At 64.4% G+C, this 50,554-nt stretch carries 54 protein-coding genes, 1 tRNA gene and 2 pseudogenes; 37 read left to right on the top strand and 20 right to left on the bottom strand.

All coding sequences use genetic code 11. From position 1 onward, the window contains the following. Positions 1–114: 114 nt before the first annotated feature. Positions 115–363 (top strand): annotated as a pseudogene (locus ABFX56_RS15325) (HNH endonuclease signature motif containing protein); the annotation flags it as partial. An 80-nt stretch (positions 364–443) separates the two neighbouring features. Next, positions 444–1,673 carry a low temperature requirement protein A gene (locus ABFX56_RS15320; RefSeq protein ID WP_346234224.1) on the top strand — a complete coding sequence of 410 codons (1,230 nt, stop codon included), beginning with the start codon at positions 444–446 and terminating at the stop codon, positions 1,671–1,673. A 13-nt stretch (positions 1,674–1,686) separates the two neighbouring features. On the opposite strand, the gene ABFX56_RS15315 is transcribed toward ABFX56_RS15320, so the two are convergent. Then, entirely contained in the window at positions 1,687–2,118 is a 432-nt protein-coding gene (locus ABFX56_RS15315; protein ID WP_346234223.1) for an SRPBCC family protein, read from the bottom strand. A gap of 111 nt (positions 2,119–2,229) precedes the next feature. On the opposite strand from ABFX56_RS15315, the gene ABFX56_RS15310 reads away from it, so the two are divergent. Continuing rightward, positions 2,230–2,706 (top strand): TlpA family protein disulfide reductase, encoded by a 477-nt coding sequence (locus tag ABFX56_RS15310; RefSeq protein WP_346234222.1) that lies wholly within the window; start codon positions 2,230–2,232, stop codon positions 2,704–2,706. A gap of 71 nt (positions 2,707–2,777) precedes the next feature. Next, positions 2,778–3,134 carry a VOC family protein gene (locus ABFX56_RS15305; RefSeq protein ID WP_346234221.1) on the top strand — a complete coding sequence of 119 codons (357 nt, stop codon included), beginning with the start codon at positions 2,778–2,780 and terminating at the stop codon, positions 3,132–3,134. Between the two features lie 30 nt (positions 3,135–3,164). Here the strand turns inward: ABFX56_RS15305 and ABFX56_RS15300 are convergent, their stop codons facing one another. Genes ABFX56_RS15300 through ABFX56_RS15290 form a run of 3 tightly spaced genes read right to left on the bottom strand, consistent with a single transcriptional unit; the run spans position 3,165 to position 5,204 of the window. After that, positions 3,165–3,932: an SCO1664 family protein gene (locus tag ABFX56_RS15300; RefSeq protein ID WP_346234220.1), complete on the bottom strand. Its 768-nt coding sequence runs from the start codon at positions 3,930–3,932 to the stop codon at positions 3,165–3,167. Then, the gene (locus ABFX56_RS15295; protein ID WP_346234219.1) at positions 3,932–4,483 is read right to left on the bottom strand and encodes a DUF3090 domain-containing protein; all 552 of its coding nucleotides are present in this window, start codon (positions 4,481–4,483) and stop codon (positions 3,932–3,934) included. Before ABFX56_RS15295 ends, ABFX56_RS15300 begins: the two co-directional genes overlap by 1 nt. A gap of 34 nt (positions 4,484–4,517) precedes the next feature. Then, a complete protein-coding gene (locus ABFX56_RS15290; RefSeq protein WP_346234218.1) occupies positions 4,518–5,204 on the bottom strand; it encodes an MSMEG_4193 family putative phosphomutase in 687 nt (228 codons plus the stop codon). A 365-nt stretch (positions 5,205–5,569) separates the two neighbouring features. On the opposite strand from ABFX56_RS15290, the gene ABFX56_RS15285 reads away from it, so the two are divergent. Continuing rightward, the gene (locus ABFX56_RS15285) at positions 5,570–6,355 is read left to right on the top strand and encodes a dienelactone hydrolase family protein (protein WP_346234217.1); all 786 of its coding nucleotides are present in this window, start codon (positions 5,570–5,572) and stop codon (positions 6,353–6,355) included. Between the two features lie 100 nt (positions 6,356–6,455). On the opposite strand, the gene ABFX56_RS15280 is transcribed toward ABFX56_RS15285, so the two are convergent. The 3 genes from ABFX56_RS15280 to ABFX56_RS15270 form a co-directional block, all read right to left on the bottom strand. Continuing rightward, complete coding sequence (locus tag ABFX56_RS15280) at positions 6,456–7,877, bottom strand: phenylacetate--CoA ligase family protein (RefSeq protein ID WP_346234216.1); 1,422 nt, start codon at positions 7,875–7,877, stop codon at positions 6,456–6,458. A 44-nt stretch (positions 7,878–7,921) separates the two neighbouring features. Continuing rightward, positions 7,922–9,343, bottom strand: coding sequence for an aminomethyl transferase family protein (locus ABFX56_RS15275; protein WP_346234215.1), 1,422 nt, complete (start codon positions 9,341–9,343; stop codon positions 7,922–7,924). Positions 9,344–9,417: 74 nt separating this feature from the next. Then, the gene (locus tag ABFX56_RS15270) at positions 9,418–9,867 is read right to left on the bottom strand and encodes a winged helix-turn-helix transcriptional regulator (protein WP_346234214.1); all 450 of its coding nucleotides are present in this window, start codon (positions 9,865–9,867) and stop codon (positions 9,418–9,420) included. Positions 9,868–9,956: 89 nt separating this feature from the next. On the opposite strand from ABFX56_RS15270, the gene ABFX56_RS15265 reads away from it, so the two are divergent. Continuing rightward, positions 9,957–10,406, top strand: a complete 450-nt coding sequence (locus ABFX56_RS15265; protein WP_346234213.1) for a PaaI family thioesterase — start codon at positions 9,957–9,959, stop codon at positions 10,404–10,406. A 13-nt stretch (positions 10,407–10,419) separates the two neighbouring features. Here the strand turns inward: ABFX56_RS15265 and ABFX56_RS15260 are convergent, their stop codons facing one another. The 4 genes from ABFX56_RS15260 to ABFX56_RS15245 all read right to left on the bottom strand — a co-directional run bounded on the left by ABFX56_RS15260 (position 10,420) and on the right by ABFX56_RS15245 (position 12,437). Further along, the gene (locus tag ABFX56_RS15260) at positions 10,420–10,884 is read right to left on the bottom strand and encodes a phage tail protein (protein ID WP_346234212.1); all 465 of its coding nucleotides are present in this window, start codon (positions 10,882–10,884) and stop codon (positions 10,420–10,422) included. Between the two features lie 89 nt (positions 10,885–10,973). After that, positions 10,974–11,279: a hypothetical protein gene (locus tag ABFX56_RS15255; protein WP_346234211.1), complete on the bottom strand. Its 306-nt coding sequence runs from the start codon at positions 11,277–11,279 to the stop codon at positions 10,974–10,976. Positions 11,280–11,289: 10 nt separating this feature from the next. Beyond that, positions 11,290–11,484: a DUF1254 domain-containing protein gene (locus ABFX56_RS15250; protein WP_346234233.1), complete on the bottom strand. Its 195-nt coding sequence runs from the start codon at positions 11,482–11,484 to the stop codon at positions 11,290–11,292. An 89-nt stretch (positions 11,485–11,573) separates the two neighbouring features. Next, a complete protein-coding gene (locus ABFX56_RS15245) occupies positions 11,574–12,437 on the bottom strand; it encodes an Fpg/Nei family DNA glycosylase (protein ID WP_346234232.1) in 864 nt (287 codons plus the stop codon). A 153-nt stretch (positions 12,438–12,590) separates the two neighbouring features. Between ABFX56_RS15245 and ABFX56_RS15240 the strand changes: the two genes are divergently transcribed. Genes ABFX56_RS15240 through ABFX56_RS15230 form a run of 3 tightly spaced genes read left to right on the top strand, consistent with a single transcriptional unit; the run spans position 12,591 to position 14,878 of the window. Continuing rightward, on the top strand, positions 12,591–13,100 hold the full coding sequence (locus tag ABFX56_RS15240; protein ID WP_346234210.1) for a SixA phosphatase family protein: 510 nt from the start codon (positions 12,591–12,593) through the stop codon (positions 13,098–13,100). Positions 13,101–13,152: 52 nt separating this feature from the next. Beyond that, positions 13,153–13,746 (top strand): TetR/AcrR family transcriptional regulator, encoded by a 594-nt coding sequence (locus tag ABFX56_RS15235; RefSeq protein WP_346234209.1) that lies wholly within the window; start codon positions 13,153–13,155, stop codon positions 13,744–13,746. Between the two features lie 13 nt (positions 13,747–13,759). Continuing rightward, positions 13,760–14,878 (top strand): glycosyltransferase, encoded by a 1,119-nt coding sequence (locus ABFX56_RS15230; RefSeq protein WP_346234208.1) that lies wholly within the window; start codon positions 13,760–13,762, stop codon positions 14,876–14,878. Here the strand turns inward: ABFX56_RS15230 and ABFX56_RS15225 are convergent. Beyond that, positions 14,871–15,743: a DUF4389 domain-containing protein gene (locus ABFX56_RS15225; RefSeq protein WP_346234207.1), complete on the bottom strand. Its 873-nt coding sequence runs from the start codon at positions 15,741–15,743 to the stop codon at positions 14,871–14,873. The two genes, ABFX56_RS15230 and ABFX56_RS15225, sit on opposite strands and share 8 nt — an antisense overlap. A gap of 45 nt (positions 15,744–15,788) precedes the next feature. After that, a complete protein-coding gene (locus tag ABFX56_RS15220) occupies positions 15,789–16,796 on the bottom strand; it encodes an NAD(P)-dependent alcohol dehydrogenase (RefSeq protein WP_346234206.1) in 1,008 nt (335 codons plus the stop codon). Between the two features lie 132 nt (positions 16,797–16,928). Between ABFX56_RS15220 and ABFX56_RS15215 the strand changes: the two genes are divergently transcribed. The 11 genes from ABFX56_RS15215 (at position 16,929) to ABFX56_RS15165 (ending at position 27,326) form a co-directional block, all read left to right on the top strand. Further along, on the top strand, positions 16,929–17,711 hold the full coding sequence (locus ABFX56_RS15215) for a DUF2306 domain-containing protein (protein WP_346234205.1): 783 nt from the start codon (positions 16,929–16,931) through the stop codon (positions 17,709–17,711). A 20-nt stretch (positions 17,712–17,731) separates the two neighbouring features. Further along, positions 17,732–18,856, top strand: a complete 1,125-nt coding sequence (locus tag ABFX56_RS15210; RefSeq protein ID WP_346234204.1) for a sensor histidine kinase — start codon at positions 17,732–17,734, stop codon at positions 18,854–18,856. Further along, the gene (locus ABFX56_RS15205) at positions 18,853–19,515 is read left to right on the top strand and encodes a response regulator (protein ID WP_346234203.1); all 663 of its coding nucleotides are present in this window, start codon (positions 18,853–18,855) and stop codon (positions 19,513–19,515) included. The genes ABFX56_RS15210 and ABFX56_RS15205 overlap by 4 nt, the downstream gene beginning before the upstream one ends. A gap of 102 nt (positions 19,516–19,617) precedes the next feature. After that, on the top strand, positions 19,618–20,061 hold the full coding sequence (locus tag ABFX56_RS15200; protein ID WP_346234202.1) for an alpha/beta fold hydrolase: 444 nt from the start codon (positions 19,618–19,620) through the stop codon (positions 20,059–20,061). A gap of 11 nt (positions 20,062–20,072) precedes the next feature. Further along, the gene (locus ABFX56_RS15195) at positions 20,073–20,858 is read left to right on the top strand and encodes a WS/DGAT domain-containing protein (RefSeq protein WP_346234201.1); all 786 of its coding nucleotides are present in this window, start codon (positions 20,073–20,075) and stop codon (positions 20,856–20,858) included. A gap of 126 nt (positions 20,859–20,984) precedes the next feature. Next, positions 20,985–21,767, top strand: coding sequence for an alpha/beta fold hydrolase (locus ABFX56_RS15190; protein WP_346234200.1), 783 nt, complete (start codon positions 20,985–20,987; stop codon positions 21,765–21,767). A 131-nt stretch (positions 21,768–21,898) separates the two neighbouring features. Then, the gene (locus ABFX56_RS15185) at positions 21,899–22,423 is read left to right on the top strand and encodes a GNAT family N-acetyltransferase (RefSeq protein ID WP_346234199.1); all 525 of its coding nucleotides are present in this window, start codon (positions 21,899–21,901) and stop codon (positions 22,421–22,423) included. Positions 22,424–22,851: 428 nt separating this feature from the next. Next, on the top strand, positions 22,852–23,574 hold the full coding sequence (locus ABFX56_RS15180) for a DUF1206 domain-containing protein (protein WP_346234231.1): 723 nt from the start codon (positions 22,852–22,854) through the stop codon (positions 23,572–23,574). 128 nt (positions 23,575–23,702) lie between these two features. Beyond that, on the top strand, positions 23,703–24,407 hold the full coding sequence (locus ABFX56_RS15175) for a phosphatase PAP2 family protein (protein WP_346234198.1): 705 nt from the start codon (positions 23,703–23,705) through the stop codon (positions 24,405–24,407). Positions 24,408–25,002: 595 nt separating this feature from the next. Further along, a complete protein-coding gene (locus ABFX56_RS15170; RefSeq protein WP_346234197.1) occupies positions 25,003–26,646 on the top strand; it encodes a hypothetical protein in 1,644 nt (547 codons plus the stop codon). Between the two features lie 233 nt (positions 26,647–26,879). Beyond that, on the top strand, positions 26,880–27,326 hold the full coding sequence (locus tag ABFX56_RS15165) for an SHOCT domain-containing protein (RefSeq protein WP_346234196.1): 447 nt from the start codon (positions 26,880–26,882) through the stop codon (positions 27,324–27,326). A gap of 1 nt (position 27,327) precedes the next feature. Here ABFX56_RS15165 and ABFX56_RS16315 read toward each other — a convergent pair whose 3' ends face one another. Further along, positions 27,328–27,528, bottom strand: a complete 201-nt coding sequence (locus tag ABFX56_RS16315; protein WP_428834462.1) for a DUF1214 domain-containing protein — start codon at positions 27,526–27,528, stop codon at positions 27,328–27,330. Positions 27,529–27,778: 250 nt separating this feature from the next. Between ABFX56_RS16315 and ABFX56_RS15160 the strand changes: the two genes are divergently transcribed. The 3 genes from ABFX56_RS15160 (at position 27,779) to ABFX56_RS15150 (ending at position 31,391) form a co-directional block, all read left to right on the top strand. Continuing rightward, positions 27,779–28,639 (top strand): hypothetical protein, encoded by an 861-nt coding sequence (locus ABFX56_RS15160; protein WP_346234195.1) that lies wholly within the window; start codon positions 27,779–27,781, stop codon positions 28,637–28,639. A 451-nt stretch (positions 28,640–29,090) separates the two neighbouring features. Next, positions 29,091–29,888 (top strand): hypothetical protein, encoded by a 798-nt coding sequence (locus ABFX56_RS15155; protein WP_346234194.1) that lies wholly within the window; start codon positions 29,091–29,093, stop codon positions 29,886–29,888. Positions 29,889–30,014: 126 nt separating this feature from the next. Beyond that, positions 30,015–31,391 (top strand): hypothetical protein, encoded by a 1,377-nt coding sequence (locus ABFX56_RS15150; RefSeq protein WP_346234193.1) that lies wholly within the window; start codon positions 30,015–30,017, stop codon positions 31,389–31,391. A gap of 222 nt (positions 31,392–31,613) precedes the next feature. On the opposite strand, the gene ABFX56_RS15145 is transcribed toward ABFX56_RS15150, so the two are convergent. Then, positions 31,614–31,698: transfer RNA gene (locus ABFX56_RS15145), tRNA-Leu, on the bottom strand. Positions 31,699–31,865: 167 nt separating this feature from the next. Here ABFX56_RS15145 and ABFX56_RS15140 point away from each other — a divergent pair. From ABFX56_RS15140 to ABFX56_RS15125, 4 genes and pseudogenes are all read left to right on the top strand, one after another. Continuing rightward, positions 31,866–33,192: pseudogene (locus ABFX56_RS15140) on the top strand (M20/M25/M40 family metallo-hydrolase). Between the two features lie 48 nt (positions 33,193–33,240). Then, positions 33,241–34,098, top strand: coding sequence for an undecaprenyl-diphosphate phosphatase (locus ABFX56_RS15135; RefSeq protein WP_346234192.1), 858 nt, complete (start codon positions 33,241–33,243; stop codon positions 34,096–34,098). Between the two features lie 9 nt (positions 34,099–34,107). Continuing rightward, the gene (mshC, locus tag ABFX56_RS15130) at positions 34,108–35,346 is read left to right on the top strand and encodes a cysteine--1-D-myo-inosityl 2-amino-2-deoxy-alpha-D-glucopyranoside ligase (RefSeq protein ID WP_346234191.1); all 1,239 of its coding nucleotides are present in this window, start codon (positions 34,108–34,110) and stop codon (positions 35,344–35,346) included. Positions 35,347–35,727: 381 nt separating this feature from the next. Beyond that, the gene (locus ABFX56_RS15125; protein WP_346234190.1) at positions 35,728–36,018 is read left to right on the top strand and encodes a GIY-YIG nuclease family protein; all 291 of its coding nucleotides are present in this window, start codon (positions 35,728–35,730) and stop codon (positions 36,016–36,018) included. 67 nt (positions 36,019–36,085) lie between these two features. Here the strand turns inward: ABFX56_RS15125 and ABFX56_RS15120 are convergent, their stop codons facing one another. Continuing rightward, on the bottom strand, positions 36,086–37,039 hold the full coding sequence (locus tag ABFX56_RS15120) for a PAC2 family protein (protein ID WP_346234189.1): 954 nt from the start codon (positions 37,037–37,039) through the stop codon (positions 36,086–36,088). Positions 37,040–37,175: 136 nt separating this feature from the next. Here ABFX56_RS15120 and ABFX56_RS15115 point away from each other — a divergent pair, with 136 nt between their 5' ends. The 10 genes from ABFX56_RS15115 (at position 37,176) to ABFX56_RS15070 (ending at position 47,797) form a co-directional block, all read left to right on the top strand. Beyond that, entirely contained in the window at positions 37,176–37,859 is a 684-nt protein-coding gene (locus tag ABFX56_RS15115) for an HAD family hydrolase (RefSeq protein ID WP_346234188.1), read from the top strand. Beyond that, positions 37,856–38,872, top strand: coding sequence for a tRNA (adenine-N1)-methyltransferase (locus ABFX56_RS15110; RefSeq protein ID WP_346234187.1), 1,017 nt, complete (start codon positions 37,856–37,858; stop codon positions 38,870–38,872). Before ABFX56_RS15115 ends, ABFX56_RS15110 begins: the two co-directional genes overlap by 4 nt. Before the next feature lie 40 nt (positions 38,873–38,912). After that, a complete protein-coding gene (locus ABFX56_RS15105) occupies positions 38,913–39,863 on the top strand; it encodes an FKBP-type peptidyl-prolyl cis-trans isomerase (protein ID WP_346234186.1) in 951 nt (316 codons plus the stop codon). Between the two features lie 8 nt (positions 39,864–39,871). Further along, positions 39,872–40,891 (top strand): helix-turn-helix transcriptional regulator, encoded by a 1,020-nt coding sequence (locus ABFX56_RS15100; protein WP_346234185.1) that lies wholly within the window; start codon positions 39,872–39,874, stop codon positions 40,889–40,891. Beyond that, positions 40,884–41,903, top strand: a complete 1,020-nt coding sequence (locus tag ABFX56_RS15095; RefSeq protein ID WP_346234184.1) for a helix-turn-helix transcriptional regulator — start codon at positions 40,884–40,886, stop codon at positions 41,901–41,903. Before ABFX56_RS15100 ends, ABFX56_RS15095 begins: the two co-directional genes overlap by 8 nt. Before the next feature lie 103 nt (positions 41,904–42,006). Then, positions 42,007–42,213: a twin-arginine translocase TatA/TatE family subunit gene (tatA, locus tag ABFX56_RS15090; protein WP_346234183.1), complete on the top strand. Its 207-nt coding sequence runs from the start codon at positions 42,007–42,009 to the stop codon at positions 42,211–42,213. Between the two features lie 47 nt (positions 42,214–42,260). Further along, entirely contained in the window at positions 42,261–43,019 is a 759-nt protein-coding gene (gene tatC / locus ABFX56_RS15085) for a twin-arginine translocase subunit TatC (protein ID WP_346234182.1), read from the top strand. Continuing rightward, complete coding sequence (locus tag ABFX56_RS15080; RefSeq protein WP_346234181.1) at positions 43,016–45,457, top strand: DEAD/DEAH box helicase; 2,442 nt, start codon at positions 43,016–43,018, stop codon at positions 45,455–45,457. Before tatC ends, ABFX56_RS15080 begins: the two co-directional genes overlap by 4 nt. Positions 45,458–45,462: 5 nt before the next feature. Continuing rightward, on the top strand, positions 45,463–47,091 hold the full coding sequence (gene lnt / locus ABFX56_RS15075; RefSeq protein ID WP_346234180.1) for an apolipoprotein N-acyltransferase: 1,629 nt from the start codon (positions 45,463–45,465) through the stop codon (positions 47,089–47,091). After that, complete coding sequence (locus tag ABFX56_RS15070) at positions 47,084–47,797, top strand: polyprenol monophosphomannose synthase (RefSeq protein ID WP_346234179.1); 714 nt, start codon at positions 47,084–47,086, stop codon at positions 47,795–47,797. Before lnt ends, ABFX56_RS15070 begins: the two co-directional genes overlap by 8 nt. Before the next feature lie 20 nt (positions 47,798–47,817). Here the strand turns inward: ABFX56_RS15070 and ABFX56_RS15065 are convergent, their stop codons facing one another. The 4 genes from ABFX56_RS15065 to ABFX56_RS15050 all read right to left on the bottom strand — a co-directional run bounded on the left by ABFX56_RS15065 (position 47,818) and on the right by ABFX56_RS15050 (position 50,449). Then, complete coding sequence (locus tag ABFX56_RS15065) at positions 47,818–48,183, bottom strand: RNA polymerase-binding protein RbpA (protein ID WP_346234178.1); 366 nt, start codon at positions 48,181–48,183, stop codon at positions 47,818–47,820. 109 nt (positions 48,184–48,292) lie between these two features. After that, positions 48,293–49,066, bottom strand: coding sequence for a glycerophosphodiester phosphodiesterase family protein (locus ABFX56_RS15060; protein WP_346234177.1), 774 nt, complete (start codon positions 49,064–49,066; stop codon positions 48,293–48,295). A 4-nt stretch (positions 49,067–49,070) separates the two neighbouring features. Then, positions 49,071–49,976 carry an SPFH domain-containing protein gene (locus tag ABFX56_RS15055; protein WP_346234176.1) on the bottom strand — a complete coding sequence of 302 codons (906 nt, stop codon included), beginning with the start codon at positions 49,974–49,976 and terminating at the stop codon, positions 49,071–49,073. After that, a complete protein-coding gene (locus ABFX56_RS15050) occupies positions 49,973–50,449 on the bottom strand; it encodes an NfeD family protein (RefSeq protein ID WP_346234175.1) in 477 nt (158 codons plus the stop codon). The genes ABFX56_RS15055 and ABFX56_RS15050 overlap by 4 nt, the downstream gene beginning before the upstream one ends. Positions 50,450–50,554 lie beyond the last annotated feature (105 nt).

Here is a 50,554-nt window from a genome sequence, read left to right as displayed (position 1 = left end):
ACTGGAAACAAGCCCTCGCCCAACTCAGCCTGGCCTACCCCGAAAGAATCAACCGCTACCTATAAACCGACACTTACACAGACAACTTGACAAGCTCGGGGCTGCGCCTCCTGCGGAATCGACGTCGCCTACACCGAGGCCCACCACATTGATTGGTGGAAACGCGATACCGGGCCCACCGACCTGGACAACGGAGTCCTACTCTGCCCACCCTGTCACGGCCGCATCCATGACGACGGCTGGATCATCCAGATCCATGACGGACAGGTCTGGTTCATCCCACCCCCGCACGTCGACCCCACCCAGACACCACGACTAGGCGGCAAAGCCCGCTACGCCCTACCCCAAACAACCGCCGCCTAAACCACGCCAGGCGGATGCTGGCGGCCGGAGTAATCTCGTAGCCTGATCCACTTCGGATAGATCAGGACGATCGGAGCGCGATGGCTGAGGTGTCCGGTGTCCAGGTTTCAGCGGCTCAATCCCAGCCTCGGCGGGCGGCCGACTGGTACGAGCTGTTCTTCGATCTGGTCTTCGTCGTCGTGGTGGCGGTGTCCGCGGACTTGATCGAAGAAGCGCCGAGCATCAGCACGGTGCTGGTGTTCCTGCTGCTCCTGTTTCCCCTGTGGTGGGCGTGGGTCAACCTAATGATCACCAACAATCTGTACGGTACGCGCTTCCCGTCCATTGGCGTGCTCGTCATCGCGGCCATGCCAGGGCCGGCAGCCATGGCGATCGCGGTCGCTGAAGGAGTCGAGCTGGATGGCTGGCTCTATGCATCCGGTGCGGCGTGGATCCGCCTCGTGCTTCTGGCCATGTGGCTCATCGCCTATAGCCGGAAAGCGATCTCGGTTTCGCTGTGGCGGCCGCTTGTGCACAACCTCGGTACTGCTGCACTGTGGCTCGGATCAGTCCTCATTCCGGCTCCGTATCAATACCTTGTGTGGGCGGTCGCGGTCGCCATCGAGATCGCACTCCTGTCCCAGCGAAAGGGCTTCGCTTTCTCGGTGTATCGGGAAGCCTCCATCTCGCACGCCCTCGAGCGCGTCGGGCTATTCGTCGTCATCGTGATCGGCGAGGCGGTGTATCTCGCCGTTACCGGTCTGGCGAAGCATCCGACCATCAGCGGCGGTGCGGCAGCCTTGTTCGGCTTTCTGATCTGCGCCTTACTGGCGCGAGCGTTTTTCCGCTGGGGCGTACCCACCGCCGAAGCAGGCCTCAGCGCAGCCCGGAGCGCGAACTCCTACGGAGCCATGCGCGATGTCATCATGTATCTGCCCTTCATTCTCGTGGCGGCGCTGACGCTGATCGCGGCATCCATAGGCATCGCCATGGAACAGGCGGGTGCGCCACTCTCGTTCGATGCCCGGATGCTTCTGGCCGCCGGAATCGGCGGCTTCTATCTCGCCAATGCTCTGGTCGGCATCCGCCTGGGCCGCCCGATCGCCAGCGTCGCCACGTTGGCGATCCCTGGCCTCGTCGTGCCGGCACTCGCGTGCCTGCTCAGCGGAGAACTTGCTGCGTGGGCAACCTTGGCTCTGGCATCCGCTTCGCTCGTTCTTCTCGACATCGTCAGTAAGTCACTGGGATCGCGCACAGGGACTTCGAATACCTCGTCGCGCATCCGCGCGGCCCAACACCCTGCAACCCACGAACGCGAAGGATTGGATTGAATGGGGCGTATGTTCAGGAACGCTCGAGTAACGCCTTCGCCCGGTCGAGAGAGGCCATCTCGCCGTCCATCGACCGCTGCACCGGCCGAGACATGGCCAGCCTCTTGATGCCGCTGAGTTCTGCGTGAAGAGCGAACGTCACCTCCGTACCACTGCCTAGGGGCACAAAGTGGAATTCACCGGCAGGACGCACCGGTCCAGCGGTCACCTCGAAGGCATACAGTCTGTATGGTTCGTAGGCAACGACTTTCATATCAGCCGGGATGCCCCGATGGCCAGGGCCCTCGACGATCTGGTGGATGCTCGAACCGACTTTGATCGGCCCCAGAGCCGTGATCTCCTTGACATGCGAGCGCCACTTCGAGTCATTCACAGGGTCCGCAAAGAATGCGAACACCTGGTCCGCTGGGCGATCGATAACGATTCTCCGTTGCACATGGGGCATGGCGAAACTCCTCGGGCGTATTGGTGAAAGCATTCTTCTCTCCACGCGAATGCAAGAACAAGGGCCAAAACACCACGGCACGACGAGCGCGCGGACTTCTAAGGTGGAGTCATGACCGACTCCAGCAATCTCGCTCCCGAACTCGACGTCTCTGAATGGATCGGCCAGCCGTCGCCGCTTGAATCGTTGCGGGGGCGAGTGGTGCTCATCGAGGCGTTCCAGATGCTCTGCCCCGGCTGCATCAGCTACGGCTTGCCCCAGGCGGAGAAGGTGAAACGGATGCTGAAAGACGTGGCCGTCGTCGGCCTGCACACGGTGTTCGAGCATCACGAGGTGACCGGACCCGAGGCGCTGAAGGTGTTCCTGGCCGAATTCGGCATCGACTTTCCGGTCGGTGTCGACCGTCACGAGCGTGACGCGATACCGGTGACCATGCAGCGGTACGGACTCCAGGGCACTCCGTCGACCCTGGTCATCGACCGAGCCGGCCACTTGCGTTTTTCGCATTTCGGGAAGATCGACGACCTCGCGCTCGGCTCCATCCTTGGTCGGCTGCTGGATGAGAACCCGCCCGCCGAGTCGCTCTGACACCAACCTGCCCCAGTCGGGCGGAGGCACCCTCGTGCTAGCTTCGTGACTGCAGGCCAGAGGAGAACCCCGTGAGCGAAAACCAAGTAAAAATGATCGTCCTGTCCACGGACGACCTTGAGGAATCCATCAAGTTCTACACCGAGACGCTCGGCTTCCCGCTCAAGTTTCGCGACGGCAACCACTTTGCGGCCCTCGACGGTGGCACCATCACCCTCGCCCTGGCCACGGCGCTCGACCATCCGATTCACGGGCAGGTCGTCGTGGGCATCAAGACCGACGACGTCGACGGCAACGCCAATGCAGTTGATGAAAGCGGCGGCGGCATCGTGAAGGGACCGTACAACGACGCCCACGAACGCCGCGCCGTGGTGTACGACAACAAGGGCAACGGGCTGGTCTTCTACAAGTCGCTGCCCCAACACTGACGGCCACTCAGCCGGTCAGAACTCAGCCGGTCAGAACAGCGGCCACGGCATCGCGGGCCTGTCGCCAGACGGTGCCGGGAACCGGCAGGTGGACCGCAACTGTTCGCAGCGCGCATCCAGTGCCTCGATCTCGGGGGCGCTGATCAGCCCCGCCAGAGCAGCGCCGAGGGCGCCGACAAGATCCGCTCGCACCTGGTCGATTCCGCCGAGCTCCTCAGCGTTGAGGGGTTCACCCAACCAGCCCCACAGCACGGTACGCAGCTTGTGCTCGACGTGAAAGGTGAGACCATGGTCGACGCCGTGACGATGCCCATCGGCCATCGTAAGCACGTGGGCGCCTTTGCGATCGGCGTTATTCACCACGATGTCGAACACCGCCATCCGTCGCAGTGCAAGAGAGTCCTCGTGGACCAGGGCCACCGGGCGACCCTGCTCGTCTGTGCCATCGAACACACGACGCCAACCAGTGTCGGGCACACCGTCTGCCGCGACGACATCGACGGCGTCCTGTTCCGGATCGGCATTCTGCCACAATTGCACCATTCCCATGCCCACCGGTCCGTCCCGCAGCCACGTGTGCGGCACCACGTTCCAGCCGAACGACTCCGAGACCAGGTACGCCGCAACCTCGCGTCGTGCCAGGGTCCCGTCGGGGAAGTCCCACAGCGGACGCTCGCCCGCGATCGGCTTATAGACCACGGGGATGCCGCCGATGCTGCCAAGGAAGGTGGCGTTCGATGCGGACGTGATGCGGCCGGTGAGTTGAAGCTCACCGCAGTCGAGGTCGATCTCCGTCATCAGGAAAGGGTGTCGGGCACCGGGCAGACGTGACCGCCCGCATCCATGGGCGCACCGCAGCGAGGGCAGATGGGTCGTCCCGCCCCGACGACCTCGAGCGTTCGCTGAGCAAAGGCGCGGGCCATGCCGACGGGGATGCGCACCACCAGCATCTCGGCAGGCTCTTCCGTGTCCGAGTCGAACACATCCTCGGCCGCCTCCACCAACGGAAAGGCCTCGATCACGAGCTGCGCAGTCACGGGATCCCAGCCCAGGCTCATCGCACCGGTGCGAAACTCCGGGTCGACGGGTGCGTCCAAGGGATCGTTGTCGACGAGTTCCGGAGGAGTCACGGCGGGAACACTGAACGGGTTATCCTTACCCGCCATCAAATCATCGAGGATCTCATCGATCTTCTCGGCAAGCCGAGCACACTGCGCCTTTTCAAGAATGACGCCCACGACTCTGCCTCCGTCGCGCGCCTGCAGATAGAACGTGCGCGACCCGGGCTCGCCGACGGTGCCGACGACGACGCGGTCGGGCCAGTCGAACCCGTGGACGATAGTGGCCATGACAACATCCTAGGAGCGCACGCTGGCCGGCATCCTAAAGCGGGCCAGACCCGCCACCCACCTGCGCGTCTGAGGCGGGCACACTGTTTCGGAGCCAGGAAAGGTCGCCAGAGCCGGCGTTGGCGACCAGCACTTCCGGACGGCTGGCCCCGTACCGCACAATCGAGACCGACGCCGGGGCGACAATGATGCGCTGGAACAGGTCAAGATGCATGCCGAGGGCATCGGCCAGGATCGATTTGATGATGTCGCCATGGCTCACGGCGACCCAAACGGCACCGCATCCGTGTTCTGACTCGAAGGCCGCGTCGTACCGTCTGATCGCGGCAACCGACCTGGCCTGCATGGCCGACATCGACTCGCCGCCGGGGAACTCCACGGCGGAAGGCTGCGTCTCCACCACCGACCACAGTTTTTCCCCCGCGAGGTCACGGAGGGACCGGCCCTGCCACTGGCCGTAGTCGCACTCGGTGATGGCCTCGTCGACCAGGGCTTCCGGTGAACCGGTCTGGTGGTCGAGGATCATCCGTGACGTTTCCAGGCAGCGCTCCAACGGACTCGAGACCACCGCGATCAGCGGCACCACCGCAAGCCGCTCGGCCGTCAGTGCCACTTGGTGACGCCCGACTTCGTCCAGCCCGATCCCGGCGCTACGCCCGGCCAGCACGCCGGCCACATTCGCGGCGGTGCGACCGTGCCGCACCAGGATGACTGTGGCCATGCCTACAGCCTAGGCGTCGGCCGTGGAACCACTCACACCCTCCGGAAATTCAGGAATCCGGGCGCCCCCGTCCTGCCCACTGCGGTGAGCCGGGGGGCGAGCGCCAGGCCGACGACCGGCTTTCCTGAATTTTCGGGGGCTGCGGGGCAAGGTGGTACCCATCGAGGACGCCGAAGACCGGCACGGGGCCACCGTCACGATCACGTCATCATCCGGTAGGATTCACGGCGACCGTGACACGATTCGAGGAGGTGAGCCCGATGCACACACCGTCCACTCTGGGCGCTCCTTTTCAGTTCACGATCGCGCGACTGACGTAGCCGTCGCGGGGAGCGCTTGCCAAGCACTCTCAGAAAGCTACGATTATGCATTCACTTCAGTTCTCGCACCCACTTCAGTTCACCGCGGCGGAGACGTCGCAGGGCGTCTCCGACCGCTCATTCACCCTCGGCCAAGTCACTGGCGTCCTGTGGTCACCGCCGGATGCAGCTCCGAACGCCCCACTCATGCTCATGGGGCACGGGGGAGGCCTGCACAAGCGCGCCCCCGGCCTGGTGGCCCGCGCCCGCGCCATGGTCACCATGCACGGGTATCACGTCGCCGCCATCGACGTACAGGGCCATGGCGACCGACCGCGGTCCGATGCCGACCAGCGCTGGGTCGACGAAATGCTCGCGGCGCGTGCGCCGGGCCAGTCGCTCGCCCCGAGCATCACCGCGTACAACGGGTCGCTCGCCGACCGCACCGTGCCCGAGTGGCAAGCGACCATCGACGCGCTTCAGGCGGAAGGCATCGGCGCGGATGGCCCGGTCGGTTACCAGGGGATGACGCTGGCGAGCGCGATCGGTATCCCGCTCGCCGCCGCGGACCACCGCATCCGTGCTGCCATCTTCGGGGGAGTCTTCGTCTACGACGTGATCCTCGAGGCGGCCAGGCGCGTCACCATTCCGCTCGAGTTTCTCATGCCGCTGGACGACCCCGAGATCGATCGCGCATCGGGCCTGACGGTATTCGACGCGTTCGGCTCGACAGAGAAGACGCTGATCGGCTTCCCGGGCAGCCACTTCCGGGTTCCCGAGGCGCAGATCGACACGCGCTTCTTCCCGCGGCAGTTCGCGGCAGCCCAACCCGCCCCTAGTACTCGCCCTTGATCACGAAGTAGGAACCGCGGATGACGCCGGCCAGTTTCGATTTCTGGCACGGCTCCGCGTCTGCAATCCCACGACGGTACTGGGGTGGTTGAGTGGGGATTCAGCCCTTATGCCGCTCATCGAAGACCCGCTTGGCCTTCATTTCGGCCTTTGGTAATGTGTTCGGACTCACAACTTCAACCTTGCAGCGAACCTCGCAACGAGAATGAATTTCGGTTGCGACCTGCGCCGCAGAAGATATCTCACGATGTTCGACTACGACTGTCATGGTGTCGAGCCCGTCGGGTTGCGTGGAGAGGCGGATCTGGAATTCGTCTCCAGTTCCGGCGACCGCACGCACGGCCTCCTCGATCTGGACCGGGAAGAACTTGACGCCGCGCAGATTGATGAGATCGTCGGCACGGCCTGTCATGCATCCCATCGCGCGCACGTGATGACGACCGCATGCACACGGCTCGTACGACAGGCGCGTGTAATCGCCAACGAGGAAACGCAGTTGAGGCGAGCTTTCGGAATTCAAGTTGGTGCAGACAGATATGCCCCGCTCACCCGGACGAGTGGGCTCGAGCGTCTCGGGATCAACGGTCTCCCACACTTGGATGTCCTCCATGAGATGGATGAACGTCTCCTCGCCTTCCTGATACTCCGGGCACGAATATCCGCCACAGTGCGGGGACGCTTCGGTACAACCGTAGAACTCGACGGACGTCGCGCCCCAGAGATCCTGAGTGCGCTTGAGCGTTCCCGCGATGCCGGAGAACGGCTCGCCGCCCTGAACGATCCACTTCACGGAACTCGTTGTGGGGTCTATACCCATCTCCTGCATGGTACGGGCCAGGTAGAGAGCATACGAGGGCGTGCACACGAGTACCCGGGGCTTGAATCGTTGAATGATCCGAGCGCGCGCCATGCCGTCCATTCCTCCACCGGGGATGGTCGGTAAGCCCATCTTCGCGAGCGCGTACTGCACGCCCCATGCGAAGACGTGGGGGCCGAAGCCAACCGTCCGGAAGGCACTGTCACCCTTGCGCAGTCCACCCGAGTAGAGAGCGCGTGCGTTGGCCTGCTCCCAGTACTTTCTGTCGAAGTGGGTGTAGCGGAAGACGCGCGGAACGCCCGTCGACCCAGATGAAGAAAAGAGCATCCACCCTCGGTCGTCCCATTCGCTCTCGCCACACGTTGAGTAGGTACCGTATGGCGGGTTCGCCGTCGCATCGGCCATCATCTCCTCTTTGGTGACGACGGGCCAGTTCGCGATCATCGTCTCGACGGAGTTGATGTCGGTCGGAGCGACGCCTAACCGGTCAAAGCGCTCCCGATAGAACCGACTGTTTTCGTACAGAAAGGGCGTCAGCACCGCGATCTTCTCGTTTTGGACAGCGCGGATCCGATCCCGCGACCACGTGTCCTTCTCGGACCAGTATTCACCGTCTAGCGCGGTATCCCGATCTTCATGGAACTTCTCGAGTACGGCCTTCCATTCGTTTCGGGTTTTTTCCGCTCGGGATCCTCGCAGGGTCATTTTGTCCTCCTTGACAGTTCTGATATTTGACAGCCGACGTCGCATCACCCTGGGATCGACGAAGCCTGTTGCTTGCGGTACTCCCGAGCCATGGAACTGATCGGTGACGGTGCCACGGTCACGCGAATTGTCACCTGTTCGTGCGGCTCGACCCAGGGAGCGCTGCGTGCGCCTCCGCCGTCTTCGCCCCAGATAAGAGTCAACTCGGTCCCAGGTGAGCTGAACTCTTCATCGATGGACCCAAGCGACATCATGCATCGCTCGTTATAGGTGTACGTCGGGTACGTCCCGAACCCGACCACGTTGCCATCTGCATCGAGGACTTTGTCGTAATGCAGGCGCGCCGTGGCCGCGACCGGCAGGTCGATGTGGAGTGCTGTTGGACCGTCTTCGACAAGACGATGGAATACCTGCGCGAAATCATTCGGGTGCCACAGAAGAGTCACCTTCTTGTGATGCGGTTGATCCTTCAAAGTTTCGAGTGCTGCGCGGCCGATGAAGTCATGATCGAACTTGATGATGTGGCCGTACCCAAGGTCCCACGGCGTTGTGTAGTAGGCCTCCGGGTCGGGAGAGTAGAAGCTTCCACCGACCGACATGCGTGCGGAGGCACTCTTGTCTGAGAGCCACTCGCGGTAGGGGCGCAGTTCAGGGCCGGTGTAGACCGCGGAGAACGGCACCGCCCACCACCCGGACTCGATCACCGTGCTGAAGTATGCCAGCGATCCTATTTGCCGCAGCCCATGCCGCTTCCCAGCGTCGATGAGTGCTGATTTGACGTCGCGCCGCGTATCCCAGGGCCCGGAGAGTTCAAGTCCAGGAACACCGCCCATGCTGTGACGCATCGCGCGCACATCATGGCCGCCGATCCGGATCGTTTCCCACCGGAAGAATTTGATTTCAGGGAGAGGGCCTCCGTGCAACTCTTCGAGAAGTCGATATGCATTCGGGCCTTCGACCTGGTAACGGTACGCCAGGCGGCGCTTGTCCTTATTCAGCACCCAGATCGGGTCTAATTCAGCTTCCACCCTGAAGTCACCACTCTCTGCGTTGAATTGCACCCAGTCGGTTGTGGCGGGATTCCCTACGAGGAGAAGGTCGTTCTCGCCGACGTAGTAGAGGATGCCATCGCCGATCACGTAACCGTCGGGTGAGCACGCCACAAACTGCTTCGCCGCACCGGGTCGGAAGTTCGCGAAAGAGTTGATCGCCAGATGCGAGAAGAGGGCAACAGCGTCTGGCCCGTGAACTCGCAGATTATTCATGTGGTAGCTCTGATCGTGCAACGCAACACTTTCACGCCAGGAGCGTTGCTCATCTCGCCACGTCGTGTATTCGGCACGGACGACGTCGGTGGGCATCATGACCCCGAACACGTTGAGAGCAGTCTTCGGCGGCCTCCTGTAGAGCGTATCGACGATGCTTGAGTTCGAGTCAATAACCGACTGCAGCGACTTCTCTGTCACGGAGATCCCCTTGAAGTGAGTTCCTATTGAGAACTGACTGTACTACACGCCCCCTACGGACGCCATCACAGCTTTCAGTGTTCAGCCTCAGAAGGCGGAGTCTCGATGCGATAGGTCACTTCTCGAGCTTGCATGGTTTCGCCGCATCGGTCACACGTCATCTGCGGTGAGCAGTCGAGGTGGCATAACTCGTGGTGCAAGACCACTCGCGACCCGTCGTTGCCAAGCCAGCGGTCGCCCCAGGACTTCATCGCCAGAAAGACCGGATAGAGTTCGATGCCGGATTCCGAGAGTCGGTACTCGTAGCGATCCGGTCTGTTTTGGTAGAGGCGTCTCTCGAGCAGGCCGCGCTCCACCATGTACTTCAGCGTTCTCGTCAAAACGGATCGTGAGATCCCGAGGTTCCGCTGAAAGTCATCGAACCGGCGGACACCGAAGAATGCTTCGCGGAGAACGACTGACGTAGCAGAGTACTGGAGAATCGCCTCGGCCCGTTGTACCGAGGTGGTGGGAGCTGCGGGCATAGAAAAGAATCTACAGTCCGGAGTCGGTTCGGAATCAGAACTGATACGGTGGTCACGCCAAAAATACGTCGAACCCTAGGGAGTTGGCTGTGAATGATCAGCGGGAAACCCTGGGAATGCCGGACGTCCTCGACGAATATCCGGTCGCCCCGCTAGAAGCATTGGACGGTGTTCTCGGCTTCCGCATTCTGGAGATAGGCGAAGCGACGGCACGTGGCGAAGCCGCCGTGACAGCCCGTACTTGCCAGCGGTTCGGTGTTGTCCACGGGGGCGTCTATGCAGCGCTTGCGGAAATGGTGGCAACCGAAGCGACGGTGCACCATGTGTGGCCCAAGGGCGAGACCGCCATGGGGAGTTCAAACAACACGGCATTTCTTCATCCGATCTCCAGTGGCACAATCCATGCCGAGGCCCGTGCTCTGCATCAAGGCCGCACGAACTGGGTCTGGGATGTTGAGTTCCTCGATGACAACGGTCGGCTGTGCGCTTCGTCCCGGGTGACGGTCGCCGTGCGCCCCCGCCGCGATCTGCAGCGATGAAACGGAAGTAGACCTAGTACTCGCCCTTGATCACAAAGTAGGAACCGCGGATGACGCCGGCCAGCTTCGATTTCTGGCGTGCGAATTTGAAGTGCGGCGCAAGCTCCTCGGGAATCTCCATGCCTTGGGAGAGCTTGAGTCCCACGGCTCGCTTCTGCCCGTCCTCGATGGTGTACATGACGTTGATCGAGAGTCCGGATTCATAGAACACATAGGCCATGCGAATACCGTCGACTTCGAAGGCGGTGGCCTCGAGGGCCCGAGAGCCGATGACGATGTCCCGCTCGTCCTTGAGGATACGACTCACCCAGTCGAGCACCTCAGGTGTCTCGTCAGCCGGACTGACGGTGAAGACGTGTCCGTACTTGTTTCTAAAGTAGCGTGCCTCGTTCGCACGCAACCCGGCCAGAGCCTCAGCTACCGGCGACGACTCGAGGCCAACGGTCGATACGTCTTCGAAGTCGACGATGTACGGCATGGGACCCCTTTTGATCGGTAATGGTGCACCCCACGTTAGCGGGCGTCACACCGATATTGCGTCTGGAGTGGTGGTCCGGCGACGTGCGGCTACTCGCGCGTGAGCGAGAGCGCCAGGCTGGGTACGACAAAGGAGAGCAGGAAGATCGGCAGGATGCTCTTTCCGCTGCAGCGGAAGCTGGCGATGTCGCCCTCGGCAACCTCGAAGGTCTCGGTTCGGCTCGAGTTTCGGCCACTTCGAACCTGCAGGGTGTGACGTCCGGGCTCGACCGGTATATCGATGGTCTCATTCAGTTCAAGACTTCCAGCATGCCTGCCATCGACCACCGCGTCATATGTGCCGCGACGCACCTCCACGCCGATGGTGCTGTGCGTCAGCCTTAGCGTTGCAGGCATCGCTGTCTCCTCACTCCGTGGCTTGAAAGGGCGTGTGCTGAGCGAGCGGCGCGAGCTGGATCTGCTTCGCCAGCGCGTACGCGGCCGGCAGGTCTCTGTCGTTCTCGACGATCACACGGCCGATGACCAGCACCGAATTGTTGGGCGACGAGATCTGCGTCATGCCGAATCGGCCCGTCGGAACTTGCGAGCCACTCGAGCGCATTTCCCATGTCCGCACACTAGCAACTGTTTCGATGACGCCGACCTGTATCGACACCGACCTGTATTGACGCAGACCTGTATTGACGCCGACTACTTGAGCAGCCGCGATAACACCCGATCAGCCAGCGGTTTGCCGCCGGTCTGACAGGTCGGGCAGTACTGGAGGGTGGAGTCGGCAAAGATCACCTGCCGCACGGTGTCCCCGCAGACCGGGCAGGGTTCTCCTGTTCTGCCGTGCACGCGCATCCCGGCCTTTTTCTCCTTCTTCAGCTCGGACGCGGCCAGACCCTCCGATCGCTCGATCGCCTCGTGCAGTGTCGACTGCACGGCGTCGTACAGGCGGGCAGCCTCATCCGGGCTCATCGACGCCGGCTTGAATGGCGACATCTTCGCTGCGTGCAGAATTTCATCCGAGTAGGCGTTGCCGATGCCGGCGATGATCGACTGGTTGCGGAGGACGCCTTTGATCTGGGCCCGTCCGGCAGCGGCGAGGATGTTCCGGAAGGTTTCCAGCGTGAAGCTGTCACTCAGCGGGTCGGGGCCGAGCCGGGCGATACCCGGAACCTCCTCCGGGTTCCGGACAAGGTAGATCGCCAGACTTTTCTTGGTGCCGGCCTCGGTGATGTTGATACCAGTGCCGTCCTCGAGCAGGAGCCGCGCCGCCAGCGGGCCCTTCCCCGAGCGGGAAAGCGTCGTCGATCGCGTCCCGTCGTTCCAGCGGATCCAGCCGGCACGGGCGAGGTGCACGACCAGGTGCAGGTCGCCGATGTTGAAGTCGAGGAACTTGCCGTGTCGGGCGACGGAGTCAACGACGGCGCCGGCCAGTTGCGAGACCGACGGGTCGAAGGTTTTCAGTGCCGCGAACGACAGGAGGTCGAGCCGCCCGACAAGCCGACCGCGAAGCCGGCCATCAAGGTCGGCGGCCAGCGCCTGCACCTCGGGAAGTTCCGGCATGACTCCAGTCATAGTCGAACCTACGACGTCCGTCTATCGCCCAGGGACTACTAGTGCCCGAGACGTCAACGGTGGAAGACTGTGACAATGCTGCGGCCCCTCGTGGGTTCTCGACCGAAACAGCTCCATTGCTAGCGAGCGTGGGGGGCTTGGATGTCTGAACGCACTCTCATCCTGCTGCGGCACGCCAAGTCGGATTGGTCCGGCGACGACGCTGACATCGATCGTCCTCTGTCCGAGCGGGGCCTGCGCGAGGCACCACAGGCTGGCCGATGGTTGGCGCACGGCGTTGGCGGCCTTGACCTCGTCGTCGTCTCACCGGCAAGCCGAGCTCAAAAGACCTGGGAGCTCGCCTCGGCCGAACTCGATAGCCCACCGCTGGTCTGGATCGACGACCGCGTGTATGCCGCATCCAACGACGAACTGCTCGGTGTGGTGCGCGCCCTGCCCGATGAGGCCCACACGGTAGTAGTGGTCGGGCACAATCCCGGAATGGAGGATCTCCTTTCGCTTCTCACGGGTGAGCCGATGTCCATGCCCACGTCGGGCCTCGCGGTGATCGGGTTGGAAGGGTCGTGGTCGAGCGCCGGTCAGTCCTCAGCGAAATTGCTGGCGTCGGGCAAGCCACCCGCCGAGGACCATCACGGCGCCGGTGACGATTAATCCACGCAACGGGGTTGACTCGACCAGATAATTGGTGTTAATTGCAACTGACATGAATACTTCACGTCGGTACACGATGGTCGCCCGAGCCGCCTCGGCCGCCAACACGCGGTCACGGGCACTTCGTGCGCTCGTGGATCTCAGCACCGAGAAGTTGACGATCGACATCATGTTGAGCGACGTCGCGACTCGCGCCGGAGTGAGCGTGCAGACGATTCTGAGGCACTTCGGCAGCCGCGACGGTCTATTCGACGCGGCAGTGGAATTCGCCGCCGCGGAAATCATCGAGGAGAGAAGCGCACCGACGGGGGACGTTCCTGCCGCAGTGGCGGCCATCGTCGACCACTACGAGGTGCGCGGTGACTGGGTCATCGCGATGCTGGGTCAAGAACTGGGGGATGCACGCATCCGGCGGATCACCGACCTGGGTAGGCAGACCCATCGCGCCTGGGTAGAAGCGGTCTTCGCGCCGCAGTTGAATCGGGGCGACGGACGGCGAGCGGATCCCGACCTTCTGGTTGTCGCGACGGATGTCTACACCTGGAAGCTCCTGCGCCGCGACCGCGGCCTCGACCGCAAGAGTACGGAGCGTTCGATGCTGCAACTGGTGGAGGCGGTCCTTTCCAGCAGCAAAACCAGTCATTGAGGAGGTAATCGAAATGGTCAATCTGCTCTTCGTCACCTGGGACGGAGGGGGGAATGTCGCTCCCGCGCTCGAGATCGCGGCGGCACTGGTACGACGCGGCGACCGGGTGCGTTTTCTGGGGCAGCCCAGCCAGCGCGAGACAATTCGCGCCGCCGGATTCGACTTCGAATCGTATCGCAACCCCGGAGCCTGGACGGCAACCGCGGATGGCGGGGGAGCGCAGAGCGCCACCGCGTTCCTCGGAGTGCTCACCAATCGCAGCTTCGGCGAGGACATGCTCGCGAGCGTGGAACGGGCCGCGACCGACATCATCGTGATCGATTGCCTGCTCTACGGACCGCTGAAGGCCGCCGAGAGAGCCGGTCGCCGTTGCGCAGTCCTGGTGCACTCGCTGTACGGCGCGGTCAGCCGCACCATGGCAAGCGGCCCGGCGGGGGCCATCGCCCGCCTGGCCGGGTACCGGCCCCGAGAAATGTGGGCCGCCGCGGACCTGGTGCTGGTAGCCACGCTTGAGGAGCTCGATCTGGCCCCGCTTCGCGCGGATGCGGCCGTGCCGCTGACCTACACCGGGCCTGCGCTTCCGGAGGATCTCGGGGCGCCGCAGCACGGTGGCCCGGATCCGACCGTTCTGGTGAGCCTGAGTACGACGTTCATCCCTGGTCAGGAGCGCATCCTGCAGTCGGCACTGGACGCAATCAGCGAGCTGCCGGTGCGCGGGCTGGCCACCACCGGTCCCGCTCTCGACCCGAATCGATTGCGGGTCCCCGCGAACACCGAAATCCATCGTTATCTGCGGCATCGCGAGGTGATGCCGACCAGTTCCGTCCTGGTCGGGCACGGCGGACACGCGACGACGATGCTGGCCCTGGCTCACGACCTGCCGCTCGTGATGATCCCGGTGAATCGCAGGTTCGACCAGCCCATCATCGGCCGGGCGGTGCAGGATGCCGGGGCCGGCATCCTGCTGCCGACCTCGGCGTCACGGGAGCGAATCCGCGAGGCGATTGCCACCGTCGTGGCCGATGACCGATACCGCAAGGAAGCGGCCCGGGTAGGGGCCGCTATCCGAGCGAGCCGGGGAACCGCGACCGCGGCCGACCGGCTCCATGCGCTGGCTTCTGTGCTCACCTAGCCGGGGTCTCGAGCGGGCCCTGATCCAGACGGAACGGCGGGTAGTCGTCGCGCAGCAGCGACGTGTAGGCGTAGACGCGGTAGATCCACCGGTGGATGCCCATGACCAGGTTGAACAGGCCGGCGTTGTAAGCACCGGTGAAGAGCAGGATCAGTGCCGCGATGAAGACCAGCAAACCCACCAACCCGCCAACGCCCGGGCCGTCGGAGAACACCCAGAACAGGCCGGCCAGGATTCCCACGATGATCAGATGCGGGAAGGCCAGCAGCCAGGACTTGACCAGCACCTTCCAGCGAGACAGCCGGTCGGGGTACGCGACGTCGAAGGTTGCCGGGAAGTCGGTCCGTGCGAGGGTGAACGGCGGATACTGGTCGGTGGCCAGCACCCCGGTGGCGTAGAACACCACGCGCCAGTTCCAGCGGAGCACTCCCACGACGAACTCGAAAAGCGACGCCGGGTAGCGGCCGGTGAAGAGGATCATCACACCAGCGGCCAGCACGGCGACGGGAACCGCCGCCCACAGGATGGCCAGCACGATGTAGTGCGGGATGGCCAGCAGCCACTTGACCAGCCACATGCCGCGGGACAGCGCCGGGTCCAGGTGGCCTTCCAGGCGCGTCGGATAGCCCGAGCTCGCAGCCGCAACCGGTGCGAAGTGGATGCTGCGGCCAAGCCCCACGGCTCCCACCAGGATGAGGATAATGCCGACCGCAAGCGCCGCCAGCCCCCACCAAAGGTGGTCGATGTTGCCGAAGAGGCGATGTGATCCTGCCGTCGCGAGCACGCCGGCGATGAGTGCCACCATGTGCATGCCGCTCATTTTCAGGCGGTGCGGGTCAGTTGCTTCGGGGGAGGCGATGGTCATGATGTCTTTCCTTAGTTTGTGTAGTTGGTTAACCTGTGAGGGTGGCTAATTTGTGTGGTTGGTTGGGGTGGTGATGCGCACGACGACGTTGCCCTTCTTGCGTCCGGTGTCCACGTAGCGGTGTGCCTCGACGATGTCGGTGAGGCCGTAGGTGCGGTCGATGACCGGCTGGTATCGGCCGGACTCGGCGAGGCTGACCAGGTAGGCCAGGTCGTCGGCGGTGTACTTGACGTTCGGGGTGATGAGCTTGCCGCTCTTACGGCTCTGCCCGCGCGATCGCACGAGCGCCTTCAGATCGGCGATCACGAGTAGCAGCGCGCCACCGGGTTTGATCGACGACTCGGCCTGCTCGAATCCGGCGTTGCCGACACAGTCGATGATGACGTCATACTGCGTGCCCTCGGCCAGGAAGTCATCCGTCGTATAGTCGATGACCCGGTCGGCGCCGAGCGCGGCGACCAGCTCACGGTTTGCGGTGCTGGTGACCCCGGTGACGTGGGCGCCCAGCTGTTTGGTGAGTTGCACAGCCGCAGTCCCGACGGCTCCGGATGCACCGTTGACCAGCACGGTGTCGCCTGGCTTTACGGCCACCTGGTTCAGGAAGCCTCGCGCCGTCGTGCCACCGAAGGGGAGGGTGACAGCCTGCTCGAGTGTGAGGTTGGAGGGAGCGCGGGTGATGGTGCCGTCCTGCGGGATGGAGACGTACTCGGCGTGGCCGCCGAACTTGCCGCCCAGCATGGCGATCACCCGGTCGCCCGGGCTGAAGGCGGTGACGTCTGCACCGACTGCTTCAACGACGCCGGCGACATCCATTCCCAGGATGCGGCGGCTCGGCCGGAACAGGCCGATGCCGAACGCGGCAAGCACGCCGAGGCCGCCCGGGATGTCACGGCTGCGGGCCCGGTAGTCCGCCGCGCTGACGGTGCTGGCATAGACCTTGACGAGGATTTCGTCGGCTTTCGGGGTCGGCTTGCGGGTCTGCTCGATCTGAACGACCTCCGGTGCGCCGAAGCGGCGGTACACCGCCGCTGTCATGGTGTTGGTTGTTGTCATGACTCGATATTGGCTGCCCGTCCGGGTGCCGGACATCGGCAATTCGGCCCGACCTGGATCGGCCGAAAGTACGGTTCTTGACTCGTTCTCCCTCCCGATGTGCGCCACCGGGGTGCAGGCGAGCATGAAGTAATGACACAACTTCTTGGTGGTCGATCCGATGCTGGTCGGGTGGCCCGCGAGCCTCCCGCTGACCGAGCAGCCCGCGAGAGCAGCGAGCGGGCGTATCGAGCGTTGAACAAAGCCGGTCGAAGTGACCGCCACAGCACCGGCTGGCTGGCAGTCACCGGGCTGATCCTGCTCAGCCTCATCCCGGTGCTCGGCGGCGCCTTCCGCCTCAGCGTTCTTGCCGGCGGCACGATCACGGCGGACAACGCCCGGTTCTTCGCCTCGCCGATTCCGGTGGTTGCCCACATCGTCGGTGCCACGGTGTACTGCCTGCTCGGGGCGTTCCAGTTCGTCCCATCGCTGCGCGCCAGGCGCGGCTGGCACCGCATCGCCGGGCTCATCCTGATCCCCGCCGGCCTCATCGCCGCACTATCCGGACTGTGGATGGCCGCGTTCTACTCGTTTCCGGACGGCAACAGCCCGCTGCTCATGGTCATCCGGTTGGCGTTCGGCTCCGCCATGGTGGCGTCCATCATGCTCGGCATCGTTGCCATCAAACGCCGCGATTTCGTCGCCCACGGCGACTGGATGACCCGCGCCTACGCCTTGGGCATCGCCGCCGGAACCCAAGCCATCGTCTTGGCGATCTGGGTTCTCAGTGTCGGCCCGCTGGGCAGTGTCACCGACGCACTCCTCATGGGCGCGGCCTGGCTGATCAACGCCGCCGTCGCCGAATTGGTCATCCTCCGACGCCGAAACGGATCGGGCACAACTAGCCGACCCGGCTCATCCGCCTCTGCACGCTGATGCCCCCGTATCATGAGCGGATGACCAGCCTCCTGCGCTCCGCCTGGAACGCGCCCGGCGCCGCTCCGCCACCGCCGCGGCGGGTGTGGCGGGATTGGGCACTGGTGGTGCTGGTCGCGCTCACCGCGGTGTTGGAGGCCGTGTTCCGCACGGATCTGCCCTACCCACTGGTGGCCGCGATCGTCGGGATCGCGGTGGCGCCAACCCTGCTGTGGCGCCGAACCCGGCCCCTGTTGATGCTGGCGATCACTGTGGGCGCCGTGGCCGTCGGCACGGTCCTGCTCGGCGACTCGGTCCCGTACGCCAGCGGGGTCGTCGCCTTCACCCTCTATGCCCTGTTCCGGTGGGGTAACGGCCGCGCGTTGGTGGTCGGATCGGGCATCCTTCTCGCCAATCTGGCCGTGTCGGCGCTGACGGGCACGACCCTGGGCGACCTGATCGGGGAAGCCGCCTTCCTGGGCATTGTGCTCACGCTTGGTGTCGCCCTGCGCTTCCGGGCCGGTGCCAGGATGCGCGAGCTGGACCGCGCGAAGCTGATGGAGCGGGAGATGCTCGCCCGTGACCTGCACGATACGGTGGCCCATCACGTGTCCGCGATCGCTATCCGCGCTCAGGCCGGCCTGGCGACTGCCGCCCTGAACCCTGCGGCGGCGACGGATGCCCTCGGACTGATCGAGGAGGAGGCATCCAAAACCCTGGCGGAGATGCGCTCGATGGTTCGCGTGCTGCGGCAGGGGGAGGCGCCCGAGCTGGCGCCCGGTCGCACTTTCGTCGACATCGAGCAGCTCACGAGCGTCGACGGTACCGGCCCGCGCGTCGACATGCGCGTCACCGGCGACACTGCGAGCATCCCGCCGATCGTTGCCGCCGCGGTCTATCGCTTGGCGCAGGAGTCGGTCACCAACGCACGACGGCATGCTCGCGGCGTCTCCCTCATCGACGTGGTCGTCGACGTGGACAAGGGTGGGGTGCGGTTGACGGTGAGCAACGACGGTGAACCTGTGCCGGCGACGACACCCGGCTACGGCATCACCGGGATGATGGAGCGCGCCGCCTTGCTCGGGGGCGTCTGCGAGTCGGGTCGCGCGCCGGGCGGCGGATGGACCGTCACTGCGGTGCTGCCTCGTGTTGGATGGACAACATGACCATCCGCGTGCTCATCGCCGACGACCAGGAGCTGGTGCGCACCGGGCTCAGCATGATCCTCGATGCGCAACCCGACATCGAGGTGGTGGGCCAGGCCGTCGACGGGAACGAGGCAGTGGCGCTGGCCAGGAGCCTGCGTCCCGATGTCTGCCTGTTCGACATCCGGATGCCCGGCCTGGACGGCATCGAGGCCACGCGCTCTATCGCCGGGCCGGGGGTGGAGAACCCGATGGCGGTGGTCATCATCACCACCTTTGACCTCGACGAATACGTGTATGCGGCGTTGCGGGCGGGCGCGAAGGGCTTTCTGCTCAAGGACGCGGGCTCTGCGCTGCTCGGCCAGGCCGTGCGTGCCGCGGCGAGCGGGGACGCGCTGATCGCTCCGAACGTGACGGTACGCCTGCTCGAAGCGTTCGCCGGTACGGCGCCGGCCGCTCCGCTGCAGCAACCAATCGAGCCGCTGACCGAGCGGGAGGAGCAGGTGCTCGCCGCCGTGGCGCGGGGCTTGAGCAACAGCGAGGTCGCGAGCGAGCTCTACATCACCCTGAGCACAGTCAAGACACACCTGGCTAGCCTGATGACTAAGCTCGGCGCCCGGAACCGGGTCGAGATCGCAATCTGGGCGCACCAGACGCAGCGGGTTCCGCGTCGGCCATGAAGGGCCAAACCGTGAAGGACCAAACCATGAAGGACCAAACCACGAAGGACCAGAGCACGAAGGACCAAGGATGAAACCGCTGCCCGGCTACTCACCGCCGCCGTGCATCTGCTCGGCACCGGGATGCCGGCGTTGGCCGCCGAGGTGGCCTACCAGCTGTTCTGGTTTCTGGGTCGGCCGACGTCGGTGCGCTCATCCGACGCCGTCACGCACTCGTCGGCGCGAGTGGACCGGCTACTTATCAACGGCAAGCGGGTCGCGGTGTCCCGATGGGAGAGCGGCGAGCGGCCCGTGCTGCTCGTGCACGGCTGGCGCAGCCGCGCTTCTCACTTCGGGGCAGTCATCCGCGCGCTCGAATCGGCCGACCGCACGGTGATCGCCTTCGATGCGCCCGGCCATGGCGCATCAACGGGCAGGCGCACCTCGGTGCTGGAGTATGCCGAAATCATCCGGCTCCTGAGCGCTCAGGTCGGCGGTTTCGAGATTATCGTCGCGCACTCGTTCGGGGTTCCTCGCCGATCACAGGATGCTGCAGCGGCTGCGTGAATACATGGCGGATGCCGACGGTACCGTGCACAGCACGGGTGGAGGACCGGCTTCATGACGCTCAGAAATCCGCGTCGCCGACCACCACCGATAACCCGCCTGCCACCATGACGGCATGGACTACCGCGGGGGACGGGATCGACTCACGCGCGAGCTACCCATCCCAGCACGTGGAGATGACTTCGATGCCCGATTCCTCGGGAACCAGGCGTCGCCGAAATCGACGTCCCGGGGACGTCTTGAGGGAGATCCGGGTGGGCGCGCGATGGATCGCCCTGACGTTGCACAGTCACGAGGTCGGGCCAACCGTGCTGCTGGGTGCAAGAAGCTCCAATCGACGGGTTGCCTTCGTCGACGCAGACCTGGTTACCCTTCGGCTGCGAATGCGACCCGTCGGCGCCACCGTGAATGACGCCCTTCTCGCGGCGGTCGCGTCCGGCTTCAGGGCGATGTTGCCGGTCGCTGGCGAGCGGTTCCAGCCTGGCTGCCGGTTTCGGTTCCGGTTGCACTGCAGCGGCGCGGCACATCCGGCAACCAGGTCGGGCTTATGCTGGTGCGGTTGCCGCTCAGCGAGCCGTCCCCAGTTGCCAGGTCCCGCTGGAGCCTTAACGCTCGCGGGTGCGCCGGTCGTTGCGATCTGGCCGGTCGCTGTCCTCGCCGGAAATGTCCGCCTAGGGGTGGCTGCTTTGTCTTGCCAGGGCCGGCTGAACTGTGGCATTCATTTTGACGCAGGCAGCCTGCCTGGCGACGTTTTCGTCGACGGATTCCGAGAAGAGCTTGCCCGCTGGAGTTCGTGAACTCGGCCGGCTTGGAACGAGGATTGCGACTTTTCCTGTGCGAACACCGCCTTAGCCCATCGCTCAGGCCGGTCGATTAAGGGTGGTGCGCCTTGCAGGGCGCGGCGACGGATGGTCAGATTGAGCATGCAACACACGACTTCGTTGGACGGAACTCGCATCGCTTTCAACCAAGTGGGGGAGGGTGCGCCGGTCGTCATCGTTGGTGGTGCATTTTCGACCGCCGAAGGGGGCGCCCCGCTTGCCGAAGCATTGGCGGAGGCGGGATGCCAGGGCGTGACCTTGGATCGCCGCGCCCGCGGTGAGAGTGGCGACACGGTGCCGTACGCGCCCGCGCGGGAAGCCGAGGATCTCGCGGCAGTGATCGAAGCAATCGGCGGTAAAGCCGCGGTGCTCGGCCACTCCTCCGGCGCGGTCCTCGCCCTCTTCGCCGCGGGCGAGGGAGTGCCTATCACTCACCTCTTCCTGTCGGAACCGCCGTTTCGCTTCGGTGAAGCAGAACCGACTCCCGACCTGCCTGACCGGCTCCAAGCGCTCATCGACGCACGGAAGCCGGCGGAGGCCGTGATCCTGTTCCAGAGGGAAGCGATCGGTCTGCCTGATCCGGTGATCGATCAAATCCGTGACAGCCCGATGTTCGCATCCCTCGTTGCAGTCGCTCAGTCGGTGGTCTACGACGCATTACTGACGAAGGCGGTCTCCACCCCGACCCCCGCCATGACTGGCGTGCCGATGCCTGTCACGATTCTCCGTGGCGAACCGACAATGCCCCTGCTCGTGACGGCGACCGACCGGTTAAGTCAGGCGATGCCGAACGCCGAACTCGTTGTCGTGCCCGAGTCGCACGATCACGGAGTGGACCCAGCTGGCACCGTCCGCGAGATTCGACGCAGACTCGCGCAGCCCTAAGACTCCTTCTCGGTGGATTCGCTACGCATCGCGCTCGTCCGCGTACCGCGGCGCCAGTGGTTCACGCTGGGCCGACGTCGCAGTACAACTCTGAGCATTCCGCGACCAGTTCTGGCTGAGAGGATTGGTCAGTGCCTGCAACTACCCGACTGATATCTACCCGCGATGTCGGGCGGCTCGCGCGGCTTCAGCAGTCGGGCCGCGCGTTCTTCGAGCCGTGGGACCCGATCCGAGATGATGCGTACTTCACTGTCGAAGGACAACGGGCAGAATTGGAGCGTGCTTTGGCCCGATATCGCGATGGCGAAGCGCTACCGCACGTAATCATCGATGAACGCGAACAAGTAGTTGGACGGATTACCTTAAGCGGTATTACTCGGGGAGCTTTCCAGTCGTGCAGCATGGGTTACTGGGTTGCCCCCGATTACAACGGACGCGGGTACGCCCATGATGCGGCTCAACTCATGACGACACTCGCTTTCGGCGACATGGGACTGCACCGGGTGCAGGCCGAGACATTGCCGCACAACATCCGCTCACGGCATGTGCTCGAGGATGTGGGCTTCAGACGATACGGACTCGCTGCCCAATACTTGAAGATCGCCGGCAAGTGGCAGGACCACGTGATGTATCAGTTGCTCACGACCCGCTCTTAAAGTCTTCCTAATTTGTGGAAGCGCTCGTAAATTTGGCCTCCGCCCAAAGCAACCGCCTTTCCTTAGCACCTGGCAACGGACCAGGAAGTTGGGCGCTCGGACGGAACTCGGATCACAATCCGAAATGTGCCGCATACCTAGAGAGTCTGGATCAAATTCGTCCTCTATGCTGACAAGATGTCAGACCCGAAAGGAGCTGCCGTGATCTTCAACCCCGTCAAAGTCGAGATCGTCGCTCTTCGGGAAGTGGTTGAGAACGCCTCACAATCAGTGTCCCCGATGTTGGTCAGCAGAGCACCTTCCCGCAATTCTGTTTGGCGACAGACCTCGAGGAACGGTGCACTCGTGTGAGTGAGACCGCCAAGCGTGGGGCCGCGAAGGCCAAAAACAGCGCGCCCCTTCGCTGGGCGGCTCGAGTCGGGTACGCGATGAATGGGATTGTTCATGCACTGATCGGTCTCGCGGCCTTCAGCGTCGCTCTGGGCGCGGGGGTCGAAGCGGACCAATCTGGTGTCCTGGGTCAGCTCGCGCAGGCGCCAGCCGGCATGTTTCTGCTCTGGGTTATTGTGATCGCCCTGTTAGCGCTCGGTGTCTGGCAGGTGCTTCACGCGGTATTAACGTGGTCATCTGACCCGAAACGAAAGTGGCTTCGTCGACTGAGCGGGGTTGCCAAATCCCTGGCCTATTTCTTCGTGGGTGCGACTGCTCTCATCTTCGCTCAAGGCTCATCGACCAGCAATGCAACATCCTCCCGATCGCTTTCCGCACAACTAATGGCTAAGCCCGGTGGTGACTTCATCGTCATCATCATCGGCGGCATCGCCTTCGCCATCGGCGTCGGGCTCATCGTGCGCGGAGTGACCCGACGGTTTCTGGAGAGAATCGATCTTCCACGCGGTCCACTGGGGCGAACCGTGGCTGCGCTCGGAGTCATCGGCTACACCCTGGAGGGGGTGGCGCTCTGCGTGGTCGGTGTCTTGTTCTGGATCGCGTCGGCCACCGTTGACCCGGATAAGGCTGGCGGACTCGATGGCGCACTCAAGGCGCTTGTTGCACTCCCCTTTGGCGCGGTCACTGTCGTGATTATCGGTGTAGGTTTTATCGCCTTCGGGCTCTATAACGCGTTCCGCGCTCGGTTCGCTCGACTGTGACCGCGCGAAATCGGTGAAGCGAACTTACATTAGCCAGAAGATCGAAAGCCCTGTGAAGGAGAACGAAGTACATGCGGCTTACTAATGGAGACTTTTGGCGATCCAAAATGGTCACGGAGGAGCGGTATGTGAGCGCCGTCGCACGGCGTCGGCTTTACCTCAGCGCCGCCATTCTCATTGCAATGGGAGTGATGTGCTTCGTCATCGTACTGACTGGAGTTCTCACCCATACCGGCCTGGCCGACTGGGACGATCCTGTGGCGCGGTGGATGCACGCTCACCGTTCGCCCGATGTCACTGCGGTGATGATCGTGCTGACCATCACGTTCGGACCGGTGTTGCTTCCGATCATCATCTTCATCATCACTGTTCTCTGGCTTATTTTTGCCAAGCATGCGTGGCGACCCTTTCTCCTCGCAGGAGCGATGATTACGGGCGTCATTGTCGCCAACACGCTTGCCCAGATTGTTCACCGTCAAAGACCGCCAGCAGGCTTCATGCTCATCGGGCACGACGCCACGTTCTCTTTCCCGTCCGGCCACGTGCTTGGGGCAAGTGACTTCCTCATTCTTACGGCTTTTCTCATCGTCTCCCGCTCACCCAAAGCATGGGGAGTAGCACTCGGGGCGGGGCTTGCCTGGCTTGGAGTGCTCGCCGAAATGTTCAGCAGAATATATCTCGGCTACCACTGGCTCACCGACACGTTCGCGTCGCTGTCCATTTCCATGGTCATCGTGGGCACCGTGATCGCAGTCGATACGTGGCGCACAGCACGCCTCCGAGGAGAAGGCATGCACGGGCCGCTATCGCAAGCTCAAGCGGAAGGCACCTGACCGTCAATCTGATTCAAATGAAGAGCCCGACCTACTCGTTGTGGTGATCTGGGGACACCTTCGGGGCATGAAAAAAGGCCAACCGACCGCTTGAGCGATCCTGTCAACCAATTTCCCGGAAAGCCGGGGCTCAATAGCCCGAACTAGTCTCTGTGGGAAGTTCGGGAAATCCATTTAGCCCCGTAGGCATTGGACAGTTTGGAACTCTATTGCAACGGATTCCAGGGAGAAACTCCTGAAATTCCAAGAGGCCGTCGTAGTTCCCTGTAATTCCGGGGAGCACGAGACCTTCGGAGGAAGCGGCCGGACATAGCTCAAGCACCGCTCGAACCACCGGCTCACGGCGACGGAAAACCCTTGGGTCCGAGCCGCTCAGGAGCGGAGCGTCGCTCCGGCTCATCTACGCCTCGAAACGCGACTCGACGGTCCGGGGTGGTGGCGTGACAGATAGAGGCCAGGTATAGCCTCAGATCACGGCAGGAAGTGGCTCAATGTGCTCAAGTTGATAGCGGCGATTACGGCCCTTACGGCCGCGGCAGCCTTGCTAACCGGTTGTTCTGCGTCGACGCATGAGGCGCACGGACCCTCGATCCATGTGACTGACACCGCATCGACCGTACTGCACGCATCCAGCGGTCTGACGGTGGCAATCCCCGCCGGTGCCGTCAGCGGCGATGGGACACTGACGGCGACGAAGACAATCGAGGAGGGGGTGAGCGGTTGGTCGATCAAGCTCACGGGGGCGAAACTCACCGGGAAGGCGACTCTTACCTTCGCAGGCTCACCAGTTCCGGGCGAGCCTGCGCCATTGGTCGGATACACGGAGAACCCCGACTCACCGCTAACTCCTGTCCAGGGAGTCTCGCTGACGTCGGAGGGTGCGAAGGTCACAACGACGCATTTCTCATTCTGGTTCGTCGACTGGTGGTCGAACATCAAAAAGGGAATCGCAGCGGTGTGGGGCAAAATATTTAGCCCGGACGCGTCCGGTTCGAAGCCGACGTGCCACGGTGAGGGGGCGATCCGCACGGCCGGTTACAGCGTCTCGAGTTCGTCTGATGACCGCGTCTACTGGTGCATGGGAGATGGCGGACCAGAAAAGCGGCCACAACTGACTGTCGTGAACGCTCGCGGTTACCCGATTGCGGTGCATGAGACGGCGAACATGGTTCTGACGAACCCGGACAACTCCTGGCAGTCACTCCTGCCGCAACTGTTCGCCGTGCTCGGTCAGCCGAAACTGCCTGCCGGCGATTCCATGCATCTCCTGTCCGGCAACGCGTCTTACACGTACAACGACACCGGCGACAATGCTCAGGGCCTGCAGTTCACCGAGAATGGGGCCGCCTACATTGCCTCCGCGTTGATGTACGGAGTTGAAACTGTCACGATGCTCGGCTCAATATTCGGCGCTAAGCCTGTCAAAGCGGTCCTGACCGCATTTGATGACGTCGGGTGCATTTCTGGGTTCAAGAAGATGGCAACAGCGGAGGTCAACTCGGCGGGTAGCGCAGCGAAGTATCTAACTGATGCTGTGGACACCGTGTCGAAGTGTCTCGGCAAGGTTATCGAAGACGTCTACAAAGACGGCGTAATAGTATCCGTCCTGCTCCAGGGCGCGGCATGGATCACTTCCGGGTTCGAGGATGTCGTCAATGGGGGCCGGGCTGTGGTCGACATCTTCGCGCATCCGGAGCCGTACACGATCACGATCACCCAACCAGCGCGTCCGGCTGTCACCGCATCCGACCTCATGTCCATCACCGCGCCGGCCATGTGTAGGCGACCTGCAGAGCAGCTCGTCAACGGGGAGCTCCAGTCCGCCGACCCGCTGATGAACGGGTATACCTGGATCCAAGGTCTCGGGCAAGGCCAGCAGCCCCTCTACACGACGGGGACGACAAGCTCCCACCCCTCCGGCCTCGCAGCCGTCGTCTTCGGCTGCATAGCGACCGGAGGGACCGTTGGCTGGCCCAATGTAATTGGCCTCTACAACAGGTCTTTGGATCTCATCGGCGCAATCGACCTGGGGGCGATCGACCAGCAGGAGCATTCCAATGTGCAGACCCTGGCCTTCACTAATGGGGTACTTCACGTCACGTGGATGACAAACGACTCGTGCCACACTGGTGCCGATGAAACCGTTCCGCGCAGTGCCGACTTCACAATCAACAGCAACGGGCAGGCCACAATCAGCCATTCCGTCACCGGGACTTCGGACCAACCCTGCGACAACTAACGGCAGACCATCCGATGTCTGGCGCCTTTGCGTCTGGCGTCGAGCGGCAACGGTAAGCTCCCCGAGCCCCCGATGATCCACCGACGGGGTTCTCCAGGTTCGCTGACAGACCGTCGATGATTTCCTGGTAGCGGGAGCACGTAGATCCGTTTGATCGCCGTGCAGATCTGGCCGGTCGTCCTGAAGATGCCCTGGGACTGCGGGTCATCGAGAAGCTAACCCCCGACGAGACAGTGATCTACATCGCGCCGACGAACGCGACGGTCACGACGACAGCTACCGGAAAGACCGAGAAGCTCCGGGGTGCAATTGCGTTGACGTCCAGGCGGATCATCTTCACGTACAAGGTGCTGCTGGACCACAAGACGATCTCCGTAGACCTCGTTCAGGTTCAGGGCGTGAACAGCCGAGGCAACTCCATGACGGGCGGCCATGTTGAGGTGCTGACGATGGTCAACACCATCGAGTTCTTGGTCAAGTACAAGAAGGAGACCATCGCAGCGATTCAGCAGGCATTCGAGACGACCATCGCTGCCGCGAAGACCCCGCAGGTGACCGCCCAGCCTGCCCAGACAGACGTGCTGGGGCAAATTAAAAAGTTGGCAGAATTGCGAGCGGCCGGCGTGTTGACGGAATCCGAGTTCGCGCAGAAGAAGGCGGAGTTGCTTACGCGGCTGTAGGTCACCACTCACTGGTACACGGGCCGACCGCGCGCTCGGCACGGCTAGCGGTCCTATTGCGGTTACCGCTCGTCACAAGACCGGAATGGCTGTTGACGATTGAGCGGCCTGTTGAGCTGCTGACCATGTAGCCGCCCGTGTCTGTCGCGGCCAGCGACCAGAAGGCGTTGTTCGGCGGAAGCTGACCTGCCGGGAAGTGCAGACGATAAGCATGCCCCCACTAAGACGCTTACCCGCGCTTCTCGTCGATGCAATGTGTGTCGAAGCTATGAGTTGAAGGCGTGGACATCCGGGAGCGAACGCAGCGAGCTCTTGACGCGGCGTTGGTCGCAGTTGCTGATGGTGCGCCCGTCAGTACGATCCTTCGTGCCGCTCTTCGAGTAGCCACTCTTCGCCAAGATCCGCTCGCGGAGATGTGGATCTCACTTGAGATTCAGGGTGTCAGACCCGGCATGTCGCTGACTGAGCCGGCCGCCGAAGTTCGCGGTCGATTGGTGGCACTCGTCGGCGCAGAAAAGGCGGACTCGCAAAGACGTTCCGCGTTTGAGGCGCTGATGGCCCGACGGAAGCTTTCCAACGAGAAGGATTCAATTGTCGGCCACGGTGCAGCCGAACTGGAGACTCTCGCTGCCTCGATGCAGACTATTTACGACGGCATGGTGACTCCGGGAATGACGCCCCTGGACACTGGTCTCGCCTCTCTTCGCCAGGAGAAGGAGAAGGCCGCAGTGTATCCGATGCTTGTGCAGCAGAGGGTAGTTCTTGGGCGCATTATGGACGCCACATATCGGTACCTGCTCGAAGTGGAATCTGACATGCTCGCTGGCATCGCTATCCCCGACGTGATCGCGCAAGGAAGGGCATTCGTCGAAGAAAGACTGGCATCGCTTGCGCCGGACGCCCTTGGTGCCCTTTCTGCAGCTCAAGAACGTATCGCACAGGGAGATCCGGAGGCTATGAGTCACGCCACCACTTCGTGTCGTCGAGCGATCAAAGCGCTCGCCGATGTGGTCTACCCTCCGCGCGCACCAGTGGTGATTAACGGAGTTGAGCGGGTCATGGATGACGATCATTACCGGAATCGACTTACAGAATACGTTCGTCTGAAAATTGGCCGTTCGACGCATGCTGATGTCCTCGCTTCGAACATCACCGCTTTGGGGACGCGCCTCAAATCTCTGGACGACTTGGCGAGCAAGGGTGTGCACTCAAAGGTGTCGACTACGGAAGCCGATTCGCGCGTGGCGTGGACCTATATGTTGGCGGCGGATCTGTTACGGGTTGAGGAAGAGTCCAAAGCTCCACAGGGCTAGCCGCGCCGACCGCAACCTATCGGCCATCATCGGCATCCATAACCCCCTGGGACAACCGTATCGAGCAGAGGCACGAACAACGCGGCAGTCGGCACCAGGCCATTCATGAGTACCGGCTCGCGCAAGCCGTTCCGCTTCCGGGCACCACTCCCGGATCAAAATGCGGCCTTGAGTATATCTTCGCGACCGTCCGAAAGGTGCCCGCAGAGCGTCCGGCTTACAACCTGTGCAGATGAGTACTGAAATTAGTGCAGACACCTTCTGATAACGACAACAGCACCAGGAGCCGAGTGTGAAGTGGAGGATTCAGAAAATCGAGGATGCGAGGCGCCTCGATAGGCACCTCCATCTGGCCCCTCAAATGGGCCTGCCGGACTGAGTCTTGCTCGCGATATGCTTTGGGGCGAGATTTGCGGTTCGTGCCGCAGTACTCCAGCAAACACAGTATTGGATGAATCAGATGAAAAGACTCGTAGTCTTGGCGATCGCCGGTACGCTCGCTCTCGGCATGACGGCGTGTTCAGCACCCGCGATCAAGTCAAAAGATATGACAGTTGGGCTGAAAGCAAGCGCGATCGAAGACGTGATTGTGGGCGATACGGTCACTCTGGCAGCGAACCGCAAGCTCCTTCACGGACGCACCGACAAGGTGACGCTGATCGTTCAGAGTTCGCCAGATAACAAGGCCTGGACAACAGTAAAGAAGGTGTCGAGCCCGAGTAAGACGAAAGACATCAAAATTGTTCTAGACACTAAAGTCGCCAGCGACCTCACATACCGTGCTGTAGTCAGACCCGTTGCAAAGGATGCGAAGGCGACCGTTTCGAGCGCGCCCGTCAAGGTCACAGTTCTTGATTTACATGCGATGGTGCGGAAGTTCTATTATGACCGCACGCAAGCGTATGCGGTGTCGTCTGATGCTGGCTTTGCTTGGGACGTCGCAAACAATTACCCGGGTCTGTTCGACACACATTCGACGGCATGGCAGCAGACGACGGCCGAGTACAAGGCTGCATCGTTTACTGATTCTTTGGTCCCAGATCTTTCGACTGTGAGCCCGGACACGACGTGGTTGATGCCTGCGACCAAGTGCAACGCAGCACAGACAGCGCCGCTCCCGGGGCGCACATACGTCGTGACGGCAGACGATTCTCAGACTTACAACGGTTTCCCAACGAACAGGAAAGCCGACCTTCACGTCACTCTCCTGAAGGGGAAGCTCTACGACTACGTCAGCTTCTGCCAGTAATGGGCACAGGCAGCGATTCGGACGTTTACAAATTATCTTCCCAACGCAGCTACCCGGAATGTGCAGACAGGGTTCCCTTGCGGGCACAACGCAGATAAAGTCCTCACCGAGGCAGAATTCGCTGAAATGCTCGCCGCGCGCGACCCAGAGAACTGCGAGATGCGCCGCCGACGTATGTTCACGCTCGCCAACGCGCTTCTGGAGGGCTCGCGGCAATGCCTGCCGAAAGCAATCCGCGATCGAGCTCACGGCAACGTCGCCCTGGACGCGACCTTCGTCCCGCTCTACGGAAAAGCGGGAAACCGCTCGGCGAAAAACCCAGAAGGCGATCGGCGCACCGTAAATCCCGACGGAGGATGGTACGGCCGGGAAGGTAGCCACGGGGTCGTGACTCACGCCGACGCCGACTACATGAACCGCACAGACCCCAGCAACAAGGTGAAAGGAACCGCAGAATCGGATCGCAAGTGGGGCATCGAGTTGGAGATCGCGCGCATGACGGCGAACTTCGGCGAAGAGTGCGAAGTGTTCCCACTACTGACCGTTGGCGTCAGCTTCCACATCCCCGGGGCCATCAGAGGAGAGGCACTCCGCATCGCCGAATCTCTCCTTGAACGAGGGCACCAGGCCAACTTCTTCATCGTCGACCGCGCCTACCCTAACGGTAAGGTCCACGAATATGCCGTGCCGCTCCGACTTCTCGGGTTCAAGCACGTCTTCGGCTACAAGAAGAACCAAATCGGGGTCCAGGCATACGACAAGCGCGGATTCGTTCACATATCCGGCGCCTGGTACCTCGATACCGTGCCGAACGCCCTCCGCGAAGCCGACTTGGTCATCTTCAACGCACGCACGAAATGGTTCTACCACGGCCGGGCCTACAAAGAGGCACCGCAGGGCAGTGAAGCACGGAAGTCCCACGACGCCCTGAAGAAGGCAACCGAGCAGGCAGAACAGTTGTACGCGAAGCAGGTCGCGCGCCGCGAGAAGTCCCGACTCATGCCCAAAGGCAAGATGACCGACGACTGGACCCGCCGTTACATCATCCCGACCGATGCACCCGATTACGCAAAGTGGAAAGCACAGCCCGGTGCACACCAAGGCGTCACTGTGACCATGCATCGCCCCAGCGACAAAGAGTTCGATAAGAACCCCAACGCTGGCGGTCTCAAGACCGAGCAGTACTACCCATGGGGCGGACTGGAATGGCTCGCAGCTAGCGGCATGCGCAACGGAGTGGAATCACTCAATGCCAACATCAAGCGCGCCCAATTCGAAGACCTCGCCTCCGCATCAAAACGAGCCGTGCGTGGGAACACCTTCACCTACGTCGTCGGCGTTGCCGCTCTGGTCTCGGAGAACCTTCGCAAGATGATCTCGTTCTTCAAAGAGAAGCTCACAATCAAAAGTCTCACGGCTAAGAACAGGCGTAACCCGTCCATGTTCTGGCAAAGCAAAGACTCAGTCGCCAGCCTGGACGAAAGCATCATCCCGCTGGAATAACCCGCGAGCACCACCTCGACACCTCACCTGCACGACTCGAACGATTCGGCGCGCCTGAAAATTTTCAGGCGCGCCTTTTTGCGTTTCCAGGCACCCCTGGCACCCGTCAACAACGACGCATTCACCGCATCCCGGCAAGGAAAAAGGGCCGGACGAACGACATTCGATCGTCGCGACCCATTCTCTGAAGAAAAACCGCCCATTGTCGGAAATTCACCTCTGTGTCCGAAGGGGGACTTGAACCCCCACGCCCTATACGGGCACTAGCACCTCAAGCTAGCGCGTCTGCCATTTCCGCCATCCGGACTGGATGTTTTCGGCTTGCACCGACTCACGAGAATAGCACGAGAGCGCACCCCAGTTTCGCCCACCGGGGCGTGCGGCCGCGTTTCGACTGACGGCCCACCGCGACGAATGCTCCGGTTGCCAGGCTCAATTCGCTGAAAACTCGTAACTTCCCAGTAACGTGGACCCATGGCCCGAACGAAGCCCACCGAAGACCTTGATCAGACCGCGCGCGTTGCCCGCGACCTGATCCGGTTCGACACCACGAATTACGGCGACGGCAAGTCGAACGGGGAGACGGATGCCGCCGAGTACGTGAGCGCCGCGCTCACAGAACTCGGGCTCGAGCCGCAGCTGTTCGAGTCCGAGCCTGGACGGGTCAGCCTCGTCGCCCGTGTCGAGGGCAGCCACGACGGTGCTGGAACCGACAAGGGGGCACTGGTTGTCCACGGCCACCTCGACGTCGTCCCCGCTACACCGGAGACCTGGTCGGTCGACCCGTTCGAAGGCGTCATCAAAGATGGCATGCTCTGGGGCCGCGGCGCCATCGACATGAAGAACACCAACGCGATGATCCTCACAGCGCTCCAAGACATCCTCGGCGCGGACAAGCGCCCCGCCCGCGACCTCATCGTCGCATTCTTCGCCGATGAAGAAGACGGCGGACTGCTCGGATCCCACTACCTGGTCAAGGAGCATCCGGAAGTCTTCACCGGCGCCACCGAAGCCATCGGCGAAGTCGGCGGCTATTCAATCACCCTCGGCGACCAGCGCGCCTACCTCGTGCAAACCGGGGAGAAAGCCCTGGTCTGGATCAAACTTATCGCCCGCGGACCGGCCGCCCACGGCTCCCGCCTGCTCCACAACAACGCGATTACCCGCCTGGCCGACGCGGTGGCGCGCATCGGCCAGGCGGGACTGGCCGATCCGGCTCACCTACGCCACCGCCGAACTGCTGCTCGAGATCGCCGCCATGCTCGGCCACGACCCGCAGCAGGTCGGCCCCGACGAACTCGCGATCGCCACTGGGTCGGCGTCCGGATTCATCCAAGCCAGCCTGCGCACCACCACCAACCCCACCGCGTTCACCGCTGGCTACAAGCACAATGTGGTGCCCGACATCGCCGAGGCGCTCATGGACGTACGCACCCTGCCCGGTAAAGAAGACGCCGTTCTCGCCGAGATCCGCGAGCTGGTCGGTCCGGACATCGAGGTCGTCGTCATGCACCAGGATGTCGGGCTGGAGAATGAGTTCAGCGGCCCGCTGATCGACGCCGCCTCCGCCGCGCTGCTGAAGAACGACCCGGGCGCCCGCGTGCTTCCCTACCTATTCCCCGGCGGCACCGACAACAAGGCGCTCAGCAAGCTGGGAATCGCCGGCTACGGATTCGCACCGCTGCGCCTGCCCGCCGAGCTGGATTTCCCCTCCCTGTTCCATGGCGTTGACGAACGGGTACCGCTTGACGCATTAGTCTTTGGCAGGCAGGTCCTCACGGATTTCCTGCTGGAGTACTAGCAACAGCCGGACCAGCCGACTGCACGACCACGAACGAAAGCGGTGCCGGTGGGCATTCTTGAGGCGATCATCCTCGGCCTGGTACAGGGCCTCACCGAATTCCTCCCCATCTCCTCCAGCGCCCACCTGCGCATCGTGGGGGAGTTCCTCGGCACCGGTGCCGACCCCGGCGCCGCGTTCACCGCGATCACCCAACTCGGGACCGAAACGGCGGTGATCATCTACTTCTGGCCCGACATCCGCCGCATCGTCTCCAAGTGGGCGCGCTCGCTGGTCGGTCGCGTGCCGCGCACCGACCAGGACGCCCGCATGGGCTGGTTCATCATCCTGGGCAGCGTGCCGATCGTGGTGCTTGGCCTGCTGTTCCAAACCGCGATCGAGACCACGCTGCGCTCCCTGTGGATCATCGCGACCACCCTCATCGTGTTCGGCATCCTGCTCGGGGTGGCGGATGCCGTCGGCGCCAAGAAGCGCCGCCTGCGCGAGCTGACCTGGCCGCACGCCATCATCTACGGCCTGGCCCAGGCGCTCGCCCTGATCCCCGGCGTGTCCCGCTCCGGCGGCACCATGACCGGCGGACTGTTCCTCGGCTACGACCGCCGCGCGGTGGCCCGCTACTCGTTCCTGCTCGCCATCCCCGCCGTGTTCGGCAGCGGCCTGTACCAGCTGTACAAGACGATCAAGGAGCCCTGCCTCAGCGCCGCCTCCGGATGCGCGCCCGAGGTGTTCAGCGGGGTGGAGACCGCCACCGCGACCGCCATCGCGTTCATTGTCGGCTTCATCGTGATCGCGTTCTTCATGCGCTACATCACCAGGCATTCGTTCCTGCCGTTCGTGATCTACCGCATCCTGCTCGGCGGCGCGCTGATCGTGCTGCTGTCCACCGGAGTGCTGCTGCCCAACTAGGCTGAGAGCGTGAGATCCTGGAGCCGGCCAACGATCCCGGCCCTGCCCGGACGCGGCGCCATCCCCCGGGTCTTCGACAGCGTCAGTCAGAGCGTCAAGCCCACCCAGCCCCACGATGTCGCCTCGCTGTACGTGTGCGGCATCACGCCCTACGACGCCACCCACCTTGGCCACGCGGCCACGTACCTCGCCTATGACATCCTGGTGCGGCTCTGGCTGGATGCCCGATTCGCCGTCGACTACGTGCAGAACGTTACGGATGTCGACGACCCGCTGTTAGAGCGCGCCGCAGCCACCGGAGTGGACTGGCAGGACCTCGCCGCGGAGCAGACCGAATTGTTCCGACACGACATGGAAGCGTTGCGGATCATCCCGCCCGACCACTACGTGGCCGTCACCGAGGCCATCGCGCCGATTGCCGCCGCCGTGAAAGGCCTGCTCGACCGGGGGATCGCCTACACGGTCGAGAGCCCGGATGCCGCGCCGGACATCTACTACGACACCACCCTCGGCGCCGACGCCGGTCCGTGGTTCCTGGGCCGCGAAAGCAACCTTGACCGGGCGACCATGCTTGAGCTATCGGCCGAGCGCGGCGGCGACCCGGACCGGCCAGGCAAACGGGACCCGCTCGATCCGCTGCTGTGGCGCTCCGAACGCCGGGGAGAACCGGCCTGGGATTCCCCGGTCGGCCGCGGCCGGCCGGGCTGGCATATCGAGTGCACCGTCATCGGGCTGGAGCACCTCACCTCGCCGATCACCGTGAACGGCGGCGGCAGCGATCTGATCTTCCCGCACCACGAATACAGTGCGGGACATTCCTCCTCGCTCACCGGCCGGTTCTGGTCCGCCATCTACTCGCACGCTGGCATGGTGGCTTACCAGGGCGAGAAGATGAGCAAATCGCTGGGCAACCTGGTGCTGGTCTCCCGGCTGGTCGCCGATGGTATCGACCCCCGGGTCATCCGGCTCGCCCTGCTGGCCGAGCACTACCGGTCGGACTGGGAGTGGACCGCCGACCACCTGCGCACCGCGGGGGAGCGACTCACCACTTGGGAAGCCTGGGCGGCGCATCCGGGCACCGGAACCGACACGGCGCTCGTGGACGAACTGCGGGACATCCTCGCCGATGACCTCGATACTCCCACGGCGGTGCGTCGGATCGACGCGTACATCGCCTCCGAGGCGCCGGCGACCGCGGTGCTGGTGGATGCGATCGACGCGCTGCTCGGCATCCGTCTCGCGCCCTGAGGGCGAGCGTCGCTCCCTGAGGGCGAGCCGCCAGGCGAGCGCTCGAAGGGAACGACCCAAAACACCACCCCTTCGAGACGGTCGCTAGAGCGACCTCCTCAGGGACCGGACAACACCCGGTCCCTGAGGGCGAGCCGCCAGGCGAGCGTCGGTCCCTGAGGGCGAGCCGCCAGGCGAGCGCTCGAAGGGAACAACCCAACACACCACCTCTTCGAGACGGTCGCTAGAGCGACCTCCTCAGGGAGCGAAGACGGTTGCTAGAGCGACCTCCTCACGGACCGGACAACACACGGTCCCTGAGGGCGAGCCGCAAGGCGAGCGCTCGAAGGGAACCTGTGGACAACTTCCTCGTACTTGGTGGACCCCAGGCATACTCCTCCGATGGCATACGTCTACATCCTCGAATGCGCCGATGGCAGCTATTACACGGGCAGTACAGTCGACCTCGAACGACGATTGTGGGAACACGAAAACGGATTCGGCGCCAACTTCACCCGAAAACACCGCGGAGCACGACTCGTCTTTTGCGAGGAGTCCGAAAGCATCCGCACCGCGTTCGAACGCGAGAAGCAGGTTCAAGGTTGGAGCCGCGCCAAAAAGCTGGCGCTCATTCAGTCACGATGGAAGGATCTACCCGCGCTCTCGAAACGAAAGCCGCGGGAGTCGGAGTAGGCGGGCGTTCGATCTGATGCACTCCCTTCGAGATGGTCGCTACAGCGACCTCCTCAGGGAGCGCTTGCTACTGGGTGGGCGGACGCCAGGGGTCGTCCGGACGCTGGTCACGACCGTCGGCCTTGCCGTCGCGACGCTTCAGGTACTGCTCGAACTCCTTGGCGATGGCCTCGCCGCTGGCCTCGGGGGAGTCCACGGTGTCCCGGGCCCGCTCCAATTGCCGGATGTAGGAGGCCATGTCGTCGTCGTCCTTGGCCAGCGCGTCGATGCCGCTTTCCCACGCCGCGGACTCGTCGACCAGGTCGCCGCGCGGAATCACCACGTCGATGATCTCCTCCAACCGGTCGATCAGCGCCAGCGTCGCCTTGGGCGACGGTGCATTGTGCACGTAGTGCGGCACGGATGCCCAGACCGACAGCGTGGGAATCCCCTCCGTCTCCGCCGCCTCACCCAGCACCGACAGGATGCCCACCGGCCCCTCGTAGGCGCTCTTCTCGATCCCGAGTTCGCTGCGTACCGCTTGGTTCTCGCTGGTGGCGAAGATGGAGATCGGGCGGGTGTGCGGCACGTCCGCGAGCATCGCCCCGAGCATCACGATGCCGGTGATCTCGCACTGCCGGACCGTCTCCATGATCTCCGCGGTAAAGCTGCGCCAGTTGCGGGACGGTTCGGTACCCAGCAGCACGTAGATGTTCGAACCGTTGTCCCCGCTGACCGACAGCTCCGCATCCTCGGCGAGAGGACGCACCTTTTTCTTACGGTGCGATGCCGGACCGAAGATCTCCACCGTCGGCCAGACCAGCACGCGCTTGCCCTCGTCGTCGGTGGTCACCGTGGGCCGGTTGAACTGGAAGTCGAAGTACTTCTCGGAGTCAACCTCGGCAATGGACTGCAGGTCGAGGAGATCTTTCAGGGTGTGCACGGCCCCGCTAGCCGCGTCCCCGGCGTCATTCCAGCCTTCGAAGGCCACGACCAGAAGCCGTCCGCTCAAGATCCCGGTGCTGTCTGGGCTGTCTGGCACGTCTCATCCTCGCTATGCCGCCACCGGCGTGGTGCCAGCTTTCATCTGACAAGGATAAGACTTCGTTCCCCCGTACGCAGGCATCGGCGGTACGCCCACAGCAGACACGACGATTGCCCCAACTAGACTGCTGGTCGTGACCGATCTCCTGCCCGCCGCCGTCCTCTGGGACATGGACGGCACCCTGGTCGACACGGAACCGTATTGGATGCAGGCCGAAATCGAACTGGTGGCCTCGTTCGGCGGCATCTGGACCGCCCAGGACGGGCTCACCCTCGTCGGCTCCGGCCTGTGGCACTCCGCCGGAGTGCTCCAGGAACGCGGCGTCGCGCTCGAGTTGGACGAGATCGTCACCCGGCTCACCGATCGGGTGCTGGAGCAGATCGCGGTCCGGGTGCCCTGGCGGCCGGGCGCCCTGGAACTGCTCGCAGAACTCAAGAACGCCGGCATCCCGACCGCCCTGGTCACGATGTCGATCCGGCGGATGGCCGAGCACGTGGCGGCCGCCGCCCCGGCCGGCACCTTCGACGGCATCATCGCCGGCGACGAAGTCAGCCACAGCAAACCGCATCCGGAACCATACCTGCGCGGGGCGCAACTGCTGAACGTCGCCGCGGACGATTGCGTGGCCATCGAGGACTCCCGGCCGGGCCTGGAATCCGCGGCCGCCGCCGGCGCCGTCTGCATCGGCGTGCCGCTGCACGTCTCGCTTCCCGAGCACGTCTCCTACACGGTGTGGGACACCCTCGACGGCAAGACCCTGGTCGACCTCGCGAACGTGTTCCAGTCCGCGCGCACGCTCGAGAGCGGCGTCCGGTGAGCGCACCCTCGGCGCAGCGCCGTCAAAGCGGCCCGTTCCGAGCCGGTGATAAGGCTCAACTGACCGGACCGAAGGGCAAGCTCAACACCATCGCCCTCGAAGCAGGAGCGGTGTTCTACACACACCGCGGCGGCATCGCCCACGACGACATCATCGGTGCGCCGGATGCCAGTGTCGTGCACAGCAGCAACGGCGACGAATACCTCGCGATGCGGCCGCTGCTGGCGGACTTCGTCATGTCGATGCCGCGCGGGGCGGCGATCGTCTATCCGAAGGACGCCGCGCAGATCCTCGCCCTCGGCGACGTCTTCCCCGGCGCCAACGTCGTGGAAGCCGGAGTGGGCTCCGGCGCGCTGACCCTGTGGCTGCTGCGGGCGGTGGGCGAGACCGGGCACCTCACCTCGTTCGAGCGGCGCGACGAGTTCGCCCGGGTCGCCACCGGTAACGTCGTCAGCTTTCTGGGCGCCGCCCCCGCCAACTGGACCCTCACCGTCGGCGACTTCGTCGACGCGCTGCCCGCCGCCGCCGACGCCGGCACGGTGGACCGGATCGTGCTCGACATGCTGGCACCCTGGGAGTGCGTCGACGCCTGCGCACAGGCGCTCACCCCGGGCGGCGTGCTGATCTGTTACATCGCCACGGTCACCCAACTGTCCCGCACCGCGGAGGCGCTGCGCGCCACCGGCGCGTTCAACGACCCGGACTCGTCCGAAACCATTGTGCGCGGCTGGCACGTCGAAGGCCTCGCCGTGCGGCCGGACCACCGGATGATCGGCCACACCGGATTCCTGCTGCGCGCCCGCCGCCTCGCCCCCGGGGCGGTGCTGCCGCGACTGAAGCGCAGGGCATCCAAGAGCGCATACACCGACGAGGACGTCGAGGCGTGGACCCCGGGATCGCTCGGCGAACGCACCGCCAGCGACAAACGCCTGCGCCGCACCGCACGCGCCGCCGAAGCGGATGCGCAGCGCGCGATCGCCCGCACGTCGGGAGCCGACGAATCCGCAACCTAGAATTGTTGTCACATCGCCCGTACACAGGAAATGAGGATTCGTGCGCAAAGCTGCCGCACTGATCGTGACCTTTGGAATGCTCGCCGCACTGACGGCGTGCTCCGGCCCCGCCGGCGCTGGGGGATGCGACTCGCCGATCACCTCGGGCGGAGCCTCCTCGGTGGTGACGGCGACCGGCGACCTGGGGGCCGAGCCGAAGGTCGACTTCCCGACCCCCGTGGTGACCAAGAACACCCAGCGCACGCAGTTGCTGCCCGGCGATGGGCCGGCTCTGCAGGAGGGCCAGTCCGCCCTGGTCGAGTTGACCCTGCTCAACGGTGCCACGGGCGCCGTGTTGACCCAGACGGCGTACGACGGCATCGGCGGCAGCCTCATCACCGTGGGCCCGTCCAGCTTCCCGGCGCTGAGCGAGGGGCTCGCGTGCGCCACCGTCGGTTCCCGTGTCGCCATCGTCGGATCGGCGCAGGACACCCATGAGGGGCAGGCTAGTGCTGCTCAGGGCATCGGCGCCAACGACTCGTTCGTCTTCGTGGTGGACATCCTCAGGGCGTTCCCGGCCAAGGCGCATGGCACCGGTCAGGTGCCCCAGGTCGGTCTGCCCGCCGTCGTGCTCGCTCCGAACGGCACGCCAGGCATCACGATCCCGAACTCCCCTGCACCGAACGCGCTGAAGGTGGCGTTGCTGCAAGCCGGCGACGGCGTCAAGGTCGCGGACGGCGACTACGTGGTGCTCAAGTACACCGGAGTGACCTGGGCTGACGGCACCGTCTTCGATTCCACCTGGAAGGACGGCCCCGCCGTTGTCAAGGAGCTGGTGAAGTCGGACACGGTTCCCGAAGGTCTGGTGAAAGGCTTGGCCGGCAAGCGGGTCGGATCGCAGGTGCTGTTGGTCGTCCCGCCGAAGCTCGCCGAGGGCCTCACCTCGGCGCCGACGGATGCCACACTGGTCTATGTCGTCGACATTCTCGGAATCATTCCGCACTCCAAGTAGCCACCAACGTGTCTGAAGCGTCAGCATCCCGGATCCCGGTTGAAGAGCGTCTCTTCAGCCTGGTGCTGGCGCTCCTGGCCTCCGAGCGCGGGTTGACGAAACACGAAATCCTTTCCACCGTGCAGGGCTACCGTCAGCAGTATTCCGCCGGTGGCGACAACGCCACGCTGGAGCGGCAATTCGAGCGCGACAAGGACGGCATCCGAGAGCTCGGCATCCCGCTCGACACTCTCGAATCACCCGACCAGCCCGGAAGTAACCAGAGCCTTCGGTATCGCATCCTGCGCGGCGCCTACGAACTGCCCTCAGACATCACCTTCTCCGCGGAGGAGACGGCGCTGCTTGGTCTGGCCGCCATGGTCTGGCGGGAGGGCTCGCTCTCGGAGGAATCCCGGCGCGCACTGATGAAACTGCAGTCCCTCGGCGGCGCCAACGACGAGCCGGTGCTCGGCTACGAACCGCGGGTCCACGTGCGCGACCGGGCGTTCGAGCCAGTGCGCGGCGCGTTGGAGCGACGGGTGATGGTGCGATTCTCCTATCTGAAGCCGGGCGATGCCGCCGCCCGGGTGCGCACCGTCGCCCCGCTCGCCCTGGTGCAGCATCAGGGCCGGTGGCACCTGTACGCCGACGAGCCGGCCAGCGCCGGCACCAGAACCTTCCTGCTGCGCCGCATCGTCAGCGACGTCGAGGTGACCGGTACCGCGTTCACACCGCCGGAAGGCGACCAGGCCGCCCAGGCCCTCGCGGGGTTGGAGGCGGTATGGAACGCGCACGTCGCAACGGTGCGCACCACGCCGGACACGGATGCCGCCGTGCGGCTGGGCAAACGGCGCGGCGCCGCCCGCATCGCACCGGACACGCTCACCCTGCACTACTCGGACATCAACATCTTCGCCGACGAACTGGCCGGGTACGGGCCGGAGGTGCTCGCCCTGTCGCCGCCCGAGTTGGTCGACGCGGTGCTGACCCGGCTGCGGCGCACCGTCGCCGACCACGAGGGCCCGGCGGAGGGAGTCGACCATGGCTGACGCTCACGGCGCCGTCAACGCCAGGGACCGGCTCGCCTTCCTGCTGGCGCTGGTGCCCTACCTCATCGATCACGAACGGGTCGCCGTCGCCACGGTGGCCGAGCATTTCCGGATGCCGGCGGAGCGCATCCGGGAGGCGGTGCGGCTCATCGCGGTGTCTGGGATCCCCGGGGAGACCGCGCAGTACCAGCACGGCGACCTCTTCGACATCGCCTGGGACGACTTCGAGGACAACGACCAGATCGTGCTCACCCACCTGGTTGCCATCGACGACACGCCGAGGTTCTCCGGTCGAGAGGCCGCCGCGCTGATCGCCGGGCTGCAGTATCTTTCGGCATTGCCGGAAAGCGCGGACCGCACCGCGATGGCCACCCTGGCCGACAAGCTGTCCCGGGGCGCCTCCGCGCATCCGAGCGCACTGGCTGTGGAGGGCTCCGAGCCCGACGAGATCCTCGCGCTGCTGCGCGGCGCCATCACCCGCGGCGTGCAGGTCGAGTTCGATTACTCAGCCGCCAGCGGCACCCACGGCCGACGGCGAGTCGATCCGCTGCGCATCGAGTCGATGGATGCCGACTGGTATCTCCGCGGTTGGTGTCACCTTCGCGACGGCCTGCGCACCTTCCGCCTGGACCGGATCCGCGCACTCACCGTCACCGACACAGCACTGACCCACCCCGCACTGACCGACAGCGCGAGGACCGACACCGGCCTGACCGACCAGGGCGCCGTGCTGCCCGACTCGCTGTTCGAGCGCTCGGAAAGCGACACCACGGTGGTGCTCGAGGTGCTCAGCTCCGCCCTGCCGCTGCTCGCCGACTACGTCACTACAGCGCCGAAGCCGGTGTCCGCGGACCGTTCCCGGGTCACCATTTCGGTGGCGCACTTCCATAGCCTCAAGCGGCTGGTGGCCGGGATGTCGTCGGTGGTCACCGTCATCGAGCCCGGCGACGCCCGCCGCACCGTCGCCGAGTGGGCCGCCGCCGGCGCCGCCCGGTACGAGGCCCGCAACTAGCGCAGGCTACCAGCGCGCAAACCGTTATCCGGTGCGCAGGATACGTGCGGGACACCCGGGCTAAAATGATAGTCTCGCTGCACGACACAAAGGACGTGACCGGATGTTTGGAAACCTCACCGGGTGGCATGCGCTGATCATCTTGGCGATCGTCATCCTGTTATTCGGCGCCACGAAGTTGCCGGCCCTCGCGCGCAGCGTTGGACAGTCGATGAAAATCTTCAAGAACGAAGTAAAGAGTTCTGACGATGACAAGAAAACCGGCGGCCCCGAGGACTCCGACAACACCCAGTCGCATCCGAAGCCGTAGCAACTGTGGCCGCGCGTAGCGGGCGAGGCGCAACACGCGAAAAACGGATGTCGCTCGGCCAGCACCTGATTGAACTGCGGAAGCGCCTGTTCCGCTCGGCACTCGCCATCCTGATCGCCACCATCGTGGGCTGGTTCCTGGCGGACCTGGTCTGGAACGCGCTGCGTGAGCCGATCATCACCATCGCCAGGGCGCACAACGCCACCATTAACTACTCGAACATCACCTCCGCGTTCGACCTCAAGATCCAGATTGCGCTGACCGCGGGCGTGGTGATGTCCAGTCCGTTCTGGCTGTACCAGATCTTCGCCTTCCTGGTCCCGGGGCTCACCGGCAAGGAGAAGCGGTACACCTTCGGTTTCTTCTTCACCGCCGTGCCGCTTTTCTTGGCCGGCTGCGCGGCCGGCTGGTACGTGCTGCCGCACATCGTGGTGCTCCTCACCTCATTCGTCCCGCCCGAAGATGCCAGCTTCATCGAGGCGAAGGACTACCTCGGCTTCGTGCTCAAACTGGTGCTGGCCATCGGCGTCGCGTTTGTGCTGCCGGTGTTCATCGTGCTGCTGAACTTCATCGGCATCCTTTCGGCTCGCGGCATCCTCAAGGCCTGGCGGGTCGCCATCCTGCTCATCTGCGTGTTCACGGCGATCGCCACCCCTGCCGCGGACGTGATGTCGATGTTCCTGCTGGCCATCCCGATGGTGGTGCTCTACTTCATCGCGGTCGGTGTCGCATTCTGGCATGACGCGTGGGCACAGCGGAGGGCGCGCGGCGTGGACTCTGAGTTGTCCAGCCCGAGCGCCGCATGAGCAGCGAGCTTTCGCCGGCCGAGCGGTACGCCGCCGCGCGCACCCTGGCTCGCACTCCGCGAATGGACGCCTTCCGCCGCTCGCTCGCGTTCGACCTCGACCCGTTCCAGCTGGCCGCGTGCAGCGCACTCGAGCACGGCAGCAGCGTACTGGTGGCCGCGCCGACCGGCGCAGGCAAGACCATCGTCGCCGACTTCGCCGTGTACCTTGCCATGCGCGATCCCGCCGCGAAGGTGTTTTACACGGCGCCGATGAAGGCGCTGAGCAATCAGAAGTACCAGGACTTCGTCGCGGAATACGGTACCAGCGAGGTGGGGCTGCTCACCGGTGACACGAACATCAACTCCGGTGCCCGCATCGTGGTGATGACCACCGAAGTGCTGCGCAACATGCTTTACGCCGACTCCGACCTGCTCAAGAACCTCTCCTTCGTCGTGATGGACGAGGTGCACTACCTGGCCGACCGGTTCCGCGGCGCGGTGTGGGAAGAGGTGATCATCCACCTCGATCAGCAGGTGCGGCTGGTGTCGCTGAGCGCCACGGTGTCCAACGCCGAGGAATTCGGCGACTGGCTGCAAGCGGTGCGGGGCGAGACAGCGGTGATCGTCTCCGAGGAGCGCCCGGTGCCGCTGGACCAGCACGTGCTGGTGCGCGGCAAACTGCTGGACCTGTTCGAAGCCAAAACCACCGACGGCTCGGAACAGTCGCAGCGGGTCAACCCGGAACTGGTGCGGCTCGCCGGCAGCTCCAGGCAGCCCGGCAAGAGCCGCGGCCATCACGGCGGCGGCTACCGCCAGAGCTACCACCGCGACCGCGGCTTCGACAGCGGCCGAATGGATCGGGCGCACCTGGTGCGGCTGCTCGAATCGCAGAACCTGCTGCCGGCGATCTTCTTCATTTTCAGCCGCAACGGATGCGACAAGGCCGTCGCGAACGTACTGCACGCCGGGGTGCGCCTCACCAGCACCAGCGAGCGCGACGAGATCCGCGCCATCGTGGAGGAACGCTGCCGCACCCTGCGCGACGAGGATCTCGCGGTGCTCGGCTACTGGCCGTGGCTGGCATCGCTGGAACGCGGCGTCGCCGCCCACCACGCCGGAATGCTGCCCGCGTTCAAGGAAGTGGTGGAAGAGCTCTTCCAACGCAAGCTGGTGCGCGCGGTCTTCGCCACCGAGACTCTCGCGCTGGGCATCAACATGCCGGCCCGCACCGTGGTGCTGGAGAAGCTGGAGAAGTTCAACGGCGAGGCCCGGGTACCGATCACCCCGGGGGAGTACACCCAGCTCACCGGGCGGGCCGGCCGCCGCGGCATCGACTCGTTGGGCCACTCGGTGATCCAGTGGCAGTCCGGCTTGGACGCGGAGGCGGTGGCCTCGCTGGCGTCCCGGCGCACCTACCCGCTGAACTCCAGCTTCAAACCCACCTACAACATGGCCGTCAACCTCATCGAGCAGTTCGGCCGCGAGCGCACCAGGGACATCCTGGAATCCTCGTTCGCTCAGTTCCAGGCCGACCGCTCGGTGGTGAGCCTGGCCAGGAAGGTCCGCAGCCAGTCGGAGTCGCTGGACGGCTACGCAAAATCGATGACGTGTCACCTGGGCGACTTCACCGAGTACGCGGCGCTGCGCCGCGAACTCACCGACCTGGAGCGCAAGGGCGCCAGCCAGGCGCAGAGCCGGGCGGATCGGGAACGCCGCGGGCATCAGCTGAACGCGCTGCGCAAACGGGTGAAGCAGCATCCGTGCCACGCCTGCAAGGATCGCGAGACCCACGCCCGCTGGGCGGAGCGCTGGTGGCGGCTGAAAAAGCAGACCGACGACCTGACCAGGCAGATCAGGGAACGCACCGGCCTGATCGCGAAGATCTTCGACCGGGTGAGCGACGTGCTGCTCGAGCTGGGCTACCTGGCCCGCCGCGACGGCACCCTGGTGGTGGGCCCGCACGGCCGAACGCTGCGCCGCATCTACGGCGAACGCGACCTCCTGGTGGCCGAATGCCTGCGCCGCGGCACCTGGAAGCAGTTGGATGTCGCCGGGATGGCGGCGATGGCCACGGCGCTGGTCTACGAACCACGGCGGGAAGACGGCGCGCTGACCTACCACCGGATGCCGAACCCCACCTTCCGGTCCGCGTTCGAGAAGACCACCGACCTGTGGAGCAACCTCGACGATCTGGAGCGGGAGCACCGCTTGCCGGGAAGCGAACCGCCCTCGGCCGCCATGTGCCTACCCATGTACCACTGGGCGCAGGGCGGCGCCCTGGATGCTGTGCTGAGCGACGCCGAACTGGCCGCCGGCGACTTCGTGCGCATCGCCAAGCAGGCCGTCGACCTGCTCGACCAGATCTCGCTGGTGGGTGACGGCACCGTCGGCCCGGCCGCGCACGCCGCCGTGGATGCCGTGCGGCGCGGCATCGTGGCGTATTCGAGTGTGAGCTGACCGTGGTGGGCCGATCCCGGGCGCGTCTGCGCAGTGCGTGGCTGCTGCCCGCCGCTCTGCCGGCCCGATGGCGGTCGGCCGTGCGTGGTCCAGCCCTGGCGGCCCCGAAGCTGTGGCTGGCCTGCGTCACCGCCGCTGCGGCCGGCATCATCAATGCCGCCGCGTTCCCCGACCTGGGCTGGTGGCCGCTGGTCATCCCCGGCACCGCGCTGATGCTCTGGTCGCTGCGGGCTCGTCGGGCCGGCGGCGGGTTCCTGGTCGGTCTGATCGGCGGATTCGCGTTCTTCGGCACGCACATCTTCTGGCTCACCGTGTACCTCGGCCCGGTGCCGTGGCTGGCGCTGGCCGGGCTGCAGTCGGTGTTCTTCGGCTTCGGGGCGATGCTGATGGCCCTGGCCTGGCGCACCGTGCCGGCGCTGTGGCCGGGCCGGATCGGGCGTCTGCTGCTGCTGCCGTTGGTGCTGGCCGGGTTATGGACGCTGCGGGAGGCGATCACCAGTGTCTGGCCGTACGGCGGATTCTCCTGGGGGCGCCTGGCCTTCTCGCAGTCGGCCAGCCCGCTCGGTCATCTGGTCGCGTGGATCGGCATCTCCGGGCTGAGCTTCGTGCTGGCGGCGCTGGCCGCCATCGCACTGCAGGCGCTGCTCGAGGTGAGGCTGTCCGGCCTGGCGCGCGCCATCGCGGTGGTGGCGGCGTTCGCGGTGGTCGCGGTGGTGCCGGCCTGGCCGGTGGCATCCTCCGGGTCGTTCCGGGTCGCGGCGGTGCAGGGCGCCTCCGACGCCGGACTGTTCGCCCAGCACCAGCCGGGACAGACCCTGCAGGACCACCTCCGGGAGACCATCCCGCTCATCGGCGAGACGGTGGACCTGGTGGTGTGGCCGGAGAACGCCGCCGACATCGATCCGCTTCGGGACGGCGCGTCGGCGCGCGCGCTGGACCGGATCACCGCGGACATGAACGCGCCGCTGGTCACCGGGACCATCACCGAGGATGCGAGGGGGCGCCTGTTCAACAGCCTGCTGCTCTGGAAGTCGGGGGAGGGGGCGGTGGCCCAGTACGACAAAATCCATCCGGTGCCCTTCGCCGAGTACCTCCCGGACCGGCAGTTCTGGTACCCGTTCGCGCCCAGCCTGTTCGACTTGGTTCCGCGCGACTATGCGATCGGCACGAGACCGAACGTGTTCGACATCAACCACGTGCTGGCCGGCGTGGCGATCTGCTTCGACATCGTGGACGACGGGTTGATCCACCAGATGATCGACACCGGAGCGCAGGTGATCCTCGCGCCCACGAACAACGCCGATTTCGGGCACACCGATGAAAGCGTGCAGCAGCTGGCGATCGCACGACTGCGCGCCATGGAGACCAGCCGCAGCGTCGTGAACATCTCCACGGTGGGCACCAGCGCGATCATCGCGCCGGACGGCAGCACCATCGCCGCGCTGCCCACCTGGACTCCCGGTTCGATGGTCGAGACGGTGCCGCTCAGCGACGCGATCACCCCGGCGATGATGTTCGGGCGCGAGTTGGAGTGGTTGCTGACCGGGTTGTCGTTCGCGGCCCTGGTCGTCGCCACGGTGGTCGACCGGCGCCGACTCAGTGTTGGCAGACGCAGTGGCGGCCGACGTGGCTGAGGTGCTGGTGATCGTGCCGACCTACAACGAGATCGGCAACCTGGCCGCCGTACTGGGCCGATTGCGTCAGGCGGTGCCGGCGGCGGATGTGCTCGTGGTCGACGACGCCAGCCCGGACGGCACCGGCGCCCTCGCGGATCGGTTCGCCGCGGACGACCCCGGCGTGTCGGTGTGGCACCGCACGGCCAAGGCGGGCCTGGGCCGCGCCTATGTTGACAGCTTCGAGCGGGCGCTGGAGGCGGGATACTCGTTGCTCGTGGAGATGGATGCCGATGGCTCGCACGATCCGGCCGAGCTGCCGGCCATGCTGGCCATCGCCGCATCCGGAGCCGACCTCGTGCTGGGCTCCCGGTGGGTGACCGGCGGTGCTGTTCGCAACTGGCCCTGGTTGCGTCAGGCCATTTCCCGGATCGGTAACGCCTACGCCCGGGCGGTTCTGGGCTCCGGCGTGCACGACCTCACCTCGGGGTTCCGGGTGTTCCGCGCCGAGGCGCTGCGGTCACTCGATCTCAGCACCGTGTCCTCCCAGGGTTACTGCTTCCAGGTGGAGCTGGCCTGGCGGTTGGAGCGTCGCGGCGCCCGCATCGTGGAGCATCCCATCACGTTCGTGGAACGCACCGTTGGGCGCTCGAAAATGCACGCCGGGATCGTGGCGGAAGCGCTGCTGCGGGTCACCGGGTGGGGACTGACGAAGCGCCGCACCTGATCGCCGACGCGCCGGATGCGCTACGCGCCGATCTTGTGCTGGCCGCGGCGGGCGCGCAGGTAGTCGAGGCGGTCTTGCAGTAGTTCTTCGAGCTCGGCGCGGGTACGGCGCTCGAGCAGCATGTCCCAGTGGGTGCGCGCCACCTTGGTGTGCGACTCCTCCTGCGGGACGGGAACCCCGTCGTCGGCGAGCAGCCGGCCCTCCTGACCGCTCTTGGGCGATTCCCAAATCTGAGGGATCTCTGCGTCAGCGGAAAAGGTGACCTCGAAGGTCGAACCGTCGTCGGCCTGGTATCTGCTCTTTTTTCTCGGGGAAAAAGTGACGCCGACATCGCTTTGTAGGCTCTGTGCGCCAAGTCTCATTCCACGCAAACTACGATCCGCCATTGTGTGGTCTCCTGTCTCGCGAGGCTCTCAACGTTATAAACCACCAAGCTGGGCATAACCTTTCCGCCGTTCGCCATTCACAGGCGGTTCACAGTCTGCCGGGACGCTACTACTTGCCCGTCATCAACTGCACCGCCAGGTCGGCTCGGTCTGTCACGAGACCATCCACGCCCAGATCCAGTAATCGCCGCATATCCGCTTGCGCATTGACTGTCCACACGTGCACCTCGACGTCTGCTGCGTGGAACAGACGGATCGTTCTAGACGTGACGAAGCGTACACCGTTTCTGCTCTCGGGGATCTGTACCGCGTCGATGTTGTGCAGAACGCGGCGCAGCACCGGCCCGGCGCCGGCGGAGGCAGCGGCGATGGCGACCGCGAACGTGCGTGCCGACGCCGAAGTGGCCACGCCGGGCAACTGTGCCAGCACCGCCAGGCGCCGGGCGTCGCTGAACGAGGTGATCAGCACCCGATCGTGGGCGCCAGCCTCCCGCACCGCCCGCACGGTGCCCGCAATCGCGTCGGGGGACTTCACGTCGATGTTGAACCGGGCCTGCGGGAACGCGTGCAGGGCATCCGCGAGGCTGGCGTAGCCCTGCCCCTGGCCGAGTCCGGTGCCGCGCAACTGGGCGGCGGACAGCTGCCGTACCGGGACGTTTCTGCCGGTGAGTCGGAACAGGTCGGGGTCGTGGCTGAGTATCGCCTCGGCATCCGCGCTGGCGCGCACATCGGTCTCGAGATAGTCGACGCCCAGCGCCAGGGCGCGCTCGAACGCGAGCAGAGTGTTCTCCGGGGCGTCCACCGCGAAACCGCGATGGGCCAGGATCCGCGCGCCGCCGGGGAAGCAGGAGTCCGCGGCGAAGAAGCCGCTCTGGCGGCGCAATGTTCTACTCGACGCGCGGCGTGGCGCGGTCGATGAAGGCGGTGCCCAGTCCCTGCAGCGCCTGGGTCAGCTCGCTCGGGATGATCCACAGCTTGCTCGAATCGCTCTCGGCGATCTTGGGCAGGGTGAGCAGGTACTGGTAGGCCAGCAGACGCGGGTCGGGGTCGCCGTCGTGGATGGCCTGGAACACGGTGGTGATCGCCTTGGCTTCACCCTCGGCCCGCAGCACCGCCGCCTTCGCGTCGCCCTCGGCCTCGAGGATGGCCGCCTGCCGGGCGCCTTCCGCGGTGAGGATCGCGGACTGCTTGGTGCCCTCGGCGGTGAGGATCACCGCGCGGCGGTCCCGCTCGGCGCGCATCTGCTTTTCCATCGAGTCCTGGATGGACACCGGCGGGTCGATCGCCTTGAGCTCGACCCGGCCGACGCGGATGCCCCACTTGCCGGTGGCCTCGTCCAGCACGATGCGCAATTGCCCATTGATGTTGTCGCGACTGGTCAGCGCCTCTTCCAGGTTCAGCCCGCCGACGACGTTACGCAGTGTCGTGGTGGTCAGCTGCTCGACCGCGCCGAGGTAGTTCGCGATCTCGTAGGTGGCGGCCCGCGCATCCGTCACCTGGAAGTACACCACGGTATCGATCGAGACGACCAGGTTGTCCTCGGTGATCACCGGCTGCGGCGGGAAGGAGACCACCTGCTCGCGCATGTCGATGAGCGGCCGCACCCGGTCGATCAGCGGGATGACGATGTTGAGTCCTGGCAGCAGCGTCTTGTGGTACTTGCCGAGCCGTTCGACGACTCCTGCCGTGGCCTGGGGGATGATCCGGATCGCGCGACCGAGAATCACCAGAACGAAGATGACGATGATCGCCAGGATGATGAACAGCACGATCTGACCTGGGTCCAGTGTCATTGCGGGTTCCTTTCAGCGCGGACCACCACGGCGGTGGCTCCGTCGATCTCGGTGACGAGCACTCGGTCGCCGATTTCGACGTCTTGGTCGCGTTCGACGGGTGAGAGCCGGGCGGTCCAGGTCTCGCCGTTGGCCAGTTGGGCGTGGCCCTGGCCGTTGACGAAGTCGGTGGTGACGATTCCATCGATGCCGATCAAGGCATCGACGAGGGTTTTGGCCGGATCACCGCCGCGTTTGAGCAGGCGCAGCAGGGGCGGCCGCACCGCCAGCAGCAGCAGCAGGGCCAGCACGCACGCCACGATGATCTGGGCCCACCACTCCAGCCCGAACAAACCGGAGATCAGCCCGCCCAGGCTGCCGAGCGCGATCATCAGAAAGGTGAACTCGAGGGTGGACACCTCGACGATGAGGAAAATCAGGATCAGGCCCAGCCAGAAAATCCAGGCGAAGTCGGTGAGAAATTCTGCGGGCACTGTCAGCACTCCTTGTGCGTCATGTCTTCACTGAAGCTATCATCAGCCGGCGCCGGGATGGAGCATTCCCCCGCATTGGTATCCTCAACAGCACAGTGCTTAATC

It is taken from the genome of Parafrigoribacterium mesophilum, assembly GCF_039652555.1.
In the GTDB taxonomy this organism is placed as follows: Bacteria; Actinomycetota; Actinomycetes; order Actinomycetales; family Microbacteriaceae; genus Parafrigoribacterium; species Parafrigoribacterium mesophilum.
Note: the sequence above shows the minus strand (reverse complement) of the source record. Positions and strands in the feature narration are given on the sequence as shown.

Excerpts from the sequence above, each read along its gene's own strand:
- ABFX56_RS15320 (WP_346234224.1), top strand. The coding sequence starts at position 444 with ATGGCTGAGGTGTCCGGTGTCCAGGTTTCAGCGGCTCAATCCCAGCCT.
- ABFX56_RS15235 (WP_346234209.1), top strand. The coding sequence starts at position 13,153 with ATGAATACTTCACGTCGGTACACGATGGTCGCCCGAGCCGCCTCGGCC.
- ABFX56_RS15290 (WP_346234218.1), bottom strand. The coding sequence starts at position 5,204 with ATGGCCACAGTCATCCTGGTGCGGCACGGTCGCACCGCCGCGAATGTG.
- ABFX56_RS15280 (WP_346234216.1), bottom strand. The coding sequence starts at position 7,877 with ATGACCCTGCGAGGATCCCGAGCGGAAAAAACCCGAAACGAATGGAAG.
- ABFX56_RS15225 (WP_346234207.1), bottom strand. The coding sequence starts at position 15,743 with ATGACCATCGCCTCCCCCGAAGCAACTGACCCGCACCGCCTGAAAATG.
- ABFX56_RS15215 (WP_346234205.1), top strand. The coding sequence starts at position 16,929 with ATGACACAACTTCTTGGTGGTCGATCCGATGCTGGTCGGGTGGCCCGC.
- ABFX56_RS15260 (WP_346234212.1), bottom strand. The coding sequence starts at position 10,884 with ATGCCGTACATCGTCGACTTCGAAGACGTATCGACCGTTGGCCTCGAG.
- ABFX56_RS15270 (WP_346234214.1), bottom strand. The coding sequence starts at position 9,867 with ATGCCCGCAGCTCCCACCACCTCGGTACAACGGGCCGAGGCGATTCTC.
- ABFX56_RS15295 (WP_346234219.1), bottom strand. The coding sequence starts at position 4,483 with ATGGCCACTATCGTCCACGGGTTCGACTGGCCCGACCGCGTCGTCGTC.
- tatA (WP_346234183.1), top strand. The coding sequence starts at position 42,007 with ATGTTTGGAAACCTCACCGGGTGGCATGCGCTGATCATCTTGGCGATC.
- ABFX56_RS15065 (WP_346234178.1), bottom strand. The coding sequence starts at position 48,183 with ATGGCGGATCGTAGTTTGCGTGGAATGAGACTTGGCGCACAGAGCCTA.
- ABFX56_RS15250 (WP_346234233.1), bottom strand. The coding sequence starts at position 11,484 with ATGCGCTCGAGTGGCTCGCAAGTTCCGACGGGCCGATTCGGCATGACG.
- ABFX56_RS15095 (WP_346234184.1), top strand. The coding sequence starts at position 40,884 with ATGGCTGACGCTCACGGCGCCGTCAACGCCAGGGACCGGCTCGCCTTC.
- ABFX56_RS15210 (WP_346234204.1), top strand. The coding sequence starts at position 17,732 with ATGACCAGCCTCCTGCGCTCCGCCTGGAACGCGCCCGGCGCCGCTCCG.
- ABFX56_RS15195 (WP_346234201.1), top strand. The coding sequence starts at position 20,073 with ATGCCGACGGTACCGTGCACAGCACGGGTGGAGGACCGGCTTCATGAC.
- ABFX56_RS15155 (WP_346234194.1), top strand. The coding sequence starts at position 29,091 with ATGAATCAGATGAAAAGACTCGTAGTCTTGGCGATCGCCGGTACGCTC.
- ABFX56_RS15190 (WP_346234200.1), top strand. The coding sequence starts at position 20,985 with ATGCAACACACGACTTCGTTGGACGGAACTCGCATCGCTTTCAACCAA.
- ABFX56_RS15055 (WP_346234176.1), bottom strand. The coding sequence starts at position 49,976 with ATGACACTGGACCCAGGTCAGATCGTGCTGTTCATCATCCTGGCGATC.
- tatC (WP_346234182.1), top strand. The coding sequence starts at position 42,261 with ATGTCGCTCGGCCAGCACCTGATTGAACTGCGGAAGCGCCTGTTCCGC.
- ABFX56_RS15150 (WP_346234193.1), top strand. The coding sequence starts at position 30,015 with ATGCTCGCCGCGCGCGACCCAGAGAACTGCGAGATGCGCCGCCGACGT.
- ABFX56_RS15205 (WP_346234203.1), top strand. The coding sequence starts at position 18,853 with ATGACCATCCGCGTGCTCATCGCCGACGACCAGGAGCTGGTGCGCACC.
- ABFX56_RS15315 (WP_346234223.1), bottom strand. The coding sequence starts at position 2,118 with ATGCCCCATGTGCAACGGAGAATCGTTATCGATCGCCCAGCGGACCAG.
- ABFX56_RS15125 (WP_346234190.1), top strand. The coding sequence starts at position 35,728 with ATGGCATACGTCTACATCCTCGAATGCGCCGATGGCAGCTATTACACG.
- ABFX56_RS15255 (WP_346234211.1), bottom strand. The coding sequence starts at position 11,279 with ATGCCTGCAACGCTAAGGCTGACGCACAGCACCATCGGCGTGGAGGTG.
- ABFX56_RS15160 (WP_346234195.1), top strand. The coding sequence starts at position 27,779 with ATGTCGCTGACTGAGCCGGCCGCCGAAGTTCGCGGTCGATTGGTGGCA.
- ABFX56_RS15180 (WP_346234231.1), top strand. The coding sequence starts at position 22,852 with ATGAATGGGATTGTTCATGCACTGATCGGTCTCGCGGCCTTCAGCGTC.
- ABFX56_RS15310 (WP_346234222.1), top strand. The coding sequence starts at position 2,230 with ATGACCGACTCCAGCAATCTCGCTCCCGAACTCGACGTCTCTGAATGG.
- ABFX56_RS15230 (WP_346234208.1), top strand. The coding sequence starts at position 13,760 with ATGGTCAATCTGCTCTTCGTCACCTGGGACGGAGGGGGGAATGTCGCT.
- ABFX56_RS15240 (WP_346234210.1), top strand. The coding sequence starts at position 12,591 with ATGTCTGAACGCACTCTCATCCTGCTGCGGCACGCCAAGTCGGATTGG.
- ABFX56_RS15245 (WP_346234232.1), bottom strand. The coding sequence starts at position 12,437 with ATGCCGGAACTTCCCGAGGTGCAGGCGCTGGCCGCCGACCTTGATGGC.
- ABFX56_RS15285 (WP_346234217.1), top strand. The coding sequence starts at position 5,570 with ATGCATTCACTTCAGTTCTCGCACCCACTTCAGTTCACCGCGGCGGAG.
- ABFX56_RS15080 (WP_346234181.1), top strand. The coding sequence starts at position 43,016 with ATGAGCAGCGAGCTTTCGCCGGCCGAGCGGTACGCCGCCGCGCGCACC.
- ABFX56_RS15220 (WP_346234206.1), bottom strand. The coding sequence starts at position 16,796 with ATGACAACAACCAACACCATGACAGCGGCGGTGTACCGCCGCTTCGGC.
- ABFX56_RS15300 (WP_346234220.1), bottom strand. The coding sequence starts at position 3,932 with ATGACGGAGATCGACCTCGACTGCGGTGAGCTTCAACTCACCGGCCGC.